Raw genomic sequence first — 55571 nt, forward strand, 5'->3', positions numbered from 1 at the left:
GAGCGGCTCCTGCGCGGCGCCGGCAAGGCCCGCGTCTCCGCCGCCCCCGAGGCCGTGTGGGCGATGCTGCTGGACCCGGACACGCTCGCCGCCATCATCCCCGGCGCCCACGACGTGCGCAAAGTCTCCGATACGAAATTCACCGCCGACGTGACGCTGGGCATCGGCCCGGTGAAGGGCCGCTACAAGGCGCAGGTTGCCCTCTCGGACCTCGACCCGCCCAGGGCCGTAACCCTCTCCGGCAAAGTGGCCGGAAACCTCGGCTTCGGCGGCGGCTCCGGCCGCATAACCCTCACGCCGGACCGCACGGGCGGGACGGAGCTGTCCTACACCTACGAGGCCTTTGTCGGCGGCAAGGTGGCGAGCGTCGGCGGGCGGCTGCTGGACGGCGCGGCCAAGGTCATCATCGGCCAGTTCTTCGCGGCCCTCGCCCGCAAAGCGGGCGGCGGCGCCGGGACGGACGGCGGGCTCGTCTCCCGGCTCCTCGCCCGGCTCTCCACGCTGCTGGGGAGGGACGCGCCATGAAGCCCGCGGCCTTCGATTACGTCCGCGCCGAGAGCGTGGACGAGGCCCTCGCCGTGCTGCGCGAGGAGGGCTCGGACGCCCGCATCCTCGCCGGCGGCATGTCCTTCATGGCCATGCTCAACATGCGCCTCGCCCGGCCCAAGGTGCTGGTGGACATCATGCGCGTCGCCCCCCTCGCGCGGATGGAGGAGGAGACCGGCGCGCTGAAGATCGGCGCCGGCGTGCGGCAGGCGCGGCTGCTCGCCGCCGACGGGCTGGCGCAGGCCGCTCCGCTCATCGCCAAGGCACTGCCCTTCACCGGCCATGCCCAGACCCGCAGCCGGGGCACGGTGTGCGGCTCCATCGCCCATGCGGACCCGAGTGCGGAGCTGCCGCTCTGTCTCGTGACGCTGAAGGGCCATGTGCACCTCAGAAGCGCCAAGACGGCGCGCAAGGTAGCGGCGGACGACTTCTTCACCGGCATGATGGCGACGGCCAAGGCCGATGACGAGATGATCGAGGCCGTCTCCTTTCCCACGCCGCGCGGAGAAGGCACCGCCTTCCGCGAGATCGCCCGCCGCCATGGGGATTTCGCCATCGTCGCCTGCGCGGCGCTGGTCTCCGACACAGGCATCCGCCTCGGCGTGGGCGGCGTCGCCGACATGCCGGTGGCCCGCGATTTCCCGCTGCTCGACGGCACGGCGCTGGACGACGCGCTGAACGCGCTGGCTTGGGAACTGGATGCCCGCGACGACGTGCATGCCACCGCCCGCTATCGCCGCGAGCTGGTGCGCCGCATCGGCCGCGCCACCATCGAGGAGGCCAAAAGATGCCGCGCCTGAGCGCCGCCGCGCGCCACACCGTGCGCTTCACCCTCAACGGCCGCGCGGTGGCGGGGCAGGCCGCCCCGCGCACCCTGCTCTCCGATTTCCTGCGCCACGAGATCGGCGCCACCGGCACCCATGTGGGCTGCGAGCACGGCGTGTGCGGCGCCTGCACCGTGGATGTGGACGGGATGCTGACCCGCGCCTGCATGACGCTCGCCGTGCAGGTGGAGGGCTGCGCCATCCGCACCGTGGAGGGCCTCGCCCCGGCACCGGATCGCCTGTCCGTTCTGCAGGCTGCCTTCCGCCGCCACCACGCGCTGCAATGCGGCTTCTGCACCGCCGGCATCCTCATTTCGCTCGACGTGTTCCTGAAGGCGGAGCCGGACCCGAGCGAGGAGGCGGTGCGCGATCTCCTCTCCGGCCATCTGTGCCGCTGCACCGGCTACACGCCCATCGTCCGCGCCGCGCTGGAAGCGGCGGCGGAGCTTCGCGACGTCCAAGGGAAAACCACCCATGCTTGACCTCGGCACCAGCTTCCTCGCCAGCGTGGCGCGCGATCCCGGAGCCATCGCCATCGTGGACGGCGACCTGCGCCTCACCTACCGCGACTGGCTCGGCAGGATCGGCGCCGTGGTCGCCGCCTTCGACCGGCTGGGGCTGAAGCCCGGCGACCATCTGGTGAGCGTGCTGCAGAACCGGTTCGAGGCGGCGACCCTGCACTGGGCCTGCCAGTTCGCCGGCCTCGTCATCACCCCCATCAACTGGCGCAGCAAGGCGGACGAGATCGATTTCGCGCTGGAGAATGCCGAGGCGAAGGCCCTGGTGTTCGAGGAGGTTTCCGCCGAGGCCGTGCGGGGCGCGACGCAAGCCGCCGGGCTGCTGACCATTGCTGTGGGCATCGAGGCGGAAGGCGCCGTGCCCTTCGCCGAGCTTCTGGCTGAGGCGGCACCCGCCCCGCTGCCGCGGGCGGGGGCGGATGCCTGGTCCATCATGCTCTACACCTCCGGCACCACCTCCCGCCCCAAGGGCGTGCCGCGCCGCCACCGGGCGGAGCGGGCGGCGGGCATCGCCCATGTGGCGCAGAACCTGTACCGGCGGGGCGAGGTGACGCTGGGCGTCATGCCGCTTTACCACACCATGGGGGTGCGCTCGCTCATCGCCATGTCGGTCATCGGCGGCACCTTCGTGTGCCTGCCGCGCTACGACACGAAAAGCGCGCTGGCGCTGATCGAGCGCGAGCGCGTCACCAACCTCTATCTGGTGCCGACGCTCTACCACGACCTCGTGCACGATCCCGCCTTCGCCACCACCGACGTGTCGAGCGTGCGCAAGCTGGGCTTCGCCGGCGCCTCCATGACCGACGGGCTCCTGAAGAAGCTCGACGCGGAATTCTCGCCCGAGCTGTTCGTGAACCATTACGGCTCCTCGGAAATCTACACCTTCACCATCGACCAGAAGGCCATCCTCAAGCCGGGCTCCGCCGGCCGCGCGGGCATCAACCAGATGGTGCGCGTGGTGCGCCTCGGCGCGACCTCCGCCGACGAGATCGCGGCGGAGGGGGAGGAAGGCGAGATCATCGCCCTGCTGGCCGGGGACGAATCCTTCGAGGGCTACTGGCGCCGCCCCGAGGCCGACGCGAAGTCCCTGCGCGACGGCTGGTACTTCACCGGCGACACCGGCTTCGTGGACACCGACGGCGACCTCTTCGTCACCGGCCGGGTGGACGACATGATCATCACCGGCGGCGAGAACGTCTCGCCGGTGGAAATCGAAAGCTGCCTGTCCCTTCACCCCGCCGTGTCCGAGGTGGCGGTGGTGGGCCTGCCCGACGAGAAGTGGGGCAAGATCGTCGTCGCCTTCGTCAAGCGCGCCGCGCCGGTGGAAACAAGCGAGCTGGATGCCTGGTGCCGCACCTCGGGCCTCGCCAATTTCAAGCGCCCGCGCCGCTTCGTGTTCGTCGCCGACATCCCGAAATCCCCGGTGGGCAAGCTTCTGCGCCGCCAGCTCGTCGCCGGTGAATACGTGGCCGAGGCGGACACAGCCCACTCCGCCGCCTGACCTCTTCTTGCCAATTCACGTTCATCCAGAAGGAAACCCAAGATGGCCGTAGCCTACACCTTCGCCGATCCCCGCCTCGCCAAGCTGGACGGGTTCGGCGTCGAGATCGACGAAGCCAAACAGCGCGCCGACATCGTCCTGAACCGCCCGCCCTTCAACATCGTCTCCATGCCCCAGCGCGACCAGCTCCGCCTCGTGTTCGAGACGCTGGACGAGGACGAGCGCGTGCGCGTCATCGTGGTGCGCGCGGTGGGTGAGCACTTCTCCTCCGGCGGCAACATCAAGGGCTTCATGGAGGCCTCACCGGAGACCGTCTCCAAGCTCGCCTGGAACATCGCCGCGCCCTTCCGCGCCTCGAAGCCGGTCATCGCCGCAAACCGGGGCTTCTGCTTCGGCGTGGGCTTCGAACTGTCGCTCGCCTGCGATTTCCGCATCGTGACCGACACCACCCAATATGCCCTGCCCGAGCAGAAGCTCGGCCAGATCCCCGGCTCCGGCGGCTCGGCGCGCCTGCAGATGATGGTGGGCATCACCCGCACCAAGGACATCGTGATGCGCTCCAAGCGCATCAGCGCGCAGCAGGCTCTCGACTGGGGCATCGCCACCGAGAAGGTGGCCGACGCGGACCTGGAAAAGGCCACAGACGCCCTCGTGGACGAGCTGCGCGCCTTCTCGCCCATGGCCCAGCGCACGGCGAAGAAGCTGCTCAACGACACCGAGGACTCCCCGCTCTCCATCGCCATCGAGCTGGAAGGCCATTGCTACAGCCGCCTCAGGCAATCCCACGACTTCAAGGAGGGCGTCGAGGCCTTCCACGAGAAGCGCAAGCCGGCGTTCAAGGGCTGCTGAACACACAAAACATGCCCCTCAGGGGCCGGGAGGAAACAACAATGTCCGCTCAAGATATACCCGTCGCCCCTGCCGCCATGGCGGTGGGGAGCCGCCAGCGCAACAGCGCGATCATCGCATCCGTGCTCGGCTGGTCGCTCGATTTGTTCGACCTGTTCATCCTGCTCTATGTGGCGCCGGTGGTGGGGCAGTTGTTCTTCCCCTCCACCCATCCCACGTGGTCGCTGGCGGCGGTCTATGCCTCGTTCGCGGTGACGCTGCTGATGCGGCCCATCGGCTCGGCCCTGTTCGGCCATTATGCCGACGTGCACGGCCGCAAGGGCGCCATGCTGGTGGCCATCACCGGCGTCGGCCTCTCCACCGCCGCCTTCGGCCTGCTGCCCACCATCCATCAGGTGGGTGCCATCGCTCCCGTCATCTTCCTGCTGCTGCGCCTCGTGCAGGGCGTGTTCGTGGGCGGCGTGGTGGCCTCCACCCACACCATCGGCACGGAATCGGTGCCGCCCAACTGGCGCGGCCTCATGTCCGGCCTCGTGGGCGGCGGCGGCGCGGGCATCGGTGCGCTGCTCGCCTCCATCGTCTTCCTCATCACCTCCACTTTGTTCCCGGGCGATGCCTTCGCCGAGACCGGCTGGCGGGTGATGTTCTTCTCCGGCCTCCTCTCCTCCTTCCTCGGCTGGTTCATCTTCCGGAACCTTGAGGAATCTCCCTACTGGAAGGAAATGCAGAAGCAGAAGGCGGCGAAGAAGGCCGCGGGCGCCGCGAGCCAGACGCCGCTCAAGGCCCTGTTCGCGAGCGGCTACCGCAACGTGCTGCTGGTGAACCTGCTCATCACCATCGGCGGCGGCGCGGGCTACTACCTCACCTCCGGCTACATGCCGACCTTCCTGAAGCTCATCAACAAGCTGCCGAACCAGACCTCGTCCTACATCCTGATGGCCTGCTCGGTCTCCGCCCTCATCTCGGCGGTGCTGGTGGGCGCGCTCAGCGACGTGATCGGCCGCAAGAAGACCTTCCTGCTGGTGGGCATCGCCGCCATCATCCTCCTGCCGACCTTCTACCTCGGCATGGCGAAGGCGACGGACATGTCCACCATCGTGCTCTATGCGCTGGGCATCGCCTTCATGGGCAATGCGGGCTACGCGCCGGTGCTGATCTTCCTCAACGAGCGCTTCCCCACCGCCATGCGCGCCTCGGGAACGGGCCTGTCGTGGAACATCGGCTTCGCCATCGGCGGCATGATGCCCACCTTCGTCTCGCTGGCGAGCCCCACGCCCGCGGACCTGCCCCTGTCGCTCTCCTTGTTCGCCGGCGGCGTGTTCGTGCTCTACCTCATCGGCACGCTCATCATCCCGGAAACGAAGGGCAATTTCCGGTAGGCTGGACGCCCCACGAACCGGAGAGTCGCGCCGCAAGGCGTGGCTCTCGCGCCCCGGCAGGACCGGGCAAGACCACACACGGGCAGAACCATGGCGAATACGAAGACCTTGCGCTCCGGCGGCCAAATCCTGGTGGAGGCGCTGAAGATCCACGGCGTCGAACGCGTCTTCTGCGTGCCCGGCGAGAGCTTCCTCGCCGCCATCGACGCCCTCGCTGGAGCGGACCGGGCCATCGAGACCATCGTCACCCGCCACGAGGCCGGCGCCGCCAACATGGCAGAGGCCTATGGCAAGCTCACCGCGAAGCCCGGCATCTGCTTCGTCACCCGCGGCCCCGGCGCGAGCCATGCGGCCATCGGCATCCATACCGCCGCGCAGGATTCCACGCCGATGATCCTGTTCATCGGCCAGGTGGGCTCGCACATGCGCCAGCGCGAGGCATGGCAGGAGGTGGACTACCCCGCCATGTTCGGCGGCATGGCCAAATGGGTGGTCGAGATCGACCGCCCCGAGCGCATCCCCGAACTCGTCTCCCGCGCCTTCCACGTCGCGACCTCCGGCCGCCCCGGCCCGGTGGTGGTGGCCCTGCCAGAGGACGTGCTTTCCGATGAATGCGAGACGGGGGATGCGCAGGCCTATCGCCGCGTCGCCGCCCATCCGGGGGCGCAGGACATGGCGCGGCTCGCCGCCATGATCGGCGAGAGCGCGCGTCCCCTCGTGCTGGTGGGGGGCGGCGGCTGGACCAAGGCGGCCTGCCGCAATTTCGCGCACTTCGTCGAGGCGTTCGATTTGCCGGTGGCGGCGGGCTTCCGCCGGCAGGATATCCTCGACAACAACCACCCCAACTATATCGGCCACGCCGGCCTTGGCCCGAGCCCGAAGCTCGTGGCCCGCATCCGCAACGCGGACCTCATCATTGCGGTCGGCGGCCGCCTCGGCGAGACGACCACCAACGGCTACACCCTGTTCGACGTGCCGCGCCCGGCGCAGCGCTTCGTGCATGTCCATGCGGACCCGAACGAGCTGGGCCGGGTCTATCAGGCGGACCTGCCCATCAATGCCGGAATGCCGGAGTTCGCCGCCGCCGCTGCGGCGCTGAAGCCCAAGGGCCCCACCGGCTGGCGCACCCGCACGCCGTGGAGCGACGAGGTGAAGGCCGCCCGCTCCGCCTATGAGGCCGACCAGGTCCCCGGCCCCATGCCCGGCCGGCTCGATCTCGGCGCGGTGATGATGCATCTGCGCGAGGTGCTGCCGAAGGACGCCATCCTCGCCAACGGCGCCGGCAACTATGCCATCTGGGTGCACAAATTCCACCGCTACGGCGGCTTCCGCACCCAGCTCGCTCCCACCTCCGGCGCCATGGGCTACGGCCTGCCGGCGGCCATCTCGGCCAAGCTCCACCACCCCGACCGCGAGGTGATCTGCTTCGCCGGCGACGGCTGCTTCCTCATGAGCGGGCAGGAGCTCGCAACCGCCTGCCAGTACAAGGCCGGGGTGGTGGTGCTGGTGGTCAACAACAACATGTACGGCTCCATCCGCGCCCATCAGGAGCGCGAATATCCCGGCCGTGTTTACGCCACGACGCTGGAGAACCCGGACTTCCCGGCGCTGGCCCGCGCCTATGGCGCGTTTGGCGAGAAGGTGGAGGAGACGGCGGCTTTCGCCGACGCCTTCGCCCGCGCCCGCGCCTTCACCGCCGAGCACGGGAAGCCGGCCCTGCTCGAACTCGTCATCGACCCCGAGGCCATCACCCCCTCGACCACGCTGACCGCCCTGCGCGCGGCGGCGCTGAAAGCGGGACACGGCTGACGTGAAAGGGCCGTCGCGGACGGCCGGGAGGACACATGAACGCCATCGCCCCGCTCGCGGCGCAGAACCTCATCGACGGCATCTGGCAAGGCGCGCTCTCCGGAGAGACCGCGCCGAGCCTCGATCCCGCCACCGGCGCCGTGCTCGGCCATTTCCCGGCGAGCGGGGCGGCGGACGCCGAGGCGGCCATAGCCGCCGCAAGGCACGCCTTCGAGCGGCCGGAATGGGCTCAGGCCCCGCGCCTGCGGCAGATGGTGATGCTGCGCTGGGCCAATGCGATGGAAAAGAAGGCGGACGCCCTCGCCCGCCTGCTCACCGCCGAGAACGGCAAGCCGCTCGCCCAGTCGCGTGGCGAGATCGCCGGCTCCATCTCGGAGATCCGCTATTATGCGGGCATCACGCGCTACATCCCCGGCCATGTGTTCGAGGTGGAGCCGGGCGCCTTCTCCACCCTGCTGAAGGAACCGGCGGGCGTCGCCGGCCTCATCATTCCGTGGAACGCGCCGGTGGTGCTGCTCATCCGCGCGCTGACGCCTGCGCTCGCCGCCGGCTGTACGGCGGTGGTGAAGCCTGCCGCCCAAACCGCCCTCGTCACCGCCGAGATCCTGCGCACGCTGGCGCAGGTGGAGGGCCTGCCGCGCGGCGTCGTCAACCTCGTCACCGAGACGGGGCACGACGTGGCGCGCACGCTGGTGGCCTCGCCGGAGGTGGATGTCATCTCCTTCACCGGCTCCAACGCCACCGGCGCGCGCATCATGGCCGATGCGGCGCCCACCATGAAGAAGCTGTCGCTGGAGCTGGGCGGCAAGTCCTGCTGCCTCGTGTTCGAGGATGCGGACGTGGAGGCCGTGGCGCCGAAGCTCGCGGCGGCGGCCACCATCATCGCAGGCCAGCAATGCACGGCGGCCCGGCGCATTCTCGTCCACGAGAGCCGCTATGAGGCCATGAAGGCGGCGCTGAAGGGCGCCCTCGCCAGCCTGAAGATCGCCCCCGGCGCGGCCGAGGGCAGCCAGATGGGCCCGCTCATCGATGAATCCTCCCGCGCGCAGGTGGAGCGCAAGACCGAGGAGGCCATGGCGCTGGCCGACGAGGTGGTGCTCGCCGGCAGCCGGCCCGGCGGCGCGCTGGAGAAAGGCGCCTTCCTTTCCCCCACACTGCTGGCCCATGCCGACACCGGCGCCTTCTTCGTGCAGGAGGAGATCTTCGGCCCCCTCGTGGTGATCGAGCGCTTCTCCGACGAAAGGGACGCCGTGAGGCGCGCCAACCACACGGACTACGGCCTCTCCGCCAGCGTCTGGACCCGTGACGGCGCACGGGCGATGCGGGTGGCGCGGGCGCTGCGCAACGGCACGGTGTGGATCAACGACCACAACAAGCTGTTCGCGGAAGCCGAGACCGGCGGCTATCGCCGGAGCGGCCTCGGCCGGCTGCATGGCTATGATGCGCTGATCGACTTCATGGAGATCAAGCACATCTATCAGGAGGCCGGTGTGGTCTGATGCCCGCCCGCGCTCCCATTCCCGACATGCCTTTCTTCGACACGGTGATCGTGGGCGGCGGCTCCGCCGGCTGCGTCATGGCGAACCGGCTCTCGGCGGATCCCGCCCACAGCGTCCTGCTGATCGAGGCGGGGGAGGATACGCCCCCCGGCGCCGTGCCCGAACCGATTGCCGACAGCTATCCCATGGGCCTGTTCCACGGCGACCGCTTCGTCTGGCCCGGCCTCTCCGCCTTCACCGCCCACCGACCGGATGGCACGCGCGGGTCGCGCGCCTATGAGCAGGGCCGCATCATGGGCGGCGGCTCCAGCATCAACGTGCAGTCCGCCAATCGCGGCCTGCCGCGCGACTATGACGAATGGGCCGCCCTCGGCGCCGCCGGCTGGGGCTGGGACGACGTGCTGCCCTTCTTCATCAAGCTGGAGCGCGATCTCGATTGCGGCGGACCGCTGCACGGCAGGGATGGCCCCATCCCCATCCGCCGCATCCTGCCGCCCGGCTGGCCGCCCTTTGCCGAGGCCGCGACCGCGGCGTTCGCGGCGAGCGGCCTGCCGCGCCGGCTGGACCAGAACGGCGAGTTCGAGGACGGGGTGTTTCCGCCCGCCTTCAACAACGAGCACGACCGCCGCGTCTCGGCCGCCATCGGCTATCTCGACGCCGCCACACGCGCCCGGCCGAACCTTGCGATCTGGCCGCGCACGCAGGTGCTGCGCCTCAGGATGGACGGCGCCCGTGCCGCGGGCGTTGAGGTGGAGCGGGACGGCGCGGTGATGGAAGTCGCCGCGGGCCGCGTGGTGGTGACGGCGGGGGCGTTGCAGACGCCGGCCATCCTCATGCGCGCCGGCATCGGCGACGGGGTGGCGCTGGCGGCGCTGGGGCTTCCGGTCGTCATCCACCGGCCCGCTGTGGGGCGGAACCTGCGCGACCATCCCACCCTCACCTTCTGCCAGTATCTGCCGGAGCGGCTGCGCCTGCCCATGACCTGTCGCCGGGCCAGCTTCGCCGCCCTGCGGTTCTCCTCCGGCGTGGACAGAGGCGAAGCCTCGGACCTCTACGCCACCGCCTCGGCGCGGGCCGGCTGGCACGGGCTCGGCCGGCGGCTGGGGCTCTATTTCCTGTGGTGCAACCGGCCGAAGTCCAGCGGCTCAGTGCGCCTCGTCTCGGGCGATCCGCGCGCCTATCCGCAGGCCGACCTCAACCTGCTCGACGACCCTTCCGACCTCGCGCGGATGAAGGCGGGCGCGCGCACCCTCTTCTCCCTCCTCGTCTGCGAGGCGCTCAACCCGGATGCGGGGGATGTCTTCCCCGCCGCCTTCTCGCCCTTCGTGAAACGCCTCAGCCGCATGTCCCGCACCAACGCGCTTCTCGCCGAGGCGCTGGGCGCGCTCCTCGACGTGCCGGCGGCGCTGCGCCAGATGGCGCTGAAGCGCTTCATGTCCGGTGGCGTCTCGCTGGCGGAGATCGTCGCGGACGAGGCGCGGCTGGAGGCCTTCGTGCGATCGAGCACCTTCGGCGTCTGGCACGCCAGCGGCACCTGCCGCCTCGGCGCGCCAGACGACCCGCAGGCGGTGCTCGATTCCTCCGGCCGGGTCATCGGCAGCGAGAATCTCTATGTGGCGGACGCCTCCGCCATGCCGCGCCTGCCCACCGCCAACACCAACATCCCGGTGCTGATGATCGCCGAGAAGATCGCCGCCGGCCTCGCCCGCGCCTGATGCGGCGCGGGCGGCGGCACCTCAGCCCTTGGACTTGAGGTAGGCGACCATGCCGATCACGTCCTCAGCCACCAGCCGGCCGATGGGCCCGCTGGAATAGACGGCGTTCACCACTTTGCCCTCCGGGTCGAGCAGGAAGCCGGTGGTCTGCAGATAATGGGGCTCCGCATTGGTGTAGGCCCCGAGCTTTTCGGCGACCGCATCCGCATCGGCGCTGTGGCCGACGGGGAAGGACAGCTTGTGCCGGGCGATAGTGCCGGCGCTGGTCGGCTCGTCGTCCACCGAGAAGGCCACCACCTTGATCCCCGTCGCGGCGAGCTTTTCGGCGGCGCGCTGGAAGCCGGCGAGCTGGGCCTGGCAATAGGGGCACCAGGCCCCGCGATAGACCAGCACCACGCCATAGGAGCCGGCGAGGGCTCCCGGCAGCGCCATGGTGCCGCCACCGACGGCGGGGACGGTGAGGGCGGGAAACGTCTCGCCATTCTGCAAACGCGACATGGACAGCTCCTTGAACTGGACTTGTCGGTCCAAGGCGCCAGAGCGAAATTGGACTGTCAAGTCCAGTTCTGTTAGGCTTGGTCCATGTCGAAGACGCCGACGCCCCCACGCCCGACACCCCCACATGCCCTCACCCGCCGTGGTGCCGCCACCCGCGCCCGCATCATCGCGACGGCGGCGGACCTCATCCACGCCCACGGCGCCGAGCGCACCAGCCTCGACGACGTGATGGAGGCGGGCGGGTTCAGCAAGTCGCAGCTCTACCACTACTTCTCCGACAAGAATGCGCTGGTGCTGGAGGTGATCCGCTTCCAGACGGAGCGGGTGCTTGCCGCCCAGGATCCGCACCTCGGCACGCTCGATTCCCTCTACGCTCTGAAGCGCTGGCGCGACGCGCTGCTGGCGATCAATGCGGCGGGCGGCACTGCCGGCTGTCCGCTGGGATCTCTGGCGAGCGAGGTGTCCAACGATTTCGAGACCGCCCGGCTCGATTGCGCCGCCGGCTTCGCGAAATGGAGCGGCCTTCTGGAGCTGGGCTTCGCCCGGATGCAGGCGCGCGGAGAGATTGGCCCGTCCGCCGATCCCCACACCCTCGGCATCGCCGTGCTGAGCGCCGTGCAGGGCGGGCTGCTGCTCGCCAAGACCGCGCGCTCGGCCGAGCCGCTGCGCGTCGCCTTGGACATGGCCATCGCCGAGGTCGCCCGGCACACCACGACGGGCGCGGCCTAGGCTGCGGACGGCGCCGCGCCGGCGACTTCGGCGATGAGGGCGCGCAGCCAGCGCTGGCCGGCATGGCCGTGGGTGCGTTCGTGCCAGATGAGGCTCACGTCGAACCCCTCGGCAAGCCACGGCACATCGATCATCAGCAGCCGCGCGGGCGGATCGCGCAGCAGGCGGCGGGGCACCAGCGCCACGAGATCGCTCGCGGCGACGATCTCGGGAATGAACAGGAACGAGGCGGCCGACATCACGACCTTGCGCCGGTGGCCCAAAGCGGCGAGGCCCTCGTCCACCGGAGTGCGGAAATGGCCGCCGCTGGGCGACACGATCACGTGCTCCAGCTCGGCATAGGCTTCGATGGACAGTCCAGGCCGCAGGCGCGGATGGCCGCGCCGGCCGATCAGCACATAGGTCTCGGCGAACAGGTGCTGCGCGCGCAGATGCGCCTGGGCCGGCTGGGGCGTGGTGAGCACGAGGTCGGTCTCGCCGGAGGCGAGCTGCTGCTCGATCAGATCGGGCATCAGATGACGCACCGCCACCCGCACGCCCGGCGCCCGCGCCCGCAGCGCCACCACCAGCGGCATGACGACCGCGGCCTGAATATAGTCCGAGCAGGCGATGGTGACGGTCAGATCCGCCGTCACCGGATCGAAGTCGCGGGCCTCCAGCGTGGCTCGCAACTGGTCCAGCGCAGCACGCAGCGGGCCGGCGAGTTCCACCGCCTTGGCGGTGGGCGTCATGCCGCGCCGGGCCGGCACCAGCAGCGGATCGTCGAACAGGTCGCGCAGGCGGGCGAGCTGCGCGCTCACCGCCGGCTGGCTGAGATGGAGCCGCGCCGCCGCCCGCGTCACGTTCCGCTCGGCGAGCAGCGCTTCCAGCGTGACCAGAAGATTGAGGTCGAGGCGGCTGGTATCCATCTTGATTATATCAACTCAGAAGAGATGCGATTTCATAGATAGCATGACGCAGCCTAGCTTCGAAGCGTCGCCGCCCGCGCGGAACCGGCCCACTCCGGCCGCAGCGGGCGCCAGGGAGCTTTGGTCATGTCCAAGACAGTTCTCGTGGTCTTCGCCCACCCCGAGCCCGCCTCCGTCACCCGCCAGCTGGTGGACGTGACGGTGGAGACGCTCGCCGCCGAAGGCCACCGCATTCTCACGTCCGATCTCTACGGCATGCGCTGGAAGGCGGTGTTCGACGCGGACGACTTCCCGAGCCGCGCCAACCCGGAACGGCTCTCCTTCGTCACCGAATCGGGCCACGCCTATGCCACCGGCCGGCAGACGCCCGATGTGGTGGCGGAGCAGGAAAAGCTCCTCGCCGCCGATGCCGTGATCCTGCAGTTTCCGCTCTGGTGGTATGGCGTCCCCGCCATCCTCAAGGGCTGGATCGAGCGGGTCTATGCCTTCGGCTTCGCCTATGGCTACAGCAACGGCACTAACGAGCACCGCTACGGCGAGGGCATCCTGAAGGACAAAAGGGCGCTGGTGAACGTGCTGACGGGCGGCCCCGCCGCCGATTACGGGCCGCGCGGCATCAACGGACCCATCGACCAGCTGCTGTTTCCCCTCACCCACGGCGCCCTGTTCTATCCGGGCATGGAGGTGCTGCCCGTCCACGCCGTCTACGGCGCGGGGCGCTTCACCAGCGCCGAGCAGGTGGAGGCGGCGAAGGCCGCCTGGCGGCAGCGGCTCGGCGGGCTGTTCACGGACACGCCCATCCCCTTCCGCGCCCAGAACGGCGGCGATTTCCCGGACCGGCACACCATGGCCGACCATGTGGCGCCGGGCCGGACGGGGATCGTCGCCCATGTGGCGGAGACAGACGCCGGCTGACGCGGAACGGGGCCGGCTTTTTCCCGCCCAGCCAGTCGTTCACGCGCGCAGACGGCGCAGAAGAATCGAACGGGACAAGCGTTGTCGGCCCGGCCTATAGTCGTTGAAGATGGGACGAACGGGCCGGGCCGGCCTGCATTGCCAAATGTTCCCGGTTTTTCTTTGCCGAATCTTCCCGTTTTCCCTGGCAGCGTTCCCTAGAAGACACACCTTGAAATCCTAAGAGGATTCTCAGCCGCGCGGCCGATTGACGGCACTTCGGGCGCGCTTATGGTTTCATCGTGGAAGAATTCTGGTGTGACGACCCACACGGTTCCCGGCGCCCGGCGCGGGTCATCGCGGCGACGTCACACCGCCAAAAAAACGGCCCCGGTCGGACGAGGGCTGAAAGGGGCGGGCGATGCACGGGGAGCGCGAGAGCGGGGCCTCACGGAGCGCACATTCGCAGCGGGTGCCTTCCCGCCGCGTTGCGCCCGGACACTCGACAGCCGGCAGGACGGCCTCGGCAGGCGCCTCGCGGCGCGCCATGGCCATCGCGCTCGGTCTTTCCGCCGCAGCCGTGCCGGTTGCGCTGCTGGCAGCCTTCCCGGCGCTCGCGCAGGAGCAGAGCGATTCGTCCGGCACCCTCCAGCTCGGCACGGTGGAGGTGGTCGCCACCACCCCGCTCTCCGGCACCGGCATCGATGCCGACAAGGTGCCCGGCGCCGTCACCATCATCGGCGCCGACCAGTTCGACCGGCTGAACTCCTTCGCCGTCACCGACGGCCTGTTCCAGTACACGCCCAGCGCCAACACGTCCGACGTGCAGGGCAACGCCTTCTTCCAGGATTTCCGCTACCGCGGCTTCGCCGCCTCCCCGCTCCAGGGCACGCCGCAGGGCATCGCCGTCTACCAGAACGGCATCCGCCTCAACGAGGCGTTCGGCGACACGGTGAACTGGGACCTCATCCCTGAGGTCGCCATCAGCCGCGCCGAGGTGTTCTCCAACAATCCCGCCTTCGGCCTCAACGCGCTGGGCGGCGCCGTCTCCATCCAGATGAAGAACGGCTTCAATTATCACGGCTTCGAAGGCAGCATTCAGGGCGGGTCCTACGGCCAGATCGGCGGCAACATCCAGTACGGCGGCGAGAAGGACGGCTTCGGCGTCTACGTCGCGGCGGATGCCGTGCATTCCGATGGCTGGCGCCTGCAATCGCCGTCCGACCTCGCCCGCTTCTACGGCGACCTCGGATGGAAGAACGACAAGACCGAAGTCCACCTCGTCGCCAGCGCCGCCACCACCAATCTGGGCGTGGTCGGCCCGACCCCGGTGGAGATGCTGAACCAGAACTGGAACTCCATCTACACCTGGCCGCAGACCACCGAGAACAACGTCGGCATGCTGGCCCTGAATGGCAAGTATGACCTCACCGATACCTGGCAATTGCAAGGCAACCTCTATGCACGCAAGTTCAGCCAGGCGCACGTGGACGGCAACGACGCCGATCTGGAGGCCTGCTCCAACAAGTGGAATCCGGGTGTCGGCAACACCAAGATGTGCCTGGAGGAGGACCAGTTCACCGGTCCGCCCGGCGGCGGCAACCCGGCCACCAACCCGGCCTATGCCGCCTTCCGCAGCCAGATGGTCCTCTATGACCAGAACGGCAACACCATCCCGTTCACCACGCTCGGACCCAACCAGCTCTACGGCGTCATCAACCGCACCTGGACCGACACCACCACCTATGGCGGCTCGGTGCAGGCGACCAGCACCGACAAGCTGCTGGGCCACGACAATTACTTCGTGGTCGGCGGCAGCATCGATTCCAGCGACATCAACTTCCGCTCCAATACGGAGCTGGGCATCACCAACACCAACACCCTGCAGGTGGTGGGCACCGGCACCTACCTGAAGAACATCCCCAATTATTCGCTGCCGGACCAGTATCAGGTCTTCTACCTGCCGGTGGACCTCAACGCGAGCACCCGTTACTACGGCCTCTACGCCACCAATGCCTTCGACATGACCGACCGGGCCACCCTGACCATGGGCGCGCGCCTCAATATCGCGCAGATCTCCATGCAGGACGGCACCGGAACGAGCCCGCAGCTCAACGGCGACTACACCTTCGCCCGCATCAACCCGCTCATCGGCCTCACCTACAAGCTCACGCCGGAGGCCACCCTCTACGGCGGCTATTCGGAATCCAACCGCGCGCCCACCCCGCTGGAGCTGAACTGCGCCGATCCCAACCGGCCGTGCCTCTTGGAAAACTCGCTGGTGGCGGACCCGCCGCTCAACCAGGTGGTCTCCCACACCTACGAGGTGGGCCTGCGCGGCAACGGCATGCTGTTCGGCGGCAAGGTGAACTGGAAGCTCGGCGTCTATCGCGTGGACAGCGACGACGACATCGTGTCCCTCGCCAGCCAGCAGACCGGCTACGGCTATTACACCAACGTGCCCGCCACCCGCCGCGAGGGCTTCGAGGCGGAGATGCAGTATGTGAACGGGCCGTGGAAGTTCTACGCCAACTACGCCTATCTCAACGCCACCTACCAGTTCACCGGCTATCTCGCCTCCCCCAACAATCCCTATGCCAATGACGGGCAGGTTCTGGTGACGCCGGGCGACACCATCCCCGGCATCCCCACCCAGACCCTCAAGCTCGGCGTCGACTACATGGTGACGCCGAAGTGGAAGCTGGGCGGCGACGTGATTGCCGTCTCCAGCCAGTATTATGTGGGTGACGATGCCAATCAGGCGCCCATGCTGCCGGGATACTGGGTCGCCAACATCCACACCTCCTATCAGGTGACGGACAACATCCAGGTGTTCGGCTACATCAACAACCTGTTCAATGCCCGTTACGCCACCTACGGCACCTTCTTCGACACGGAATATCTCGGCCTCAACAATCCGCAGATGCAGTCGCCGGGCCAGCCCTTCTCCGCTTATGCGGGCCTGAAGGCGACCTTCTAACCGGCGGCGCGCCTGCTGGCGGCGGGCGTGCGCTTCATCTGCGCGATCGGGCGATCGGACGGGCGCAGGGGCTCTTCGATCGCCGCTCTCAGGGCGGACCCGGGGCGCATACCGGGTCCGCCCCTCCAACACAAATGTGGCATCTGGAAAGTCGGTCCGCCGAAGGGCCGCCGGCCACTTCAAGGGCCGCCTGAAGGTGGCTATCGTTCGGCGCGACCTTCGTGGATACGCGCCCCTCGTGGATACCTGCCGTCCGATGACCCATTCCCCTGCCGCGCCCGACCTCTCCGCCGAGGAGGCGATCCTCTCCCGCCGCGCCATGCGCGCCTTCCTTCCAACGCCAGTGCCGGACGAGACCATCGGGCGCATTCTGGAAATCGCGGCCCGCGCGCCCTCCGGCACCAATGTCCAGCCCTGGCGCGTTCTGGTGCTCCGGGGGACGCCGCTCACCGCGCTGACGCAGGAGCTGCATGCCCTGTCGATGGCCGGCGACCACGGGACCGAGGAATTCCCCGTCTATCCCCGCAAGTGGCGTGAGCCCTATCTCTCCCGGCGCCGCAAGGTTGGCTGGGACCTGTATGGTTCTTTGGGCATCGCCAAGGGCGACAGTGAACGCATGCGGGCGCAGCACGCGCGCAACTTCCTGTTCTTCGATGCGCCGGTGGGCCTCATCTTCACCATGGACCGGGAGCTGGAGCGCGGCTCCTGGCTGGACTACGGCATGTTCCTCCAGAACATCATGATTGCCGCGCGTGGCGTCGGCCTCCACACCTGCCCGCAGGTCGCCTTCATGATGTATGGCGCCGTGATCGCCAGGCGCCTCGCAATTCCCGACAGCGAGATGGTCCTGTGCGGCATGGCGCTCGGCTATGCCGACCCCGCGGCGCCGGAAAACAATTTCGAGACGGTGCGCGAGCCGCTGGAGAATTTCGCGCACTTTGTCGACACCCTCGCCTGAAGGGGCCGCGCCGGCCGCACCCGGCTGGCGGCTCAGGCCAGCCCCGCCTCGGCCGCCGTGACGAGCGTCGTCTTCGAGCCGATGGCATTGAGCGCGATGCGGTGCACCACCTCGATGGGGGCGGTGCACAGGTCGCCGATCACCTTCACCGAAAAGCCGTCCGCATCCCGCGACAGCGCGGTGAAGACCACGCAGTTCTGCGTCATCATTCCGCACACGAGAAGCTCGTCCGCGCCGGCGAGCTGCGCGGCAAGGTCCGTCTCCTGGAAGGCATCGGCAAAGCGCTTGGTGACGACGGGCGCATCGCCCGCCGCGGCAAGGATCGCCGGACGGATGGCGATGCCCGGCCCGTCTGCCGCGAACAGGCCCTTCGGCGCGGTGGAGACATGGCGCACCAGCACGATGCGGTCGCCCGCCGCCCGCGCCTTGCCGATGGCGGCGACGATGCGCGCCTCGGTCTCCTCCGCCTGCCAGAGCGGCAGCACGCCGCCGGGGAAATAATCCTGCTGGATGTCGATGACGAGAAGGGTGCGGCTCATGGCAGGCTCCTGTGAATGCCCCCCTTCTAGAACCGCGCGGTGCGGGCGATCAGTGGCCTGATGGACAAGAATAATGTAAATCGGGCCAATGCGCCTCGCCATCCTCGCCTATGACGGCATCAGCCCCTTCATGCTGTCGACACCGCTCGCGGTGTTCGGCGAGCCCTTCCTCGCCGGTGGCCACAGCGTCGATGTCTGCGCCGAAGCGCCCCGCCTCTCGGCGACCGGAGGTCTCGTGATCGAGGCGCCGCATCCCCTGTCAGCCGCCCGCGCGGCGGATGTCGTCATCCTCCCCGGGTGGCGGGATGCGGACGAGCCGGTGCCCGACACGCTAGTGGCGGAGCTCAAGGCGGCGGAAGCGCGCGGTGCGCTGGTGGTGGGCCTGTGCCTCGGCGCCTTCGGGCTGGCGCAGGCCGGCCTGCTCGATGGCCGGCGCGCCACCACGCACTGGGCGCGGGCGCAGGCCTTCGCGAAACGCTATCCCGAGGTTCGGGTGGATGCCGGGGCGCTGTTCGTGGACGAAGGCCAGATCCTGACCTCGGCCGGCATCGCGGCGGGTCTCGATTGCTGCCTGCACCTCATGGCGCGGCTCTCCGGCGTGGGCGAGGCGAACCGGGTGGCGCGCCATCTCGTGGTCGCGCCGCAGCGGGCCGGCGCGCAGCCGCAGATCATCGCGCGGCCAACCATCGCCACACCCGCCGACAAGAAGGTGACCGATCTGCTGGAAAGCCTGCGGGCCGATCCCGCGCAGACGCCCGCACTGGACGATCTCGCCGTCCGCATGGGCATGAGCCGGCGCAGCCTCACCCGCCACATCCGCGCGCGCACCGGCGGCAGCCTCGGCGACTGGCTGAAGCGGGCGCGGCTGGCGCAGGCGCAGGATCTTCTGGCCTCGGGCGTCCGCGGCCTCGACGCCATCGCCCAACGCTGCGGATTTGCGGACGCGCAGGCCCTCCGGAACGCCTTCCGCGCGGAACTCGGCACCACCCCGCGCCAGTGGCTGGCGCGGCAGCGGCTGGATTGAGCGGCGCCGCCCGTTCGGACGGCGCCCCTTTCCGTAGCCTCAGGCGCCCTTGAGCGCCGCCTGGAGCTTTTCTTCCTGCTCCTTGGAGAGGCTGGTCTGCAGCACGGTACCGCCGAACTGCGCCATGTCGGCCACCACCTTGTCGGCGGTCACCTTGCCCACCAGCACGCACAGCGCCGCCTGGTTCGGGCCGAGGGCGGAGCTCGCCTGCTTGATGAAGTCGTCATTGATGCCGACATCGGTGAACTTGCCGGCGAGCGCGCCCGCACCGGCGCCGATGGCCATGCCGAGCAGCGGGTTGAGGAACAGCAGGCCGACGAGCCCGCCCCACAGGCCGCCCGAAGCGGCGCCGGCGACGGTGGTGTTGATCATCTGGTGCAGCTTGATCGAACCGTCTTCCTGACGTACCGCCACCACCGCGTCGCCGAGCTCGATCAGATATTCCTTCTGGAGCTTGAGCAGCTCCTGCCGCGCGGCCTCCGCCTTGGCCTCGGAATCATAGGCAATGATGATGAGGTCGGCCATCTTGGTCTCCAGCTCCCGTCGACAGGCATCGCTTCGCGCCCGCCGCCCTCTCTACAGGCCAAGTCGCGCCGATGCGCAACCCCCTTGGACAGCCAAACCCGCCACGAAAACCGGCCCGCCCGTCGCAAGGGCGTCACAGACCGGAGCGGTGGGGGGCAGCCTCGATGCGGCGACAGGGCACTGCTGTGGACGTTTTGTCCAATGGCTGCCGCACCGCAACACGGCGACAAGGTCCGGGTGCGAATGGACGCCGAGGCCATGTCAGGAAGATCGAGGCAGCACCGCGCGGGACGGCTCGTCGTCACCGCAGCCGCAGGGCTCCTGATCGCGCTCGCTTCGCCCCGTCCCGGCGTGGCCGCGTCCGACGCCGAACGCAGCGCGCTGGGCGCGATGCTGTTCTCCGATCCCGACCTTTCCGCAGGACGCAACCAGTCCTGCGCCACCTGCCATGATCCGGCGCACGGCTTCGCCGACCCGCGGAAAGACGCTGCCAGCGGCGCCGTCTCCGTCGGCTCGGACGGACACGCGCACGGCGTGCGCAATGCGCCCACGGCGAGCTATGCGGCATTCGCGCCGCGCTTCCACAGGGACGAGCAGGGCCGCTATGTCGGCGGCCAGTTTCTGGATGGCCGCGCCGATACGCTGGAGACGCAGGCCGGGGGACCGCTGCTCAACCCGGTCGAGATGGCGATGCCGAGCAAGGCGAGCGTGGTGGCGCGGCTGAAGGAGAAGCCGGCCTATGTGGAGGCCTTCGGCCGGCTGTTCGGGCCCGACGTCCTCGCCAGCGACACCCGCGCCTTCGCCGCGCTGACCGAGGCGCTGGCCGCCTATGAGCGCAGCGCGGAGGTTTCGCCCTTCGATTCCAGATATGACCGCTCCCTGCGCGGCGAATACAAGATGACGGATCAGGAAGAACTGGGACGTGTCCTGTTCTTCTCCACCCAGTTCACCAATTGCCACCTCTGCCACCAGATCGCGCCGCAGGGCGGCAGCCGCGAAACCTTCTCCAACTATCAGTTCCACAATATCGGCGTGCCGGCGAACCCGGATCTGCGCGCGCCCACCGATCACGGCCTGCGTGCAGGCCGGCACCTGAAGGACCGCCGGCAGGATGGCCGGTTCAAGGTGCCGACCCTGCGCAATGTCGCCGTCACCGGCCCCTACATGCACAACGGCGTGTTCAAGGACCTGCGCACCGTCATCCTCTTCTACAACAGCTATGTCACCAAATCGGACGCGCGCCGCATCGACCCCGAGACCGGCCGCCCCTTCGCGCCCCCGGAGGTCGGCAGCACGATCTCCCGCAAGGAGCTTCTGGACGCGCCCGCCCTCGACGACAAGCGCATCGACGCGCTCGTCGCCTTCCTGAAGACGCTCACGGACGCGCGCTACGAGCCGCTGCTCACGCCATGAGCGCAACCGAGATCTGCCCCATGTCGACCCATCCGAAATCAATCCGGTCGCGCCGCAGGGCGCAGCCAGAGACAAGGAGACCGGACCGTCCCGGCAGATCCCATGATCCTCGATACCGTCGACCTCTCGCGGTTGCAGTTCGCTGTGACCGCGCTCTACCATTTTCTCTTCGTGCCGCTGACGCTCGGCCTCTCGGTCCTGCTCGCCATCATGGAGACGGTCTATGTGATGACCGGCCGGCCCATCTGGCGCCAGATGACCAAGTTCTGGGGCACGCTGTTCAGCATCAATTTCGTGCTGGGGGTGGCCACCGGCATCGTCATGGAATTCCAGTTCGGCATGAACTGGAGCTATTACAGCCACTATGTGGGCGACATCTTCGGCGCACCGCTCGCCATTGAAGGCCTGATGGCCTTCTTCCTGGAGGCGACCTTCGTCGGCCTGTTCTTCTTCGGCTGGGACAGGCTATCGAAGGTGGGGCACCTCGTCACCACCTATGCCGTTGCGCTGGGCTCGAACCTCTCCGCGCTGTGGATCCTCATCGCCAACGGCTGGATGCAGAACCCCACCGGGTCGGCCTTCAACCCGCAGACCATGCGCATGGAAGTCACCGACTTCTACGCCGTGCTGTTCAATCCGGTGGCGCAGGCGAAGTTCGTGCACACCGTCTCGGCGGGCTATGTCACGGCCTCCTTCTTCGTGCTCGGCGTCTCCGCCTGGTACCTGCTGAAGGGGCGCCACACCGACCTTGCGAAACGGTCCATGACGGTGGCGGCCTCCTTCGGCCTCGCCGCGTCCCTGTCCGTGGTCGTGCTGGGCGACGAGAGCGGCTATCTCGACGGCGAGCACCAGAAGATGAAGCTCGCCGCCATCGAGGCCATGTGGGAGACCGAGCCTGCGCCGGCCGGCTTCACCATCGTCGGCCTGCCGGACCAGCAGGCGCGCGAGACGCGCTTTGCGGTGCGCGTCCCGTGGGTGCTGGGCCTCATCGCCACACGTACGCTGACGACGCAGATTCCCGGCATCGAGGAACTGGTCGGCCACGCCGAGACCCGGATCAAAAGCGGCATCCTCGCCTTCGACGCCCTGCAGCAGATCCGCGCCGCCGGCAGCAGCACGGCCATCGCGCCCGCGGTGAAGCAGGCCTTCGAGGACAATGGCGGCAACCTCGGCTACGCCCTCCTGCTGAAGCGCTATGTGGACGACCCGCGCAAGGCGACCGCCGCCCAGCTGAACCAGGCCGCCTGGGACACGGTGCCGAACGTACCGACCCTGTTCTGGTCGTTCCGGGTGATGGTGGGGCTCGGCTTCTTCTTCATCGCCTTCACCGCGCTCCTCTTCTACCTGTCGGCGCGGCGCCGTCTGGACCGCAGCCGGCCGCTGCTCTGGATCGCGGTCCTCGCCATCCCGCTGCCGTGGATCGCGGCGGAACTGGGATGGGTGGTGGCCGAGCTGGGCCGCCAGCCCTGGATCATCGAGGGCGTGCTGCCCACCGCCGCCGCGGTCTCCAGCCTCGGCGCCGGGACGGTGCTGGCGACGCTCGCCGGATTTGCCGCCATCTACACGGTGCTGATCATCATCGAGATGACGCTGATGCTCCGCGCCATCCGCAAGGGACCGGAGCCGGACGACGCCCCCGAGGCCCGGCTCATTCCCCCCGCATTCGCTGCCGCGGAGTGACTGCCATGATCCTTCACACCCTCATCGACTACGACGCGCTGCGCGTCATCTGGTGGCTGCTGCTCGGCGTGCTGCTCATCGGCTTCGCCATCATGGACGGGTTCGATCTCGGCACCGGCATGCTGCTGCCCTTCGTCGCCCGTACCGATCTGGAACGGCGTGTCGTCATCAACACGGTCGGTCCCGTCTGGGAGGGCAACCAGGTGTGGCTCATCCTCGGCGGCGGAGCCATCTTCGCCGCCTGGCCGCCGCTCTATGCGGTGTCCTTCTCTGGCTTCTACCTCGCCATGTTCGCCATCCTCTTCGCGCTGATCCTGCGGCCGGTGGGCTTCAAGTATCGCTCGAAGCGCGAGGGCACGGCCTGGCGCTCGGCGTGGGACTGGGCGCTGTTCGTGGGCGGGCTGGTGCCGGCGCTGGTCATGGGCGTCGCCGTGGGCAACGTGCTGCAGGGCGTGCCCTTCCACCTCAACGACGAGCTGCGCATCTTCTACGACGGCACCACCCTCATCGAACTGCTGAATCCCTACGGCCTGCTGTGCGGGCTGCTGAGCGTCGCCATGCTGGTGATGCACGGGGCCAACTGGCTGGTGCTGAAGACGGAGGGCGAGGTGGAGGCACGGGCCCGCGCCATCGGCAGCGGGGCGGCGCTCGCAACCGTCCTGCTCTTCGTTCTCGGCGGGGTCTGGCTCTATTTCGGCGTCAGCGGCTACCGGATCGTCGGCGAGATCGCCAAGGACGGCCCGTCCAATCCGCTGGCCAAGGCGGCGGAGCTTTCGCCCCACGCCTGGTTCGCCAATTATGCAACGCGGCCATGGATCATCGCCGGACCGCTCCTCGGCATCGTCGGCGCGCTGGCGTCGTTCGCGGCGCTGCGCGCGCGGCGGGAGATCGGCACCATCCTGGCGAGTTCCCTCGCCATCTTCGGCATCATCTCGACGGTGGGGCTCTCCATGTTCCCCTTCATCCTGCCGTCCTCCATCGACCCGCGGTCGAGCCTCACCGTGTGGGATGCCTCTTCCAGCCATCTCACCTTGTTCATCATGCTGGTCTGCGCCGTGATCTTCGTGCCCGTCATCATCGCCTACACCACGTGGGTCTACCGCGTGCTGTGGGGCAAGGTGGACGCGAAGGCCATCGCCGATGGCTCCGGCCACGCCTACTGAGGGAGCTCAAAGATGTGGTACTTCGCCTGGCTCCTCGGCCTGCCCCTGGCCGCCGCCTTCGCCGTGCTCAACGCCATGTGGTTTGAGCTGATGGACGACCGCGCCCGCACGCTCGCGAGCAAATCCAGCCAGAAATAGACCTCGACCAAGGCCGGTGCCGCACGCAAGTTCGGCACCGGCCGCGGCTTTTTCTGCCGTTCCACTTGCCCGGAGCCCATCGAAGCTTCGTCGGCTTGGACCGTTTGTCCAATCGTGCCTTGCCGCGGCCTCACCATAGTGGGGCCATCCGCGAACACAGCACGACGGACCCATGATGATCGCCCATGCTCTTTCCAGGCTGGGGGCCTGGCTTGCCGCCCGGCCCGACCGGCTCACGGTGGTGAATGCCCTGCTGCTCACCGCCATCCTGATCCTGCTCGGCTCTGCCGACCTGTTCCGCTTCGTCGGCGGCGCCGCCGTTCTCCTGTGCGCGACCGCGATCCTGGTCCGGTCCCTGCGGCGCATGGACGGCAACCCGCTGACCCTGCACCCCTACGATCTCGCCGTGATGCTCGCGCCGCCGGCCATCGCCGCCGCGCTCGCCGCGCTCGCCATCATCCTCGTGGTCGGCCATGCCCCCGGCAGCTTCGCCCACACGATGGGCCTCGTGCTGTTCACCATCGAATTCGCGCTGCTGGCACTGGGCGCGAGCGATGGCGCGCCCGAAGCTGCGAGGGCGTGATGGATTTTCCGGTCTTCCACCTCGACATCCTCGGCAATCGCGGCCTCATCGCCACCATCGCCATCCTGCACGTCCTCATCAACCACGGCCTCGCGGTGGGCCTCATGCCGCTTGTCGCGGCCATGGAATGGTATGGGCACAAGTGCGGCGACGCGCGCTGGGACAAGCTCGCCTACCGCATCCTGTTCTTCGCCTTCCTCATCACCACCACGGTCGGCGCGCTGACCGGCGTCGGCATCTGGCTGTCGGTGTCGCTGGTGAACCCCTATTCCATCGCCAGCCTCATCCGCGTCTTCTTCTGGGCGTGGTTCGTGGAATGGCTGGTGTTCATCACCGAGGTCTGCCTGATCCTCGCCTATACGCTCACCTGGAAGAAATGGACGACGGGTGCCGCCAAGGTGCGCCACATCCGCCTCGGCTTCGCGCTGGCCTTCTTCTCGTGGGTGACGATGGCCATCATCGTCTCCATCCTCGGCTTCATGATGGACCCGGGGAACTGGCTCTCCCAGCACACCTTGTGGAGCGGGTTCACCAATCCCGTCTATTTGCCGCAGCTCGCCTTCCGCACGCCGCTCGCGGCCGCCATGGCGGGGGTCATCGCCATGTTCCTCGTGCCCTTCTTCGTGAAGCGCGACGATCCCTTCCGGGCGACGGCGCTCCGGGCCATCGCGGTCTGGACGCTGGTGGCGGCGCCGCTCGTTCTGGCCGGCGGGCTCTGGTACTACGCGGTCGTGCCAGAGGCCATGCGCGAGAATTTCGGCGTGGCGCTGGCCAGCCTGCAATTCGCCGAGTGGCAGCAGAAGTTTCTGGAGATCGCGGTGGTCACCGTGGTCGCCATCCTCGCGGTGGTGCAATGGGCGATCACCAGGCCGCAGCTCCTGCCGCGTGTTGTCCTGATCGTGCCGTTCGTCGCCATCCTGTGGATGACCGGACACTTCGAGCGGGTACGCGAATTCGTCCGCAAGCCCTATGTCATCGGCAGCTACATGTATGCCAACGGCTTCAGGGTGGACGACTACGCCCTGCTCCAGCGCGACGGCGTGCTCGCCTATGCCACCTATTCCAACCCGCTGACGGACGCCGAGAAAGCCGGCCTGCCCGAGGGGCTGGCCACGCCTGAACGCGCGGCACTGCTGACGCGCATCCAGGCGGGCAAGGACGTGTTCATGAACACCTGCTCGCGCTGCCACACCGGGCACGGCGTGAATTCCGTCACCGGCCATCTCCAGCGCATGTTCGGCGACCAGCCGTGGAAGAGCGAACTCACCGCCGGCTACATCGAGAACATGCACGAGGCCCAGCCCTTCATGCCGCCCTTCCCCGGCAATGCGCGGGAGCTGGAGCTGATGGGCGCCTATCTCGAGCACCTCCAGCACAACAGCGCGCCCATCCCCGGCGCGCAGCAGGCGGGCGTCGTCGTCATCACGCCGACGCTGCGCGCCGCCCTCACCGGCGCCCCACCCCTCACCCAGGCCTCCGCAACGCCCCTCACGCGGGAGACCAGCACGCGATGAATCCCAATATTCCTGTTCCCCACGACATCCCGGTCCCCCACGACATTCCCTTGCCCATGCCGGCGCCGGAGCCGGTGCTGGTGGCGGTGCTGATCGTCTTCTTCCTCATGCACATCGCCTTCGTGAACTTCATGGTGGGCGGGGCATTGCTGTCCTTCATCTATGAAGCGCGCGGGCTGAAGCAGAAGCGCTACGACCGCCTCGCCTATGAGATCGCCTCCACCATCACGGCCAACAAGAGCATCGCGGTCGTGCTGGGGGTGGGGCCGCTGCTGGCGATCAACACCCTCTATACGGTCTATTTCTACACCGCGAATGCGCTCACCGGCGCGCTGTGGGTGTCCATCATCCCGCTGGTGGTGATCGCCTTCGTGCTCACCTACATCCACAAATATCTCTGGCACCGCACGGAGCGGATGAAGGCCCTGCACCTCGCCATTTCCGGTGTGGCGTGCCTGCTCTTCCTGTTCATCCCGCTGATCTTCCTCACCAACATCAACCTGATGCTGTTTCCCGAGAAATGGGGAACGGTGCACGGCTTCCTCTCCGCCCTCGCCTTGCCCAACGTGCTGCCGCGCTACGCCCATTTCGTGCTCGCCTGCCCGGCCATGGTGGGGCTTTTCCTCGTGTGGCTGTTCCGCCGGCGGAGCGACGCGGAGATCGCCGACACCGGCTTCAGCCGGGCCGAGCTGATCCGCCTCGGCTATCGCTGGGCGTTCTGGCCGACCATGGCGCAGTTCCTCGTCGGCCCCGTGGCCCTCTTCACCCTGCCGCACACCAGCGGCTCGCAGGCCGGCGCCTTCGGCCTGTTCGGCCTCTCCATCCTCGTGTCGCTGGCGCTGTGCGTGGTGATGATCCGCGAGATCCGCGGGCCGGACGGCGCCATCGGCCGCATGTTCGGCCTCGCCGCCTCGCTGATGCTGGTGGTGGTGGTGCTGATGGGCGCCGGGCGGCACCTCTATCGCGAGGCGGCGGTGAGCGAGCATCGCGAGATGGTCCGCGCCAAGACGCTGGACTATGCGCGCAAGGCCGAGGAGGCGCGCCGGCAGGCCGCGTCCGCCACGGCGGCGGCGGTGAAATGATCCCGGCGCGCGGGGTACGGACTTCCCAGGAGGCGGAAAGGTCGCGTTGCCTCGCGTGCCGACGGGGCGATAGTGGTCGCGGTCCAGCTGCCGCAACCGGGGAGTGACGTCGGCATGAGCGTGACTGCCATCGAGAGCGACGCCACGCGCGACAATCTGCGACTGCTCATATCGCTGCGCTGGCTGGCGGTGGCGGGGCAGATCGCGGCCATCGCCTTCGTGCATCTGTGGCTGGGCATCTCCCTGCCGCTGGCCGAGATGGGACTGGTGGTCCTCTTCCTCGTCGGCCTCAATCTCGTCAGCCTTCACCGGGCGCTCAGCGCGGTGGAGGTGACGCAGACGGAACTCTGCATCGAGCTGCTGCTCGACGTGGCGGCGCTGACCCTCCAGCTCTATCTGAGCGGCGGCGCCACCAATCCCTTCATCTCGCTGTTCCTGCTGCAGGTGATCCTCGGCGCGGTGCTGCTCGCGCCGGCCATGGCCTGGGTCATCGTGCTCGTCACCAGCCTGTCCTTCATCTGGCTCACCCACTTCTATCGGCCCATCGACTTCGGCAACCATGTGGGCGGGCACCATCACGCCGAGCGCACCTTCTTCGACCTCCATGTGCAGGGCATGTTCCTGTGCTTCATCCTCGCCTCGGTGCTCGCGGTGGTGTTCGTGACCCGCATCACCTCCAATCTGCGCCGGCGAGACGCTCACCTCGCCGAAGCCCGGCGGCGCGCGGCGGAGGAGGAGCACATCGTGCGCATCGGCCTCCTTGCCTCGGGCGCCGCCCATGAGCTTGGCACGCCGCTGGCGACGCTCTCGGTCATCCTGAACGACTGGCAGCACATGCCGCGCTTTCGCGACGATCCGGCCTTCGCCGAGGAACTGGCGGAGATGCAGACGGAGATCGGCCGCTGCAAGTCCATCGTCTCGCACATCCTCATGGTCGCGGGCGAAGCGCGGGCCGAGGAGGCCCAGCGCAGCCCGCTGTCGGACTTCCTGGACGAGATGGTGGAAAGCTGGGTGCAGAGCCGCCGCCCCAGCGCCCTCGACTACGCCAATGCGACCTCGAAGGGGGCCGCGATCACCGGGGACGGCGTGATCCAGCAGGCCCTGTTCAACGTGCTCGACAATGCGCTGGAAGCTTCGCCCGGCGGCATCAGCGTCCGGGCCGCGGAAGAGGGGGAAGACCTTGTGATCCGCGTCACCGACCAGGGTCCGGGCTTTGCTCCCGATGCGCTCACGCAGCTCGGCCGGCCGTTCCAGTCCAGCAAGGGCGAGGCGGGGCGCGGGCTGGGCCTGTTCCTCACCATCAATGTGCTGCGCAAGCTGGGCGGGGATATCGAGGCCGGCAACCTTGCGGGCGGCGGCGCCTTCGTCGAGCTCCGCCTGCCGCTGGAGGCGCTCGCCGTGGACTATGCCGATGTCGCGTGAACGGGACCTCCTTCTGGTCGAGGACGACGCCACCTTCGCCCGGGCCCTCCAGCGTTCGTTCGAGCGCCGGGGCTACAGCGTGCGGCAGTGCGGGCGCATCGGCGACCTTCCCGAGGTGCTCGCCAGCTTCCACCCCGGCCGCGCCGTGGTGGACTTGAAGCTGTTCGACGCCTCCGGCCTCGAATGCATCCAGCAGCTGCGCACCTTCGATCCCGACATGAAGATCGTGGTGCTGACGGGCTTCGCCAGCATCGCGACCGCGGTCGAGGCGATCAAGCTCGGCGCCTGCCACTACCTCGCGAAACCGTCCAACGCCGACGACATCGAGGCCGCGTTCGCGCGGCAGGACGGCAATCCGGACGTGCCCCTCGGCGTGCGGCCAAGCTCCATCAAGACGCTGGAATGGGAGCGCATCCACGAGACCCTGGCGGAAACCGACTTCAACGTCTCCGAAACCGCCCGCCGCCTCGGCATGCACCGCCGCACGCTGGCCCGCAAACTCGCCAAGCGCCGGGTGACTTAGACCGCACGCGCCATCATCGCGTGGCCGGAGGCCGAATTCCGGCGCCTCATGGCCAAGACCAAGTTGCCTCGTCCGGGAGCCGCGCCTAGCGTGCGCGTCGAACCGGCGGTTGGGGGCCGGGAAGCCGGCTTGCACCGTCGGCTTTCCCTGTCCGCGTCTGCCGGCGGAGAGGGAGCATGGCCCGTTGTGACCCGGCCGGCTCCCGCGCGTCATCCGCCTTGCAGATGCCCACCTCGCGGAGCGCGGCCGACACAAAAGACCTGATGCGGCAAGGAGGGATGAAATGCGTAAGACGACATTGGCGATCGCAATGGCTATGGCATTGACCCCCTGCATTGCGGCCCGCGCTGCCGAGCCGGATGACAGCGAGGTCATGACGGTCGTGAATCAATATCTCGCCGACATGAACCAGGGCGCGGCGGAGAAGTTCGTCAAGCTGTGCGCGCCGCAGACCATCATCATCGATGATTTCCCGCCCCATGTGTGGCAAGGCCCCACGGCGTGCATGGACTGGCTGACCGCCTTTGCGGCATTCGATGCGAAGGCGGGCATCACCCCGCGTGCGGTGACCGTCGACAAGCCATGGCGCGTCAGCGTCACCGGCGACGTCGCCTATGTCGTGATGCCGGCAACGTACAAGTATACGGAAGGCAAGGAGAAGGTCACCGAGGCCAATTCCGTGTGGACCCTGGCACTCCGGAAAGGTGCGGATGGCTGGCGCATCTCGGGATGGGCCTGGGGACAGCGATAGCCATCGCGCCCCTCCTTTCAGCTCGGCCGCGCCCTCCCGCTCAGCCGGCGCGCCCTGCCCGGCTATCGGAGGGCGGGCGAGACCGGGTTCAGAGACAGCGAAGGAGCGACAGCGCGAGGATGTCGCCCCTGTGGGCGCCCGGCTAGGCGAGTGCGGCCCGGACTTCGGCTTCGTCCAGCACGTCGTCCAGGGTTCGCCTGAGGCGCGACAGAAGCAGGTCCATTTCCTCGGCGGTGCAGGTCAGCGCGGGCGCGAGGCCGATGGTGCCATCGGCGAAGGCACGGAAGATGAGGCCGTTGCGGTAGCCGGCCTCGAACAGGCGGCGCGGCAGCTCCGTGGCGGGATCGAAGCGCGTCTTCGCCGCCTTGTCGCGCACGAGTTCCAGCGCGCCGAGCAGCCCGCGTGCGCGCGCGTCTCCCACCAGCGGATGGTCGCGCAGGCCGTCGAGCCCCGCCGTTAAGGCCGGCCCGCGCGCCTCTCCATTGGCGAGGATTCCCCCCTCCGTATAGAGGCGCAGCACCTCCAGCCCCACCGCCGCGCTAACCGGGTGGCCGGAATAGGTGAAGCCATGCCCGATGGGCGCCTCGGGGGACAGGCCGTCGGCGATGGCCTGATAGATCCGGTCCGACATAAGAACCGCGCCCATGGGCACGTAGCCGGCCGTCAGGCCCTTGGCGACGGTCATCAGGTCCGGCGACACCGCCTCCGCGTGGCAGGCGAAGAACGGCCCCGTGCGGCCGAAGCCGGTGATGACCTCGTCGGCCACGAACAGGATGTCGAGGCGCGTGCAGGCCTCCCGCATGGCCTTCAGCCAGCCGGGCGGCGGCACGATCACGCCGCCCGAGCCCTGCACGGGCTCGCAGAAGAAGGCGGCCACGTTGTCGGCCCCGAGTTCGGCGACCTTCGCCTCCAATGCGGCGACGGAAGCGGCGATCACCGCTGCGGGGTCGCCACCCACCGGGTTGCGGTAGGGATAGGGCGAGGCGATCGTGTGCTGGCGCGGCGTCGGCACATCGAAATGGGCGTGGAATGCCGGCAGCGCGGTGAGGCCCGCCCCGGTGGAAGACGAGCCGTGATAGCCCCGCTCCAGCGAGATGAAGTGCTTTTTCGCCGGCCGTCCGGTGGAGTTGAAGTAATGCGTGATGTAGCGGACCGCGCTGTCCACCGCGTCCGATCCGCCGAGGGTGAAATAGACGTGGTCCAGCCCCTCCGGCGCCAGCTCCGCGAGGCGCGCCGCAAGACGGATGGAAGGTTCCGAGCCGAAGCCGAAATAGCCGGTGGCATAGGGCAGGCGGCGCATCTGCTCCGCCGCGACCTCCACGATGCTCTCCTGCCCGTAGCCGACATTCACGCACCACAGGCCGGCGAAGGCATCCAGCAGATCATGCCCCGAGGCATCCCGCAGGAACATGCCGGAGGCGGACTGCAGCACGGTGACACCGTGCTTCTCATGGCCGCGGAACGACATGACCGGATGAATGAGGTGATCGCGGTCGAGGACCTGAAGGGAGTTCGCGGGCATCGCGGGGCGCAGCCGGGCGTCAGGCGAGGGCATCGGCGATCGCCTTTCCGCAGCTCAGCGTGTTGGCGGTGCCGCCGATGTCGGCGGTGCGGCCCGCAGGTTCGGCCAGCACCCGCTCGATGGCGCGTTCGATGGCAGCGGCGGCGTCCATTTCCCCGAGATGCTCGAGCATCATGGCCGCGGACCAGATCTGGCCCACCGGATTGGCGATGCCCTTGCCGGCGATGTCCGGCGCGGACCCATGCACCGGCTCGAACAATGAGGGGAAGGTGCGGTCGGGGTTGATGTTGCCGGACGGCGCGATGCCGATGGTGCCGGTGCAGGCGGGGCCGAGATCGGAGAGGATGTCGCCGAACAGGTTGGAGGCGACCACCACGTCGAACCGGTCCGGATGCAGCACGAACTGCGCGGTGAGGATGTCGATATGGTACTTGTCCGTGCGCACGTCGGGGTAGGTCGCCGCCATCGCCTCCACCCGCTCGTCCCAATAGGGCATGGTGATCGCGATGCCGTTGGACTTGGTGGCCGAGGTCAGGTGCCGGTTCGGCCGCCGCATGGCCAGCTCGAACGCGAATTTCAGCACCCGGTCCACGCCGTGGCGTGACATGACGGTTTCCTGAATCACCAGCTCGCGGGGCGTGCCCGGATACATGCGCCCGCCGATTGAGGTGTATTCGCCCTCCGTGTTCTCGCGCACCACCCAGAAGTCGATATCGCCCGGCTTGCGGCCCACGAGGGGGCAAGGAACGCCCGGCATCAGCCGCACGGGCCGCAGGTTCACATACTGGTCGAACTCCCGCCGGAACTGGAGCAGCGAGCCCCAGAGCGAGACGTGGTCCGGCACCGTATCGGGCCAGCCCACCGCGCCGAACAGGATGGCGTCCGAGGTGCCGACCCGCACCTTCCAGTCCGCCGGCATCATCTCGCCATGGCGGGCGTAGTAGTCGCAGCAGGCGAAATCGTGCCAGGCGAGATCGAGGCTGAAGCCATAGAGCGCCGCCGCCTTCTCCAGCACGCGCACGCCCTCGGGCATCACTTCCTTGCCGATGCCGTCTCCGGGGATGACGGCGATGCGATAGTGTCTTGCGGCCATGGTCACGTTTCCTGCGATATGTGTGAGATTGGGGTCAGACCGGCGCCGTGAGGCGCAGCCCACCCATGTGAAAGGCCTTGGGCTCCAGATATTCGGCGATGCCGAGATAGCCGCCCTCGCGGCCGAGCCCGGATTGCTTCACGCCGCCGAAGGGCGCCACCTCCATGGAGATGGCACCGGTGTTCAGCCCCACCATGCCGAACTCCAGCGCCTCTCCGACCCGCCAGGCGCGGTGCATGTCCTCGGTGAAGAAGTAGGCGGCAAGGCCATAGGGGGTCCCGTTGGCGATGGCGATCGCCTCCGCCTCGGTCTCGAAGCGGAACACCGGGGCGACGGGGCCGAAGGTCTCCTCATTGGCCAGCCGCATGTCGGTGGTGGCGCCGGTGAGGAGGAGCGGGGCGACGAAGTTTCCCTCCGCGCAGGACGTGTCGGCCTGCTGAGCCACGCGCGCGCCCTTGGCCAGCGCATCGGCCACGTGCGCGTGCACCTTTTCGGCAGCGGCCCGATTGATGAGCGGGCCGATGCCAATACCCGGCTCCGTGCCCGGCCCGACCTTCTGCGCGGCGATCCGCGCGCCGAGGCGGGCGACGAAGGCGTCGTGGATTCCGGCCTGCACCAGGATGCGGTTGGCGCACACGCAGGTCTGTCCGGCATTGCGGAATTTGGAGGCCATGGCCCCCTCCACCGCAAGGTCGAGATCGGCATCGTCGAAGACGATGAAGGGCGCGTTGCCGCCCAGTTCCAGGCTCAGCTTCTTCAGCGTCCCCGCCGACGCGCGCATGAGATGGGCGCCGACCCTGGTCGAACCGGTGAACGAGATCTTGCGGACCGTAGGGTTCGAGGTGAGTTCATCGCCGATGGCGGCCGGCAGGCCCGTCACCACGGAGATAACGCCGGCGGGAATGCCGGCCCGCTCCGCGAGCTTCACCACCGCCAGAGCGGAAAACGGCGTCAGTTCCGAAGGCTTGATGACCATGGTGCAGCCGGCGGCGAGGGCCGGCGCGCATTTACGCGTGATCATCGCGATGGGAAAATTCCAGGGCGTGATGGCGGCGGTGACGCCGATGGGCTGCTCCAGCATCAGGATGCGCCGGTCGGCGCCGGGCGCCGGGATGGTGCGGCCGTAGATGCGTCGCGCCTCCTCCGCGAACCACTTCACGAAGGAGGCGCCGTAGCGCACTTCCCCCTCCGCCTCGGCGAGCGGCTTGCCCTGCTCCGCCGTCATGATCCGCGCGAGGTCGGCAGCGTTCGCGAGGATGAGGTCGTTCCACCGCTCCAGCAGGCGCGCGCGCTCCGCCGCCGGCACTGAACGCCACGAGCGGAACGCCGTCTCCGCCGCCTCGATGGCGCGCCGCGTCTCGGCCGCGCCGCACGCCGGAACTGTGCCCACGGCCTTGCCGGTTGCGGGATCCTCCACGGCGAGCGTCGCGCCGTCGTCGGCAGCGCACCACTGCCCGCCGATGAAGGCCGCCTGGACGAGGAGGCTCGGGTCGGAGAGGGCGAGCAAGTTTTCAGCGGCGAGGGACATGGGCGACGTCTTTCAATAGCCGCGGCTGCGTTCGACGAGGCCGATCATCGGCTCGCCCGCGGCGTGGCGGCGGAGGTTTTCGAGCAGGCTGACCACGGCAGTCTCCGGCCGGGTGAGACTTGCGACGTGCGGGGTCAGCAGGATGCGCGGATGGCTCCAGAACGGATGCTCCGGCGGCAGGGGCTCCGGCTCCGTGACATCGAGCACGGCGCCCGAGAGGGTGCCGGCATCGAGGGCTGCAATCAGGTCCTCAGCCACCAGATGGCCGCCGCGGCCCGCATTGACGATCCGGGCGCCCTTCGGCAGCCGCGCGAACAGGCTTGCACCGAGGATGCCCCGCGTCTCGGCGGTGAGCGGCAGCAGGCAGACGAGGATGTCGGTGCGGGCCAGGAACGAGGCGAGCCCGGCCTCGCCGGCGAAGGTCTCCACGTTCGGGATATCCCGCGGCGAGCGGCTCCAGCCGGCGAGGGGGAAGCCGAACGGCGCGAGGCCCGTGAGCGCCGCCTGTCCCAGCGAGCCGAGCCCCATGATGCCGACGCGCCGTTGCGCTGCCGGTGTTTCATAATGCTGCGCCCAGAGGTGCCGCTTCTGCTGGTCGATATAGGTCGGCAGGTCGCGGTGGAGCGCGAGCACGGCCATGGTCACATACTCGACCATGCCCTCGACGATGCCGGGCTCCACCATGCGCACCACGGGAATGCCCGGCGGGATGCGGGTGAGGTCGAGGTGATCCACGCCGGCCCCGGTGGAGAAGACCACTTCGAGGTTCGGAAACGTCGCCGCCAGATCCACCCGCACGTCCCAGACGGCAACCCAGCGGATATCGGCCGGGTCTCCCATGTCGGGCCAGATGCGCACGTCGATTTCAGGCGCCATTTCGCCGATCAGCCGGCGCCAGACTTCGCCGCGGGCGGGATCGGCCATGTAGAGGAGTGCCATGGGCAGGACCTGACAGAATGAGGGGGCGGGATCAGGAAACGGCAACCCACAGCTTGCGCACGGTCTCCAGCGTTTCCCAGGTTCCCACGAAGCCCGGCCGCAACACGAAGGTGTCGCCGGCGCAGAAGCGGCGCGGGGCGCCGCCATCCTCCGTCAACACGACCACGCCGGAGAGGATCGTGCAATATTCCCACGTCTCGCCCTTGATGGAGCGCGTGACGCCGGGCGTCGCTTCCCAGATGCCGGTGCGGATGTCCTTGTGGCCGGCGGCCGCGATTTCCCAGGTCTTGTAGCTCGGATCACCGGCGATCCGCCGGTCGGGCACGGGCTTGCTCTCGCGCGCGGGTCCGGGGGCGGCAAGGTCGAAGGCGATGAGGTTGCTCATGGGCGCGGTTCCAGACGGCAAAGGGAGGCGGGCGCGGCCGGGATCGGCCGCAACCGCGCGGTGCGAGGCGTGCGAGATTTCAGGCGTCGGCGTTCTTCCGCGGCGCGGTGCGTGCGCTGAGGGAGACGAGGATCACCATCAGGAAGGAGATCGCGGTCAAAAGGGTGCTGATGGCGGCGATGGTCGGATCGATCTCGTCGCGCAGCGCCGTGAACATGCGCTTGGTGAGCGTCTGGTACTCGCCGCCCGAGATGAAGATGGCGACCACCGTCTCGTCCAGCGCCGAGATGAAGGCGAACAGCAGGCCCGAGATGACGCTGGGGCGGATCTGCGGCAACGTCACGATGAAGAAGGTGCGCAGCCGGTTCATGCCGAGACTGCGCGAGACCATCTCCTGCGCCGGATCGAACTTCCTGAGGCCCGTCAGCACCGAGATGATGACGAACGGCAGGCCGAGCATGACGTTGGCGAGGATGAGGCCGCTCATGGTCGCGAGCAGGCCCACATTGGCATAGACGAGAAACACGCCGACGGCCGTGATCACGATCGGCACCACGAGGGGCAGGAGCAGCACCACCTGCAGGCTGCGCACCAGGCGCGACGTGCTGAGATTCAAAGCGTAGGCCGCCGCCGTTCCAAGCACGGTCGCGATGATCGCGCTCGACACGGCGAGGATCAGGCTGACCCGCGTCGCCTGCATCCAGGCGGCGCTTTCGAGATAGGCCTCGTACCAGCGCAGCGACCAGGAGGGCGGCGGGAAGGCAAGGAAGCGGGCGCCCGAGAAGGACATGGGCACGATGATGAGGACGGGGACCATCAGCCAGACCAGGATGAGGCCCACCGCCACGTAAAGGATGATGCGGGAGAGGGACATGATCAGCGCGCCCCCATGATGCGTTCGAACGGGATGATGAGGCTCGCCAGCCGGAAGACGAGGAACACGCAGGCGAGCAGCACGATGCTGATGGAAGAGGCGGCGCCCCACTCGTTGTAAACCTCGATGTTCCGCGAGACGAGCATGGAGACCATGTAGGTCCGCCCGCCGCCGAGCAGTTCCGGGGTGATGTAGAAGCCGAGCGTCAGCACGAAGACGAGGACCATGCCAGCCACGACGCCGGGCAGCGACAAAGGCAGGAACACCCGCGTGAAGACGTAGAAGGGCGTGCCGCCGAGGCTCGCGCCGGCCATGGTGAGTTCGGCCGGAATCTTCTGCATGGTGGCGTAGAGCGGCAGCACCATGAAGGGCAGGAGGATGTGCACCGTCGCGATCACGGTACCCAGCTCGTTGTTGACGAGCGCGAGAGGGTTCTGGATCAGCCCGAAGTCGGTCAGCACCGAGTTCACGAGGCCGCGCCGTTGCAGCAGGATCAGCCAGGCGTAGGCCCGCACCAGCACGCTGGTCCAGAACGGCAGGATGACCATCGCGAGGATGAAGATGCTCCATCGCCGCGATGCGCCGGCCGCCACATAGGCGATGGGATAGCCGAGCAGCACGGTCGCCGCGGTGACGATGAAGGCGATGCGGAAGGTCTGCAGGAAGGTCGTCCAGTAGACGGCATCACTGAAGAACCGCGCATAGTGCGCCAGCGTGAAGGCGCCATCCTGCCGCACCGACTGCCAGACCAGCCAGCACAGCGGCACGATCAGCAGGCATCCCACCACGGCAAGCGAGGGTGCGAGCAGCAGCAGGACGAGGCGCTGTTCCCCCCTCTTGTGGGCAAGCGACGGATCGGTTGACGAGGCCGACATGGCGGGCTCCTGGAGCAGGCTTGCGGGTCGGGCCGGCCCGCAACACGGCGGACTCGGCAGCGCGGGAGGGATCGCTTCACCCCACCTCGGGCAGGGGAAGCCATCCGGCGGCCCGCGGGCTTATTTCTGGACGAAGCCCGCCCAGCGCTTGATGGCGTCTTCGCCGGCGGGCGAGGCCCACCAGGCCTGCGACACCAGCACCTGCTTGGCCGCATTCTCCGGCGCGCTCGGCATCTGGGCCGTGCGCTCGGGCGAGATCTTGCCGGTGGCATAGGCGGCCGGGTTGCCCGGGCCGTAGTCGATGTAGGCGGGGAAGTTCGCCTGGATATCAGGCGTCATGGCGGCGTTCACGAACTTGTAGGCGGTCTCGAGGTTGGGCGCGCCCTTCACGATGCACAAAGAGGTTTCCTGAAGCAGGCCCTGGTTGAAGGTGAAGCTCACCGGAGCGCCTTCCTTCATCACCGCGGCGACGCGGCCGTTCCAGGCCATCTCCATGTCGATCTCGCCATCCGCCAGAAGCTGCGCCGACTGGGCACCGGAGGTCCACCACACCGTGATGTTCGGCTTGATCTGCTCCAGCTTCTTGAAGGCCCGGTCCACATCGAGCGGATAGAGCTTGTCGGCCGGTACACCGTCCGCGAGCAAGGCGGCTTCCATGGTCGCCTGCGGATGGTTGCGCAAGGCACGGGTGCCGGGGAAGGCCTTCACGTCCCAGAAGTCGGCCCAGGTCTGCGGCGCCTTGCTGGCGAACTTCTTCTTGTTGTAGGCGAGGACCGAAGAATAAAACTCGTAGGCCACCGAATAGGGCGTCTTGTACTGCGCCGGCATGGACGCCGCGTTGGGAAGCTTGGAGAAGTCGAGCTTCTCCACCATGCCCTGGTCGCCGCCGCGGACGCAGATGGTGGTCGGCGCGTCGATGACGTCCCAGATGGGCTTGCCGGTGGCGGCCTGCGTCTTCAGGACCGGCCATGCATCCGGGGCGCTGTCCTGGTTGATGGTGATGCCGAGCAGCTTGGCGGCGGGGTTGAGGATGGCCTTGGTCTGGGCCTCCTGATACGCGCCGCCCTGCGAGACGAAAGTGATCTGCTCTGCGGAGGCCGTCGCCACCGACAGGGCCAGCGCCGCGGTCATCACCGGGATCGAGACTGAAAAGCGCATGCCTTTTCTCCTCTTGGCCGCTTCGGGCCCTTGCCTTCTGGAAGCTGTCTGCTCGTCCGCCGTCATCTCCCGATGGCGTCGAGGAATTGATAGGCCCCTGCAACCAGCCGCACCGCCGGCTCGCGCAGGGCATAGAATGGAATGGGGTGGAGCGGCTGCCGGGTGATGAGGCCGAGATCCGGCTGGCGCCCCGTCACCAGGTCCGCCACATGCCGTCCGATGCCGGAGGCCAGCGCGACGCCGGTGCCGTTGTAGCCCACGCTATAGACCACCCGGTCGTCGAGGCGTCCGAGATGGGGGAGGCTGTCCAGCGTCATGGCGACGAGGCCGGACCAGCGGTGCGTCACCTTGACCTGAGCAAGCTCGGGGAACTGCCGCACCATCGCCTGTTCCAGCGCGGTGAACGCGCTCTCCCGGTCGGTCTTGCCGAAGGCGCCGCGACCGCCGTAGAGCAGGCGATCGCCCGCCTTGCGAAACCAGCGCATCATGCGCCGCGTCTCGGTATAGCTCCGCCCGGTGCGCAGCAGATGGGCGCCGGGCGTGCCGGTGAGCGGCTCGGTGGCGATCATGGCGGAACGGAACGGGATGATGGAGGTGCGCACACGCGCCGTGGCGGGCGTCAGGTCCGAATAGGAATTGGTGGCGATCACCACCTGCCGCGCGGTGATGCGCGCCGCCGGCGTCTCGATCACCACGCCCGCCCCCTCGCGGCGCAGGCTCATGACCGGCGAGCGCTCATAGACGCAAATCCCCGCCGCCTTGAGACCGGCGGCGAGGCCCAGCACGTAGTTGAGCGGGTGGATGATCCCGCCATGGGTGTTCAGCATGCCGCCGGTGAAGCCATGCGAGCCCGTCTCCGCCGCGACCTCTTCTGCGCTCAGGATGGAGATCGCCGTGTCGCCGAGCGCGCTGCGCAGCCACTCCGCTTCGGTCCTGAGCTGTTCGAGCGTATGCGCATTGTGGGCGCAGCGCAGCGAGCCGGTGGGCTGGTAGTCCGCCCCCGCGATGCCAAGCTCCGCGATGATCTCGCCCACATGCGCGATGGCCTCAAGCCCGAGATCGTGCATCCGGCGGGCCGTGTCGATGCCATGCCGGCTGGCGATGTCGCGGAAGCCGAGCCGGAACTTGCCGGAGACCACGCCGCCGTTGCGCCCGCTCGCGCCCCAGCCGATGCCGTTGGCCTCCAGCACCACCGGCGACAGGCCGGCCTTGGCCAGATAGTGAGCGGTGGTGAGGCCGGTATAGCCGCCACCGATCACAGCCACGTCGAAGCTCTGGTCCCCGCCCGCGCTCGCAAATGTGGGACGCGCGACCGAAGTCGCCTGCCACAGCGAGGGGATGTCGGTCGGGAGCGCGGGGGTGACCATGAGGTTCTGCCTTCTCGCTCAGGCGGCCACGCGGGACGTGTCGAGCTCCGCATCCACGGCATCGGCGAGCTGCTTCAGCGTGGAGAAATGGAAGTCGGGCTTGGTCAGCGCCTTCGGGTCGGGCGTGCCGCCGAAGCCCTTCAGGCCCTGGCGCCGCTCGATCCAGCAGGTGGTGTAGCCCTCGGCCTTGGCGACGCCGATGTCGTGATACTGGCTCTGCGCCACGTGCAGGATTTCCGACTGACGGAAGCCGTGTGCGGACTGGCGCCCCTTGTTGAAGGCGAAGAAGCGCGGATCCGGCTTGGCGCAGCCCGTCTCGTCGCAGGTCACGCTGTCGTGGAAGGGGTTCTCAAGGGTCGCCGAATAGGCCGAGAAGGCGGTCCGGTCGGCATTGGTCATGGCGACCAGGCGGAAGTTCTTGCGCAGGCGGCGCAGCGCCTCCACCGAATCCGCAAAGGCCGGCCAGCGCAGCACGGCGAGCTGAAAGGCCTCGGCGGTGGCTTCGTCGTTCTGGAAGCCCCGTTCGGCGGCGAGGGACAGATAGACGTCCTTCATGGCGAAGGAGGAGCGGCCATAGAACTTGTCGCGACCGCGCTTGTAGGGCTCGAAGATGTCGTCGTCGCTGGCGGCCGCGGCCTTCGGGCCGCCCAGCGCGCGCACGGCGTTCAGGACACCCGTCTCGAAGTCGATGAGCGTGCCGACCACGTCGAACGTCAGGACCTTGAACTGAGAGAGCTGCATTTTACGCTTTCCTTGTGGATGTCGAATTCGGGAGCGGGGAGTCAGGGCGCCTGAGGCACCACGATGGTGTCGTCGGGATGCAGCCGGACGGCGATGCGTTCGCCCGGCGCCTTCATGCGGGAGCGGTTTTCGTGATTGCTCGGCACCCGCAGGCTCAGGCGGGCGCCGTGGTCCAGATCCACGAAGATGCGCACGCTCTCGCCCTGGTAGAGCGTTTCCGATACCGTGCCGGAGAGGATGTTCGCGGTGGTGTCTCCGCCGTCCTGCACCACCGTGAGCTTCTCGGAGTGCACGGCCAGGAACAGCTTCAAATTGTGCGGGATCGGCCGCGCCGAGACGATGCGGGTGCCGCCGAGGTCCACCGAATTGTCATCGATGCGCGACACCGGCAAAAGCGTCGCCTCGCCGATGAAGCCGGCCACAAAGGAATCCACCGGATGGTCGTGCAGCCGCTCCGGCGCATCCACCTGGACCACACGCCCCTTGTTCATGATGGCGATGCGGTCGCTCATGGTGAGCGCCTCGCGCTGGTCGTGCGTCACGTAGATGATGGTGGCGGCAAGCTTGCGGTGCAGATGCTTGAGCTCGATCTGCATGGTCTCGCGCAACTGCTTGTCGAGGGCCGAAAGCGGCTCGTCCATCAGGATGAGCCGCGGCTCGAAGATCATCGCCCGGGCGAGCGCGACGCGCTGGCGCTGGCCACCGGACAGTTCGTGGATCTTGCGGTCGCCGAACCCGCCCAGCTCCGTCATTTCCAGCGCCGCCTTCAGCTTCGCCGGCCATTCGGACTTCGGCATGCGGCGGGCGCGGAGCGGAAAGGTCACGTTCTCGGCGACGGTCATGTGCGGGAAGAGCGCGTAATTCTGGAACACGATGCCGATGTCGCGCTTGTGCGGCGGGGCGAACGTGATGTCCCGCTCACCCAGGAAGACCGACCCGGAGGACGGCTGGACGAAGCCGCCGAGAATGCCCAGCAACGTCGTCTTGCCAGACCCTGAGGGGCCAAGCACGGAGACGAACTCGCCGGGCGCCACCTCAAGACTCACGTCGTTGAGGGCGCAGAACCCGGCGTAGTGTTTGGTGGCGTTCCGGATGGATACGCCAACGGTTCCGGAAGATGCAGGCCTGTTCATCTCGCCCCGCTCTGGAAAGCAACGCGGCAACGTTACATCGCATGTGCCACTGGACGAAAAAGCCCGTGCGCTGGCGCGGGCCGATCCGCGATCGCGATGCCGTTCCCCTGTGTCTCTGGCTTTTATCGGCCCTTGTTGGGCCTTCGTTGCGGCTAAGAAGACCAATCTTGCGCACCGGGTTCAATTGAAAAAAAATCCCGGCTAAGTTACATTATGTAAATGCGCAAAATCCGCCTCGCCCTGCCGTCCATGAATGGCTTCTTCACCTTCGAGGCGGCGGCCCGCTGCGGCAGCTTCGCCCGCGCCGCCGGGGAGCTGAACGTCACGCCGGCCGCCGTCAGCCGCATGATCGGCCGGCTTGAGGACCACATCGGAACCACGCTGTTCAACCGCCTGCCCGGCGGCGTGACGCTCACCGAGCCTGGGCTCATTCTCTACGAAGCCATCTCGCGGGGATTTTCCGGCATCGAGCACGCGCTGCGCGAAATCGAGGACCGCAATGCCGGCGTGGATACCGTGACGCTCTCGGTCTCGACCGGGTTCACCACCCACTGGATCATGCCGCGGATGGCGGAACTGAAGCGGACCTTCCCGACGGTGGAGCTTCGGTTCGAACTCATCATGTCCGCCTTGACCGGGCCGGTCACCGACGTCGACCTCGGCATGCGCTTCGTGAACGGACCGGACGAGCGGCACGAGGCGGCCTACATCATGCCCGAGATTCTCCTGCCCATCTGCAGTCCCGGCTACAGCGACGCGCACCGGGGCCCGACGAAGTCCACGGAGGAAACCCTCATCTTCCTGAGCGAGGCGCAGCCGAACTGGTCGCACCTCTTCTTTCCGGAGGACCCGAGCTCGCCCGTCAATTCAATGATCTTCTCGGACTACGCCATCGTCGTGCAGGCTGCCCTGCTGGGTCAGGGCGTGGCGCTGGGCTGGCTGAACGTGATCTGCCACTGGCTGCGCAACAAGATGCTCATCCCCGCGAGCCCGCGCCTCATGACCACCGGGCGGCACTGCCAGTTCGTGCGGTCGCGCGACAAGGCCACGCGCGCGATCGTCACCGAGGTGCGGGACTGGATCATCGCGCGCATCCAGGAAGACATCGCCGTGGTCACGGAACTCCATCCGGAACTCGGCCTCGACGCGGTGCTGGATCAAGGCGCGCGTCAGGGCGCGTCCAGGAGCTGATGCGATCTGGGCAGCCCCGGATTTTTAGGTGGGGGGCTCATAAGGCCGAACCCCAGATACGCGCTGCGGCGAGCTTGAGAGTGGCAAGGACGGCGCCGCCATCGCATCCTCCCATGACGGCCTCTCGCGGGCGGAGGGGTCGGCGCCGTCTATGATCGCCTTCTTGGCGAAGTCGCGCCGCTCCCGCGCCTTGGCAAGCGTCACATCGGGATAGGGGCCTATGGCGAGGAGCTTCTCCTTGCCCTCGATGCGGTACTTCAACCGCCAGAGGCGGGAGCCCGTTGGGTTCACCAGGAGATAGAGACCACCACCGTCCGCCAGCTTATAGGGCTTGTCGCCGGCCTTGGCCGCGCGGATGGCGGTGTCGGTCAGGGGCATAGAGGGCGCCCTCAATGGGGGGACGTTTCCGATACCCCCAAATCCCCCCAAATTTGCCGGCTGCCAACGGATACCTCCAGACACCCCCGGAACCTGCTGGACCGGAGAATTGAGTGTTTGTAAGGGTTTTCTGAGCTTTTGGGACTTACCCGGAAGGGTAAATGGTGCCCAGGAGAGGACTCGAACCTCCACGGCTTTCACCACTGGTACCTGAAACCAGCGCGTCTACCAATTCCGCCACCTGGGCCCCGTCCGGTTGGGGCCGGATCGGAGCGCGACACATAGAGGGGGTGCGGCTTGCTTGTCAACACGCTCCTTGCGCTCTGTCGCGGAAAGATGGGGAAGGCGGGTGCGGCCGGTGGGGCGGCACCCGCGTCTGCGTCAGCCCTTGAAGTTGGGCGGGCGCTTTTCGATGAAGGCGCTCATGCCTTCCTGCTGGTGGGCGAGGCCGAACTGGGACTGGAACACCCGGCGCTCGAAGCGGATGCCCTCGGCGAGGGAGGTCTCGTAGGAGCGGTTCACCGCCTCCTTGGTCTGCATGGCGATCGGCAGCGACATGCCGGCGATGACCTTGGCCACCTTCAGCGCCTCGGTCATCAGCTCGGCGGCGGGAATGATGCGCGAGACGAGGCCGGAGCGCTCGGCTTCCACGGCATCCATCAGCCGGCCGGTGAGGCACATTTCCATGGCCTTCGACTTGCCGACGAAGCGCGTGAGGCGCTGGGTGCCGCCCGAGCCGGGCATGACGCCGAGCTTGATCTCCGGCTGGCCGAATTTCGCCGTGTCGGCGGCGAGGATGAAGTCGCACATCATGGCCAGCTCGCAGCCGCCGCCCAGGGCGAAGCCGGCTACCGCCGCGATCACCGGCTTGCGGGTGCGCGAGAGGCGCTCCCAGGAGGTGATGTAGTCGTCGAGATACGTGTCCGGATAGGTGAAGCTCTGCATCGCCTTGATGTCGGCGCCGGCGGCGAAGGCCTTCTCCGAGCCGGTGAGGATGATGCAGCCGATGGCGCGGTCGTGCTCCAGAACGTCGAGGGCGGCGTTCAACTCGTTGATGAGCTGGGCGTTGAGCGCGTTGAGCGCCTGCGGGCGGTTCAGCCGGATGATGCCGACCCGCTCGTCCACCTCCAACAGGATCGTCTCGTAAGCCATCCTCGTCTCCTCCTGAGCCGGCGTGACGCCGGTCGATATCCTGCGCCGCGCGCGCGGAACCGTGCTCTAGCGCTTCCGCGCCGGCATGCGAAGTGGCAGCCTCGCACAGCGGCCGTGCGGGGCTGCGCTATCTCTGGCAGACCGGGCAGTAGAAGGTGGAGCGCCCGCCTTGCACGATGCGCTGGACGATGCCCTTGCAGTGCCGGGTGCGGCAGGGTTCGCCCTCGCGGTCGTAGACGCGGAAGGTGTGCTGGAAATAGCCGAGCTCGCCGCTCACCTGCTTGTGGTCGCGCAGTGAGGAGCCGCCGGCCTGGATGGCCTCGCGCAGCACGTCGCGAATGGCGGTGACGAGACGCTCGACCCGCGGCGTCGGCTTGCCGTCCTTCGTGACGATGGTGTGGGCGAGGCGGCGCGGCGAGAGGCCGGCGCGGAACAGGGCCTCGCAGACATAGATGTTGCCGAGGCCCGCCACCAGCTTCTGGTCCAGCAGCGCGGCCTTCAGCGACGTCTTGCGGCGCGCGAACGCGCCCGCGAGATAGTCGGCATGGAAGGCGTTGCCCAGCGGCTCCGGGCCGAGGCCCGCCAGAAGCGGATGGCTCTCCAGCCGGTCGTAGGGGACGATCAGGATGGCGCCGAAGCGGCGCGGATCGTTGAAGGTCACGGTGGTGCCGCCGGCGAGGTGCAGCACCACATGGTCGTGCGGCCCGGCGGCGGCGCGGGGATAATGGAACGCCCCCGGGCGGAGCGCCTTTTCGCCCTCCACCCGGATGGAGCCGGACATGCCGAGGTGCAGGATCATCACCTCGCCGCCGTCGAGGTCGGCGAGCAGGTATTTGGCGCGGCGGCCGATGGCCTCCACGCGGCGGCCGGCCAGGCGTTCGGCGAAGTTCTCCGGCAGCGGCCAGCGCAGGTCCGGGCGGCGCGCCTCGGCGCTTTCGATCACGGCGCCCTGTAAGACGGGCATCAGGCCGCGGCGGACGGTTTCCACCTCGGGCAGTTCGGGCATTTCGTCCTTAAAGGTCACGGGCGCGCCCCAACCGGCGCGCGATTCATCTCAGGCGTCAGCATCCCGCCTCGCAGGCCGCCGCGCAAGATGCCGCAGCCCCCGACCGGGGCCGCATCAACAGGCCTCAGCCCTCGCGCAGGATCTTCTCCAGCGGCCGCCCGCGCGCCAGTTCGTCGATCAACTTATCGAGATACCTTATCTCCCGCATGGTCGGCTCGGCGACCTCCTCCACCCGCACGCCGCAGACCACGCCCGTGATGAGCGCGCGGGCGGGATTCGGCGCGGGCGCCCCGGCGAAGAAGGTCTCGAAATCGGTCTTTCCGGCCAGAACGGCGCGCAGCTCGGCGTCGGAATAGCCGGTCAGCCAGCGGATCACCGCGTCCACCTCCGCCGGCGTGCGCCCCTTGCGCTCGGCCTTGGCGACATAGAGCGGATAGACGCTGGCGAAGCTGGTGGTGGTGATGCGGTGCTTCGGCATGGCGCCGGCCCTCACTTGGGCGGCGGGGAGGGCGGCGGGGAGGACGCCGGACCGGGGGTGTCGAAGTCGAGCTGCTCCAGCCTCAGCCCGCGCCGGGCGATTTTGTCGGCGGAGATGATGACGCGCTGAACGTCGTCACCCACCTGCGCGAAATGCTTCGCGAGGTCTCCCACGCGCTCGCGCAGGCGGCTCACGTCCTCCACCAGGGCACCGACCTCGGCGCGCACGCGGTCCGCCTCCTCGCGCATGCGGGCGTCCTTGGCGATGGCCTGCACCACCTGCACGGCCAGCATCAGGAGCGATGGCGACACCAGCACCACGCGCTGGCGATAGGCCTCCTGCACCACGCCGTCGAAATGCTCGCTGATCTCGGCATAGACGGATTCGGACGGCACGAAGATGAGCGCTACGTCCTGCGTCTCGCCGGGGATGAAGTAGCGCTCGGCCACGTCATAGACGTGCTTCAAGAGATCGTTGCGCAGGCGCTGGCCTGCGGCCTTGCGATGCTCGGCGGATGGCGCCTCGCGGAAGGCGGTGACGGCCTCCAGCGGGAATTTGGAGTCGATGAGCAGCGGGCGCGCATCCCCCGGCAGGAAGATGGCGCAGTCCGGCCGCTTGCCGTTGGAGAGGGTGTACTGGAAGGCGAAGCTGCCGCGCGGCAAACCATCGGAGACGATGGCCTCCATCCGCGCCTGCCCGAAGGCGCCGCGCGCCTGCTTGTTGGCCAGCGTCTCGCGCAGGGAGACCACCTGCGCGGACAGATCGCCGAGCGTGCGCTCGGCCGTCTCCACCATCACGAGACGCTCGGCGATGCGCGTCAGGCTCTCATGGGTGGCGCGGGCGGCAGTGGAGAGCGTCTCCCCCAGCCGGTGGGAGGTCTGGTCGAGCCGGTCGGAGACGGCGCGGGCCAGCTCGCTCTGCCTCTGGGCGAGGATCTCCGTCATGCTCTGCACGCGGCCGGCGGTCTCGGACTGGACGCGGACCAGCTCGCGCAGGCGGCGGTCCATCTCGTCCCGCCGGAGTGCTTCCTCAGCGACCGCGGCGGCGCGCGCCCGCGACTGGCGCACGAGGCTCACCAGCACCAGAAACAGCAGCAGCGCCAGCACCGCCGCGGCGACCGCAGCCGCCTCGGCCACGGTGAAGGGCCGCCCGCCGAAGGTGAACAGCACAACCGGCATGCCTTGCTCTTGCGTGAACCTTCTCTTCTTACGTGATTCTCTCATCTGAACAAACGGCGAACATGTTGACCTATGCGGCAGCTTCGCTTATCTCGCTCGAATGACGATCCGGCCCATCCTCATCATCCCCGAGCCCAAGCTGCGCACGCTTTCCACCCCGGTCGAGAAGATCGACAACGAGGTGCGCAAGCTGGTGGAGGACATGTTCGAGACCATGTACGACGCCCCCGGCATCGGGCTGGCGGCCATACAGGTGGGCGTGCAGCGCCGCGTCATCACCATCGATGTCGCGCGCGACGGCGAGAACAAGAAGCCCATCGCCCTCATCAATCCGGAAATCATCGCCGCCTCGGAAGAGACCTCCGTCTACAGCGAGGGCTGCCTCTCCATCCCCGAATATTACGAGGAGGTGGAGCGCCCGGCGAAGGTGGCGGTGCGCTTTATGGACGTGGAGGGCAAGACGCGGGAGGTGGAGGCCGAGGGCCTGTTCGCCACCTGCGTGCAGCACGAGATCGACCATCTCAACGGCGTGCTCTTCATCGATCACATCTCCAAGCTGAAGCGCGACCGCGTCATCAAGAAATTCACCAAGCAGGCGAAGCACAAGGCCGAGGCCTGATCCCGCCGCGGCGGGAGATCACGGGACACGAGGGTCCATGCGCATCGTCTTCATGGGTACGCCGGATTTCGCCGTGCCCACCCTCTCGGAGATCGTCGGGCGCGGCCACGAGGTGGTGGCGGTCTATACCCGCGCCCCGGCCCCGGCCGGTCGCCGCGGGCTCGACCTCACCCCCTCCCCCGTCCATGCGGTGGCCGAGCGCTTCGGCCTGCCGGTGTTCACGCCCAGGAGCCTGAAGGGCGAAGAAGCAGCGGACGCCTTCCGCGCCCATGAGGCGGACGTGGCGGTGGTGGTGGCCTATGGCCTCATCCTGCCGCAGGCCATCCTCGACGCGCCGCGCCTCGGCTGCCTGAACCTGCACGGCTCCCTGCTGCCGCGCTGGCGCGGCGCCGCGCCGATCCAGCGGGCCATCATGGCCGGCGACACGGAGACCGGCGTCGCGGTGATGCAGATGGAAGCGGGGCTGGACACCGGCCCCGTGGGCCTCGTGGAGCGCATCCCCATCGGCCCGGACATGACCGCCGGCGAATTGCACGATCGGATGATGGTGATCGGCGCCGACCTCATGGGCCGGGCGCTGGCGGCGCTGGAGCGCGGCGGCCTCGGCTTCACGCCCCAGCCGGCAACCGGCGTGGAATATGCCGCCAAGATCGAGAAGGCGGAGACCCGGATCGACTGGTCAAAGCCCGCCCAGGAGGTGCACGACCGCATCCGCGGCCTCTCCCCCTTCCCCGGCGCGTGGTTTCCCTTCGGACCGGAGGAGGCGCGGGTGAAGGTGCTGCGCTCGACTCTGGCGGAGGGCTCCGCAGCACCCGGCACGGTACTTGACGACCACCTCACCATCGCCTGCGGTGCGGGCGCGGTGCGGCTCGTCGAACTGCAGAAGGCCGGCAAGCAGCCCATGGGGGCGGAGACGTTCCTGAGGGGCAATGCCGTCCCGCCCGGAAGCCGGCTCGCCTGAGGGCGGCCAGACCCGCCATGCCCCGCTACAAGCTCACCATCGAATATGACGGCACCCCCTTCGCCGGCTGGCAGATGCAGGCGGAGCTGCCCACCGTGCAGGGTGTGCTGGCCGAAGCCTTTCAGCGTTTCTGCGGGGAAAAGGTGACGGTAGCGGGCGCCGGGCGCACCGATGCCGGCGTCCATGCCACCGGGCAGGTGGCCCATGTGGATCTGTCGAAGGACTGGCGCACGGATACGGTGCGCGACGCCATGACAGCCCAGCTTCGGCCCCATCCGGTGGCGGTGCTCTCCGCCGAGCTTGTCCCGGACAGCTTCGACGCCCGCTTCTCCGCCACCAAGCGGCACTACCTCTACCGCATCGTCAATCGGCGACCCGACCTCGCGCTGGACCGCGACCGGGCGTGGCGCATCCCGCAGAAGCTGGACGCGGAGGCCATGCACGCCGCCGCCCAGCGCCTGCTGGGAAAGCACGATTTCTCCACCTTCCGCGCCGCCGAGTGCCAGGCCGCCTCGCCCGTGAAGACGCTGGACCAGCTGGACGTGTCCCGCCACGGCGACGAAATCCGCGTCGTCACCTCGGCCCGGTCCTTCCTGCACCATCAGGTGCGCTCAATGGTGGGCTCGCTGATGCGGGTGGGGGAAGGCCGCTGGAGCGCGGACGATCTCGCCGCAGCCCTCGCCGCCGCCGATCGCACCCGCTGCGGCCCCATGGCCCCGGCGGCGGGGCTCTATCTCGCCGCCGTCAGCTATTGAGGCGCTCGGTTCCGCCAGCTTGAGCCTTGCTGTGGGTAACATCCTGGTGACGTTCACGACGTCGCAGGTTGGAACGGTCGGGCACCCCTGAGCATTTCCACTGGGAAGACACCTCAGGGGCGATAGAGGACAACGGGTCCGATGTTCAGTTTCCGTATGCCGCGCTGGCAGCCCGCGCGCCGCCGCGTCCCCCTCTCCCTCGCCCATCTGGTCGCCCGCGCCGTGCCGGGTGCGCCGTGCGGCTGGGTCTTTTTCGACGGCAGTGAAACCCGGATCGATACGCAGGAGGGTGAGGCGGTCATCGTCCCCGGCGGCGCTTTCTTCCCCCGCGAGGCGCATCGCTTCGCCAACGAGGGCGAGGCGCAGGCCGAGGCGGCCCGGCTCAACGATGCCAGCCTCTGCCTTGACCGCCCATGGCGGGTACGCCCTGCCTCCGCGTTCACGGTGGAGCGCGTCTCCTCCTCAGGGAAAATGCTCGCACGCCACGGCTGAGGCCTGTTCACCCCCACACAAAAACAAAAAAGCCCCCGAATCGGGGGCTTTTTCATATTCGGCGGAGTCGAAGATCAGATCGAGCCGTTGATCCACTGCACCAGCTTGGCCTTGGGGGCGGCGCCCACCTGGCGGGAGGCGATCTTGCCATCCTTGAACAGGAGCAGGGTCGGGATGGACATGATGCCGTACTTAGATGCCGTCTGCGGATTCTCGTCCACGTTCAGCTTCACGATGCGGACCTTCTCGCCCAGCTCGCCGGAGACTTCCTCCAGAATGGGGGCAACCATGCGGCAGGGGCCGCACCACTCCGCCCAGAAGTCGACGATGACCGGCGCGCTGGACTTCAGCACGTCCTGATCGAAATTCTGATCGGAAACCTTCTCGACGGCCATGACATACCTCGTAGGGCAGAACGGGGAGAACCACTGGATGTTGGGGGAGAACGTAGGTAGCCCCTCCCCTCCCCGTCAAGGCGGCTTCACGCGCCCTTGACGCCAAGGGAGGCGAAAGGCGGGGACGGAACACCAAGCTTCGTCAGCGCCGCGGCGAGCCGGGCGGGAATGAGCGGCACCACAAGCGGCCCGGCCGTATAGATCAGGCGCGCTTCCACCGGCCGCCCGCCGAACGCCTGCGACAGAATGGCGCCATAGACCGCCAGCTGGGAAACATAGCTTTCGCCGGCCTCCGCGGGGTCCGAAGGCGGTACCCGGTCCGTCTTGAAGTCGGCCACGAGGATGCGGTCGGGCAACACCACCAGCCGGTCGATGCGGCCGTTGACGGCGAACACCTCCCCGCCTCCGCCCGTGATGCGCCCGATCACCGGCACCTCGGCCCGGCTTCCGGCGCCGAACAGCTCCGCGAGGGGCGCATGGCCGAGCACGCCGAGCGCCTCGGCGAGAATCGCCCGGTGCGCCTCTTCGTCCACCCCGTCCGCCGCGTGGCGCAGCAGGCGAAGGCCCGCCGCCTCCCGCTCGGCCGCCGCCACCTCCGGCAGGCCGGCCAGCAGCCGATGGACGAGATCGCCGCGCAGGAGGGGAGACAGCGCACTCTCGGGCAGCGGCGCGGGCAAGGCCGGCCGCTCGGGCCGGGGGTCCGTTCCGTCGAGGCCGGAGGGACGCAGACGGCGCAAGGCGGGCTCGGGCGGCGGGGGATTCGGAAACGAGAGCGCCTCCCCCTCCCCGACTATTGCCGCCACCGCAGCACCACCGCCCGCCACCTTCAACCCCGGCCCCCTGCGCCAGCGCAGCACCTCACCCTCGAAGCCCAGCGCCGGGCCCGCGTCGGCGTCCGGCTCCAGCGCCGCGCGGGCGAGGTCGTACCAGCAGCCCTCGGGCCGGGCGTGGGGCTTGTCCTTGGCCGGCGCACGGGTCTCGGCGCCGCAGATGACCAGGGCATCCTCGGCGCGGGTCAGGGCGACGTAGAACAGACGGCGATATTCCTCCAGCTCGCGGGCGGCGGCGGCGGCGCGGGCGGTGGCGAGCACCTCCGGGTCTTCCGCCTTGCGCGGCGCCAGCACCGGTACCCCCGCACCTGGCAAGGTGAGCAGGCCACCAGCGATGCGCGGGCGCGGCATGTCCACCGTGTCGGCGAGGATGACGAGGGGCGCCTCCAGCCCTTTCGCGCCATGGGCGGTCATCACCCGCACCTCGTCGCGCCCGCTCTCCATGTCGCGCTTGGTCTCGGCCCCGCCGCGCCGCAGGAACGCAAGGAAGCCGGCGAGGCTCGCGGGTTCCGCGCCCTCATAGGTGCGGGCCAGCGCCATGAACTCGTCCAGCACGTCCGCCGCCTCGGGGCCGAGGCGCGCCAGCATGGCCCGCCGTCCGCCGTCGCGGCCGAGCAAGCGGCCGTAGAAATCGAACGGCCGCAGCCCCTCCGCCTCGCCCTTCCAGCCGGCGAGCCGCGCGGCGGCGGCGCGGTGGCGCGGATCGTCGGAGGCAGAGAGGACGGAGGCGAGCGTTCCCTTGCGCTGGGGGCACAGGGCCATGAGATCGTCGTCGGTGAAGCCGAACAGAGGGCTTTTCAGCACGGCCGCGAGCGAGAGATCGTCGTGCGGCGAGAGCAACGCGTCGCCCAGTGCCATCAGATCGAGGGCGGCGATGTGCTCCGGCACCACCAACCGGTCGGCGCCGGCCACCTGCACGCGCGGGTCTTTCAATTCCTTCAGCGCACGGATGACCGCCTCGAACACCCGCCCCCGCCGGCGCACCAGCACCAGCACGTCGCCGGCCCGCATGGGCCGCCCGTCGCGGGAGGGGATGGCAAGGCCGTTGGCGATGCCCGCCTGGATGAAGCTCGCGATGCGCGCGGCGAGCCGGCTGACGGGATCGTCGGTGGGCACTTCGTCCAGCGGCCGGCGCCAGTTGTCCGGCTCGGGATGGGGTTCGGGCACGGTGGTGGGCCAGATCTCCACCAGTGCCGGCGCGTCGGCGCGGATGGCGGCATGGACCGGGGCGACGGCATCGAGGGTCAGCCCCGCATGGGCGACCTCGCTCTTGAAGATGGCATCCACCGCCTCCAGCACGCCCGGCGCGGAGCGGAAGGAGTGGGGCAGTTCCACCCGGCGGAAGCCCTTTGCCCCCACCTTGCGCTCGAAGGTGGAGCGCATGGCGCCGAAGGCGCGCGGATCGGCGCCCTGGAAGGAGAAGATGGACTGCTTCTCGTCGCCCACCACGAAGATGGTGCGGGTCACGCCCGCCCGCGCGCCCTCACCGGAGAAGAAGTCGGAGGCGAGGCCCTCCACCACCTTCCACTGCTCGGGGCTCGTATCCTGCGCCTCGTCCACAAGGATGTGGTCGATGCCCTGATCGAGCTTGAACTGCACGAAGGTCGGCTGCTCGGCGAGCAGGGCCGCGGCCTTGGTGATGAGGTCGTCGAAGTCGAGCAGGCCCCGCGCCGCCTTCGCCGTTTCGTAAGCCTGGCAGGCCGCCGCGCCAAGGGTAAGGGCCGCGCCGGTGCGCTCCAGCGTCCAGGCCGCCTTGAGGCGATCGTCGAGGCCGGCGAGGCGGTCGCGCTCGGCGGTGAAGCGGGCGAGCAGGTCCGGCTCGCGCGTGCCCATGCCCTTGGTGAGCAGGTTCTTGTCCGAGCGCGGGCCATCCGAGCCGAAGAACACGCCGCGATAGGCCACAAGCGCGGAGGCGTCGTCTTCTGCCGCAGCGGCGGCCGCGAGGTCGTCGGCGCGCTTGCGGTCGGTGGCCTTGTCGGAGGTGGCAAGCGTCGCCGCGACGCTCGCCCATTCCGAGCGGGGAAGATGCGGGCTCGCCAGCATCTCGGCTTCCACATCCGCGACCGTGAGCCCCGCCGGCAGCCCCAGCGCCCGCGCCACCGCCGCCCGGCGGGCGGCGGGCGTGTCGCCCAGGGGCAGGATGCGGGCGCGCAGGGCCACCGCCGCCTCGATGAGGCCGGTGAGGCCGCTATCGGACATCTCCTCCGTGAGCCGCGCCAGCGCCTCGCCGGCCGGGGATGCGGGGGCAAGGCTCGCCGCCACCACCAGGTCGGCGCGGATGCGGGCCATCAATTCGCGCCGGGCGACCTCGTCCAGCTCGCGGAAGCCGGCCGCCACGTCCGCCTCGAACGGGAAGCGGTGCAAGAGGCCGCCGCAGAAGGCGTGGATGGTCTGGATCTTCAGCCCGCCCGGCGTCTCCAGCGCCGCGGCGAACAGCCGGCGCGCGCGGGCGCGCAGAGCTTCATCCGGCGCCTCGCCCACCGTCTCCGCGATGGCGGCATCGAGCGCGGCATCGTCCATCCGTGCCCAGCGGCCGAGAATGGCGAGCACGCGGTTGGCCATGTTGGCCGCCGCCGCCTTGGTATAGGTGAGGCACAGGATGCGCCCCGGCGGCGTGCCGGCGAGCAGCAGGCGGATGACGCGGCGGGCGAGCACATGGGTCTTGCCCGAGCCGGCATTGGCCGAGACCCAGGCGGAAACGGCGGGGTGGGAGGCCTCCGACTGGCGGCGGGTGGCCTCGGACTTGGCGCTGCTCTCGAGGCTCGCGCTCATTCGCTTTCCTCCCCGGCCAGCGCCCATTCGCGCACGCGGGCGAGGTGGTCATAATCGCCATAGCGGCCGGACCATTGCGGCGCGGCGAGCGAGCGATAGCCCTGCGCCACATTCTCGAACGCCTTCAGCAGGCTTTCGAGGCCGGCGAGGGCATCCTCGGCGAGGTCGTGGGTGGAGCGGTCCTTCACCTTCACCGGCTTCTCCGCGCCGCCGTCGGCCCCGCCCTTCAGCTCCACATAGGTGAGTTCCTCCACCGGCGCCCCGGGCACCCCCTCGAAGCCGCCCCGCCGGGCCATGGCCGCTTCCAGCGGCAATTGCGGGGAGAGGGAGGCGGCCTGCTTGGCGCTCGGCGCGGTGCCGGTCTTGTAGTCGATGATGGCGAGCGTCCCGTCGCGCTTGATCTCGATGCGGTCGGCGCGGCCGGTGAGGCGGAAGGTGGAGGCGGCGAGCGGGATTTCGAGGCTGCCCTTCGTCTCGGCGACGATGCGATCCAGATGCGCCCGCCGTTCGCGCTCGAAGGCGACGAGGAAGGCCGCCGCCCGCTCGAACCGCGCCCACCACAGGGCATGTTCCGCCGGGAACGCCTTCAGCGGCGCGAAGGCGCGGGCGCCCTCCTCGATCAGCCGCGCCAGCGCGTCGGGCGGCAGGTCGTCGGGGAAGGCGGTGGTGAAGCGGCCCACGGCTTCGTGCAGCGCCATCCCCCGCTCGGCGCCGCCCGGCGGCGCGTCGAGGTCATCCAGCGGGGACAGGCCGAGGACGTGGCGGGCATAGATGGAATAGGGATCGCGCAGGAAAGTCTCGATCTCCGTCACCGAAAGCCGGCGCGGGCGCAGCTCCAGCGCCGGCGCGGGCGCGGGGCGGGTCGCACGGGGCACGGCGGGCGCCTCGTCCAGCCTTCTGGCGGCGCGGACGAAGCGGGCGCCGCGCGCGCGGGCGGCATCCCACTCGGCCTCCCCGGCCACCGTCTTCAGCCGCTGCACGAAGCGCGAGGGCACGCTCTGGGTGCCGCCCACCTTGGCGGCGAAGCTCAGCACCAGCTCGCGCGCGCCGAAGCCTTGCGCGAAATCATGGGCGGACAGGCCGATGCGCCGCTCCGGCAGGTCCAGCCCCAGCTGCGCCCGCATGGGGCGGCTCAGCCACGGGTCGGTCTCGGGAATGGTCGGCCAGGAGCCCTCCACCAGACCGCCCAGCACCATGCGGTCCACATGGACGAGGCGCGCCTCCAACGGGCCGAGGATGCGGATGCGCGCATGGGGCTCGGCGCGGGGGCGGACCATGGTGTCGGAGAAGAGCGCGCCCGCGGCGTCGGCATAAGAGGAAAGGTCGAGGGCCGGGCCGTCGCCGGCCGCGCTCTTCAGCGTGTCGAAGGTGCGGGCGAGGGCTGCCTCCGCCGCATCCTCGGCCTCGGGATCGAGCCGGCCGGCGGCGGCCTCCACCGCAGCGCGATGGGCGGCGACGAGTTCATCGAGGGGAACGGCGCCGTGACGGTCGCCCAGCGCCAGCAGCGGGCCGAGCGCGCCCTCCAGCCGCCGCACCAGATCACGCGCGGCGGCGATGGCCGCACCATCGATGCGGCTGCGGGGATCGGAGCGGCGATAGCCTTCGGGATCGTGGGCATCCAGCGCGGCGGAGAGGCCGGCAATGCCGGCGGCGGGGCGGGGACCGCGCAGGGCGGCCAGCTCCAAAGCCGCCACCGCATCGGCCTTCGCGTCCGCATCGAGGCCGAAGCGCGCCAGCGGGTGGGTGAGGAGCGCAAACAGCGGCACCGGCGCCAGCCCTTCCGCC

At 68.7% G+C, this 55571-nt stretch carries 52 protein-coding genes and 1 tRNA gene (1 of these 53 running past the window's edge); 29 read left to right on the forward strand and 24 right to left on the reverse strand.

Annotated elements, in window-relative coordinates:
* The 9 genes from ACE3QW_RS03420 to ACE3QW_RS03460 all read left to right on the forward strand — a co-directional run.
* Nucleotides 1-525 (forward strand): carbon monoxide dehydrogenase subunit G (locus ACE3QW_RS03420; RefSeq protein ID WP_374250438.1); only part of this gene is annotated, 525 nt, incomplete at its 5' end.
* Nucleotides 522-1346 (forward strand): xanthine dehydrogenase family protein subunit M, encoded by an 825-nt coding sequence (locus tag ACE3QW_RS03425; protein WP_374250439.1) that lies wholly within the window; start codon nucleotides 522-524, stop codon nucleotides 1344-1346. The genes ACE3QW_RS03420 and ACE3QW_RS03425, both read left to right, overlap by 4 nt.
* Nucleotides 1334-1852 (forward strand): (2Fe-2S)-binding protein, encoded by a 519-nt coding sequence (locus ACE3QW_RS03430; RefSeq protein WP_374250440.1) that lies wholly within the window; start codon nucleotides 1334-1336, stop codon nucleotides 1850-1852. The genes ACE3QW_RS03425 and ACE3QW_RS03430 overlap by 13 nt, the downstream gene beginning before the upstream one ends.
* Nucleotides 1845-3389: an AMP-binding protein gene (locus tag ACE3QW_RS03435; RefSeq protein ID WP_374250441.1), complete on the forward strand. Its 1545-nt coding sequence runs from the start codon at nucleotides 1845-1847 to the stop codon at nucleotides 3387-3389. Before ACE3QW_RS03430 ends, ACE3QW_RS03435 begins: the two co-directional genes overlap by 8 nt.
* Before the next feature lie 42 nt (nucleotides 3390-3431).
* Nucleotides 3432-4238 carry an enoyl-CoA hydratase/isomerase family protein gene (locus ACE3QW_RS03440; protein ID WP_374250442.1) on the forward strand — a complete coding sequence of 269 codons (807 nt, stop codon included), beginning with the start codon at nucleotides 3432-3434 and terminating at the stop codon, nucleotides 4236-4238.
* Nucleotides 4239-4279: 41 nt separating this feature from the next.
* Nucleotides 4280-5617: an MFS transporter gene (locus ACE3QW_RS03445; protein ID WP_029556652.1), complete on the forward strand. Its 1338-nt coding sequence runs from the start codon at nucleotides 4280-4282 to the stop codon at nucleotides 5615-5617.
* Between the two features lie 90 nt (nucleotides 5618-5707).
* On the forward strand, nucleotides 5708-7426 hold the full coding sequence (locus tag ACE3QW_RS03450; protein ID WP_374250443.1) for a thiamine pyrophosphate-binding protein: 1719 nt from the start codon (nucleotides 5708-5710) through the stop codon (nucleotides 7424-7426).
* 35 nt (nucleotides 7427-7461) lie between these two features.
* Entirely contained in the window at nucleotides 7462-8925 is a 1464-nt protein-coding gene (locus ACE3QW_RS03455) for an aldehyde dehydrogenase family protein (protein ID WP_374250444.1), read from the forward strand.
* Entirely contained in the window at nucleotides 8925-10640 is a 1716-nt protein-coding gene (locus ACE3QW_RS03460; RefSeq protein WP_374250445.1) for a GMC family oxidoreductase, read from the forward strand. The genes ACE3QW_RS03455 and ACE3QW_RS03460 overlap by 1 nt, the downstream gene beginning before the upstream one ends.
* A 21-nt stretch (nucleotides 10641-10661) precedes the next feature.
* Here ACE3QW_RS03460 and ACE3QW_RS03465 read toward each other — a convergent pair whose 3' ends face one another.
* Nucleotides 10662-11138 (reverse strand): peroxiredoxin family protein, encoded by a 477-nt coding sequence (locus tag ACE3QW_RS03465; RefSeq protein WP_374250446.1) that lies wholly within the window; start codon nucleotides 11136-11138, stop codon nucleotides 10662-10664.
* An 84-nt stretch (nucleotides 11139-11222) separates the two neighbouring features.
* On the opposite strand from ACE3QW_RS03465, the gene ACE3QW_RS03470 reads away from it, so the two are divergent.
* Nucleotides 11223-11867, forward strand: coding sequence for a TetR/AcrR family transcriptional regulator (locus ACE3QW_RS03470; RefSeq protein WP_374250447.1), 645 nt, complete (start codon nucleotides 11223-11225; stop codon nucleotides 11865-11867).
* On the opposite strand, the gene ACE3QW_RS03475 is transcribed toward ACE3QW_RS03470, so the two are convergent.
* Entirely contained in the window at nucleotides 11864-12775 is a 912-nt protein-coding gene (locus tag ACE3QW_RS03475) for a LysR family transcriptional regulator (protein WP_374250448.1), read from the reverse strand. The genes ACE3QW_RS03470 and ACE3QW_RS03475 overlap by 4 nt on opposite strands.
* 126 nt (nucleotides 12776-12901) lie before the next feature.
* On the opposite strand from ACE3QW_RS03475, the gene ACE3QW_RS03480 reads away from it, so the two are divergent.
* From ACE3QW_RS03480 to ACE3QW_RS03490, 3 genes are all read left to right on the forward strand, one after another.
* Entirely contained in the window at nucleotides 12902-13690 is a 789-nt protein-coding gene (locus ACE3QW_RS03480) for an NAD(P)H-dependent oxidoreductase (protein ID WP_374250449.1), read from the forward strand.
* A gap of 526 nt (nucleotides 13691-14216) precedes the next feature.
* Nucleotides 14217-16649 carry a TonB-dependent receptor gene (locus ACE3QW_RS03485; RefSeq protein ID WP_029556644.1) on the forward strand — a complete coding sequence of 811 codons (2433 nt, stop codon included), beginning with the start codon at nucleotides 14217-14219 and terminating at the stop codon, nucleotides 16647-16649.
* Between the two features lie 256 nt (nucleotides 16650-16905).
* Entirely contained in the window at nucleotides 16906-17607 is a 702-nt protein-coding gene (locus tag ACE3QW_RS03490) for a nitroreductase (protein ID WP_250164943.1), read from the forward strand.
* 32 nt (nucleotides 17608-17639) lie between these two features.
* On the opposite strand, the gene ACE3QW_RS03495 is transcribed toward ACE3QW_RS03490, so the two are convergent.
* Entirely contained in the window at nucleotides 17640-18146 is a 507-nt protein-coding gene (locus ACE3QW_RS03495) for an isochorismatase family protein (protein ID WP_374250450.1), read from the reverse strand.
* 88 nt (nucleotides 18147-18234) lie between these two features.
* Between ACE3QW_RS03495 and ACE3QW_RS03500 the strand changes: the two genes are divergently transcribed.
* Nucleotides 18235-19170, forward strand: a complete 936-nt coding sequence (locus ACE3QW_RS03500) for a GlxA family transcriptional regulator (protein WP_374250451.1) — start codon at nucleotides 18235-18237, stop codon at nucleotides 19168-19170.
* 39 nt (nucleotides 19171-19209) lie between these two features.
* Here the strand turns inward: ACE3QW_RS03500 and ACE3QW_RS03505 are convergent, their stop codons facing one another.
* Nucleotides 19210-19695, reverse strand: a complete 486-nt coding sequence (locus tag ACE3QW_RS03505; RefSeq protein WP_029556640.1) for a DUF1269 domain-containing protein — start codon at nucleotides 19693-19695, stop codon at nucleotides 19210-19212.
* 243 nt (nucleotides 19696-19938) lie between these two features.
* Here ACE3QW_RS03505 and ACE3QW_RS03510 point away from each other — a divergent pair, with 243 nt between their 5' ends.
* From ACE3QW_RS03510 to ACE3QW_RS03555, 10 genes are all read left to right on the forward strand, one after another.
* Nucleotides 19939-21108: a cytochrome-c peroxidase gene (locus tag ACE3QW_RS03510; RefSeq protein ID WP_374250452.1), complete on the forward strand. Its 1170-nt coding sequence runs from the start codon at nucleotides 19939-19941 to the stop codon at nucleotides 21106-21108.
* A 102-nt stretch (nucleotides 21109-21210) separates the two neighbouring features.
* Complete coding sequence (locus ACE3QW_RS03515) at nucleotides 21211-22788, forward strand: cytochrome ubiquinol oxidase subunit I (RefSeq protein ID WP_374250453.1); 1578 nt, start codon at nucleotides 21211-21213, stop codon at nucleotides 22786-22788.
* Between the two features lie 5 nt (nucleotides 22789-22793).
* Nucleotides 22794-23951, forward strand: a complete 1158-nt coding sequence (cydB, locus tag ACE3QW_RS03520; protein ID WP_374250454.1) for a cytochrome d ubiquinol oxidase subunit II — start codon at nucleotides 22794-22796, stop codon at nucleotides 23949-23951.
* A 12-nt stretch (nucleotides 23952-23963) separates the two neighbouring features.
* Complete coding sequence (gene cydX / locus ACE3QW_RS03525) at nucleotides 23964-24089, forward strand: cytochrome bd-I oxidase subunit CydX (RefSeq protein WP_374250455.1); 126 nt, start codon at nucleotides 23964-23966, stop codon at nucleotides 24087-24089.
* A 172-nt stretch (nucleotides 24090-24261) separates the two neighbouring features.
* Nucleotides 24262-24672: a hypothetical protein gene (locus ACE3QW_RS03530; RefSeq protein WP_374250456.1), complete on the forward strand. Its 411-nt coding sequence runs from the start codon at nucleotides 24262-24264 to the stop codon at nucleotides 24670-24672.
* Nucleotides 24672-26186: a cytochrome c gene (locus tag ACE3QW_RS03535; RefSeq protein WP_374250457.1), complete on the forward strand. Its 1515-nt coding sequence runs from the start codon at nucleotides 24672-24674 to the stop codon at nucleotides 26184-26186. Before ACE3QW_RS03530 ends, ACE3QW_RS03535 begins: the two co-directional genes overlap by 1 nt.
* Complete coding sequence (locus ACE3QW_RS03540; protein ID WP_374250458.1) at nucleotides 26183-27268, forward strand: hypothetical protein; 1086 nt, start codon at nucleotides 26183-26185, stop codon at nucleotides 27266-27268. Before ACE3QW_RS03535 ends, ACE3QW_RS03540 begins: the two co-directional genes overlap by 4 nt.
* Before the next feature lie 114 nt (nucleotides 27269-27382).
* Complete coding sequence (locus ACE3QW_RS03545; RefSeq protein ID WP_250164935.1) at nucleotides 27383-28690, forward strand: ATP-binding protein; 1308 nt, start codon at nucleotides 27383-27385, stop codon at nucleotides 28688-28690.
* A complete protein-coding gene (locus tag ACE3QW_RS03550) occupies nucleotides 28680-29213 on the forward strand; it encodes a response regulator transcription factor (protein WP_250164934.1) in 534 nt (177 codons plus the stop codon). Before ACE3QW_RS03545 ends, ACE3QW_RS03550 begins: the two co-directional genes overlap by 11 nt.
* Nucleotides 29214-29496: 283 nt before the next feature.
* On the forward strand, nucleotides 29497-29964 hold the full coding sequence (locus tag ACE3QW_RS03555) for a nuclear transport factor 2 family protein (protein ID WP_374250459.1): 468 nt from the start codon (nucleotides 29497-29499) through the stop codon (nucleotides 29962-29964).
* Between the two features lie 142 nt (nucleotides 29965-30106).
* Here ACE3QW_RS03555 and ACE3QW_RS03560 read toward each other — a convergent pair whose 3' ends face one another.
* From ACE3QW_RS03560 to ACE3QW_RS03610, 11 genes are all read right to left on the reverse strand, one after another.
* The gene (locus tag ACE3QW_RS03560) at nucleotides 30107-31486 is read right to left on the reverse strand and encodes an aminotransferase class III-fold pyridoxal phosphate-dependent enzyme (protein ID WP_374250484.1); all 1380 of its coding nucleotides are present in this window, start codon (nucleotides 31484-31486) and stop codon (nucleotides 30107-30109) included.
* Between the two features lie 19 nt (nucleotides 31487-31505).
* Entirely contained in the window at nucleotides 31506-32579 is a 1074-nt protein-coding gene (locus tag ACE3QW_RS03565) for a tartrate dehydrogenase (RefSeq protein WP_374250460.1), read from the reverse strand.
* A gap of 34 nt (nucleotides 32580-32613) precedes the next feature.
* Nucleotides 32614-34107 carry an NAD-dependent succinate-semialdehyde dehydrogenase gene (locus tag ACE3QW_RS03570; RefSeq protein WP_374250461.1) on the reverse strand — a complete coding sequence of 498 codons (1494 nt, stop codon included), beginning with the start codon at nucleotides 34105-34107 and terminating at the stop codon, nucleotides 32614-32616.
* Nucleotides 34108-34119: 12 nt separating this feature from the next.
* Nucleotides 34120-35046 (reverse strand): 2-hydroxyacid dehydrogenase, encoded by a 927-nt coding sequence (locus tag ACE3QW_RS03575; protein WP_374250462.1) that lies wholly within the window; start codon nucleotides 35044-35046, stop codon nucleotides 34120-34122.
* A 31-nt stretch (nucleotides 35047-35077) separates the two neighbouring features.
* The gene (locus ACE3QW_RS03580) at nucleotides 35078-35431 is read right to left on the reverse strand and encodes a cupin domain-containing protein (RefSeq protein WP_374250463.1); all 354 of its coding nucleotides are present in this window, start codon (nucleotides 35429-35431) and stop codon (nucleotides 35078-35080) included.
* A 79-nt stretch (nucleotides 35432-35510) separates the two neighbouring features.
* Nucleotides 35511-36305 (reverse strand): ABC transporter permease, encoded by a 795-nt coding sequence (locus tag ACE3QW_RS03585; RefSeq protein WP_024276995.1) that lies wholly within the window; start codon nucleotides 36303-36305, stop codon nucleotides 35511-35513.
* A 2-nt stretch (nucleotides 36306-36307) separates the two neighbouring features.
* Complete coding sequence (locus ACE3QW_RS03590; RefSeq protein WP_024276994.1) at nucleotides 36308-37180, reverse strand: ABC transporter permease; 873 nt, start codon at nucleotides 37178-37180, stop codon at nucleotides 36308-36310.
* A gap of 120 nt (nucleotides 37181-37300) precedes the next feature.
* Nucleotides 37301-38338, reverse strand: a complete 1038-nt coding sequence (locus ACE3QW_RS03595; RefSeq protein WP_250164928.1) for an ABC transporter substrate-binding protein — start codon at nucleotides 38336-38338, stop codon at nucleotides 37301-37303.
* A gap of 62 nt (nucleotides 38339-38400) precedes the next feature.
* Nucleotides 38401-39705, reverse strand: a complete 1305-nt coding sequence (locus ACE3QW_RS03600; RefSeq protein WP_374250465.1) for an NAD(P)/FAD-dependent oxidoreductase — start codon at nucleotides 39703-39705, stop codon at nucleotides 38401-38403.
* Nucleotides 39706-39723: 18 nt separating this feature from the next.
* Nucleotides 39724-40446 (reverse strand): HAD-IA family hydrolase, encoded by a 723-nt coding sequence (locus tag ACE3QW_RS03605; protein WP_374250466.1) that lies wholly within the window; start codon nucleotides 40444-40446, stop codon nucleotides 39724-39726.
* 41 nt (nucleotides 40447-40487) lie between these two features.
* A complete protein-coding gene (locus tag ACE3QW_RS03610; protein ID WP_374250467.1) occupies nucleotides 40488-41579 on the reverse strand; it encodes an ABC transporter ATP-binding protein in 1092 nt (363 codons plus the stop codon).
* A gap of 219 nt (nucleotides 41580-41798) precedes the next feature.
* On the opposite strand from ACE3QW_RS03610, the gene ACE3QW_RS03615 reads away from it, so the two are divergent.
* Entirely contained in the window at nucleotides 41799-42770 is a 972-nt protein-coding gene (locus tag ACE3QW_RS03615; protein ID WP_374250469.1) for a LysR family transcriptional regulator, read from the forward strand.
* Between the two features lie 24 nt (nucleotides 42771-42794).
* On the opposite strand, the gene ACE3QW_RS03620 is transcribed toward ACE3QW_RS03615, so the two are convergent.
* The 6 genes from ACE3QW_RS03620 to ACE3QW_RS03645 all read right to left on the reverse strand — a co-directional run bounded on the left by ACE3QW_RS03620 (nucleotide 42795) and on the right by ACE3QW_RS03645 (nucleotide 46962).
* Nucleotides 42795-43148, reverse strand: coding sequence for an Arm DNA-binding domain-containing protein (locus ACE3QW_RS03620; RefSeq protein WP_374250471.1), 354 nt, complete (start codon nucleotides 43146-43148; stop codon nucleotides 42795-42797).
* 162 nt (nucleotides 43149-43310) lie between these two features.
* Nucleotides 43311-43395 (reverse strand) — tRNA-Leu (locus tag ACE3QW_RS03625).
* Nucleotides 43396-43529: 134 nt separating this feature from the next.
* Nucleotides 43530-44300 carry an enoyl-CoA hydratase gene (locus ACE3QW_RS03630; protein WP_374250472.1) on the reverse strand — a complete coding sequence of 257 codons (771 nt, stop codon included), beginning with the start codon at nucleotides 44298-44300 and terminating at the stop codon, nucleotides 43530-43532.
* Nucleotides 44301-44427: 127 nt separating this feature from the next.
* Nucleotides 44428-45306, reverse strand: coding sequence for a bifunctional DNA-formamidopyrimidine glycosylase/DNA-(apurinic or apyrimidinic site) lyase (gene mutM, locus ACE3QW_RS03635; protein WP_029556620.1), 879 nt, complete (start codon nucleotides 45304-45306; stop codon nucleotides 44428-44430).
* 124 nt (nucleotides 45307-45430) lie between these two features.
* Nucleotides 45431-45784, reverse strand: coding sequence for a DUF2200 domain-containing protein (locus ACE3QW_RS03640; protein WP_374250473.1), 354 nt, complete (start codon nucleotides 45782-45784; stop codon nucleotides 45431-45433).
* A gap of 11 nt (nucleotides 45785-45795) precedes the next feature.
* Nucleotides 45796-46962: a DNA recombination protein RmuC gene (locus ACE3QW_RS03645; RefSeq protein WP_374250474.1), complete on the reverse strand. Its 1167-nt coding sequence runs from the start codon at nucleotides 46960-46962 to the stop codon at nucleotides 45796-45798.
* Between the two features lie 100 nt (nucleotides 46963-47062).
* Here ACE3QW_RS03645 and def point away from each other — a divergent pair, with 100 nt between their 5' ends.
* From def to ACE3QW_RS03665, 4 genes are all read left to right on the forward strand, one after another.
* The gene (def, locus tag ACE3QW_RS03650; protein WP_250164914.1) at nucleotides 47063-47581 is read left to right on the forward strand and encodes a peptide deformylase; all 519 of its coding nucleotides are present in this window, start codon (nucleotides 47063-47065) and stop codon (nucleotides 47579-47581) included.
* A 37-nt stretch (nucleotides 47582-47618) separates the two neighbouring features.
* Nucleotides 47619-48542, forward strand: coding sequence for a methionyl-tRNA formyltransferase (fmt, locus tag ACE3QW_RS03655; RefSeq protein WP_374250475.1), 924 nt, complete (start codon nucleotides 47619-47621; stop codon nucleotides 48540-48542).
* A 17-nt stretch (nucleotides 48543-48559) separates the two neighbouring features.
* On the forward strand, nucleotides 48560-49297 hold the full coding sequence (truA, locus tag ACE3QW_RS03660; protein WP_250164912.1) for a tRNA pseudouridine(38-40) synthase TruA: 738 nt from the start codon (nucleotides 48560-48562) through the stop codon (nucleotides 49295-49297).
* Between the two features lie 141 nt (nucleotides 49298-49438).
* On the forward strand, nucleotides 49439-49789 hold the full coding sequence (locus tag ACE3QW_RS03665) for a hypothetical protein (protein ID WP_374250476.1): 351 nt from the start codon (nucleotides 49439-49441) through the stop codon (nucleotides 49787-49789).
* Nucleotides 49790-49863: 74 nt separating this feature from the next.
* Here the strand turns inward: ACE3QW_RS03665 and trxA are convergent, their stop codons facing one another.
* From trxA to addB, 3 genes are all read right to left on the reverse strand, one after another.
* Nucleotides 49864-50184: a thioredoxin gene (gene trxA / locus ACE3QW_RS03670; protein WP_024276966.1), complete on the reverse strand. Its 321-nt coding sequence runs from the start codon at nucleotides 50182-50184 to the stop codon at nucleotides 49864-49866.
* Nucleotides 50185-50270: 86 nt separating this feature from the next.
* The gene (gene addA / locus ACE3QW_RS03675; protein WP_374250477.1) at nucleotides 50271-53786 is read right to left on the reverse strand and encodes a double-strand break repair helicase AddA; all 3516 of its coding nucleotides are present in this window, start codon (nucleotides 53784-53786) and stop codon (nucleotides 50271-50273) included.
* A protein-coding gene (gene addB / locus ACE3QW_RS03680) for a double-strand break repair protein AddB (RefSeq protein ID WP_374250478.1) crosses the window boundary here: on the reverse strand, nucleotides 53783-55571 show its 3' portion. The gene runs 1259 nt beyond the window's last position; 1789 of the gene's 3048 nt are visible here — the last part of the coding sequence; its start codon lies off the right edge, out of view; the stop codon is at nucleotides 53783-53785. Before addB ends, addA begins: the two co-directional genes overlap by 4 nt.

Origin of the sequence: Xanthobacter sp. (assembly GCF_041911315.1) — a bacterium.
In the GTDB taxonomy this organism is placed as follows: Bacteria; Pseudomonadota; Alphaproteobacteria; order Rhizobiales; family Xanthobacteraceae; genus Xanthobacter; species Xanthobacter aminoxidans.

What these genes read in the sequence shown, in the direction of transcription:
- ACE3QW_RS03425 (WP_374250439.1), top strand. Translation starts at nt 522, where the DNA reads ATGAAGCCCGCGGCCTTCGATTACGTCCGCGCCGAGAGCGTGGACGAG.
- ACE3QW_RS03430 (WP_374250440.1), top strand. Translation starts at nt 1,334, where the DNA reads ATGCCGCGCCTGAGCGCCGCCGCGCGCCACACCGTGCGCTTCACCCTC.
- ACE3QW_RS03435 (WP_374250441.1), top strand. Translation starts at nt 1,845, where the DNA reads ATGCTTGACCTCGGCACCAGCTTCCTCGCCAGCGTGGCGCGCGATCCC.
- ACE3QW_RS03440 (WP_374250442.1), top strand. Translation starts at nt 3,432, where the DNA reads ATGGCCGTAGCCTACACCTTCGCCGATCCCCGCCTCGCCAAGCTGGAC.
- ACE3QW_RS03445 (WP_029556652.1), top strand. Translation starts at nt 4,280, where the DNA reads ATGTCCGCTCAAGATATACCCGTCGCCCCTGCCGCCATGGCGGTGGGG.
- ACE3QW_RS03450 (WP_374250443.1), top strand. Translation starts at nt 5,708, where the DNA reads ATGGCGAATACGAAGACCTTGCGCTCCGGCGGCCAAATCCTGGTGGAG.
- ACE3QW_RS03455 (WP_374250444.1), top strand. Translation starts at nt 7,462, where the DNA reads ATGAACGCCATCGCCCCGCTCGCGGCGCAGAACCTCATCGACGGCATC.
- ACE3QW_RS03460 (WP_374250445.1), top strand. Translation starts at nt 8,925, where the DNA reads ATGCCCGCCCGCGCTCCCATTCCCGACATGCCTTTCTTCGACACGGTG.
- ACE3QW_RS03465 (WP_374250446.1), bottom strand. Translation starts at nt 11,138, where the DNA reads ATGTCGCGTTTGCAGAATGGCGAGACGTTTCCCGCCCTCACCGTCCCC.
- ACE3QW_RS03470 (WP_374250447.1), top strand. Translation starts at nt 11,223, where the DNA reads ATGTCGAAGACGCCGACGCCCCCACGCCCGACACCCCCACATGCCCTC.
- ACE3QW_RS03475 (WP_374250448.1), bottom strand. Translation starts at nt 12,775, where the DNA reads ATGGATACCAGCCGCCTCGACCTCAATCTTCTGGTCACGCTGGAAGCG.
- ACE3QW_RS03480 (WP_374250449.1), top strand. Translation starts at nt 12,902, where the DNA reads ATGTCCAAGACAGTTCTCGTGGTCTTCGCCCACCCCGAGCCCGCCTCC.
- ACE3QW_RS03485 (WP_029556644.1), top strand. Translation starts at nt 14,217, where the DNA reads ATGGCCATCGCGCTCGGTCTTTCCGCCGCAGCCGTGCCGGTTGCGCTG.
- ACE3QW_RS03490 (WP_250164943.1), top strand. Translation starts at nt 16,906, where the DNA reads ATGACCCATTCCCCTGCCGCGCCCGACCTCTCCGCCGAGGAGGCGATC.
- ACE3QW_RS03495 (WP_374250450.1), bottom strand. Translation starts at nt 18,146, where the DNA reads ATGAGCCGCACCCTTCTCGTCATCGACATCCAGCAGGATTATTTCCCC.
- ACE3QW_RS03500 (WP_374250451.1), top strand. Translation starts at nt 18,235, where the DNA reads ATGCGCCTCGCCATCCTCGCCTATGACGGCATCAGCCCCTTCATGCTG.
- ACE3QW_RS03505 (WP_029556640.1), bottom strand. Translation starts at nt 19,695, where the DNA reads ATGGCCGACCTCATCATCATTGCCTATGATTCCGAGGCCAAGGCGGAG.
- ACE3QW_RS03510 (WP_374250452.1), top strand. Translation starts at nt 19,939, where the DNA reads ATGGACGCCGAGGCCATGTCAGGAAGATCGAGGCAGCACCGCGCGGGA.
- ACE3QW_RS03515 (WP_374250453.1), top strand. Translation starts at nt 21,211, where the DNA reads ATGATCCTCGATACCGTCGACCTCTCGCGGTTGCAGTTCGCTGTGACC.
- cydB (WP_374250454.1), top strand. Translation starts at nt 22,794, where the DNA reads ATGATCCTTCACACCCTCATCGACTACGACGCGCTGCGCGTCATCTGG.
- cydX (WP_374250455.1), top strand. Translation starts at nt 23,964, where the DNA reads ATGTGGTACTTCGCCTGGCTCCTCGGCCTGCCCCTGGCCGCCGCCTTC.
- ACE3QW_RS03530 (WP_374250456.1), top strand. Translation starts at nt 24,262, where the DNA reads ATGATGATCGCCCATGCTCTTTCCAGGCTGGGGGCCTGGCTTGCCGCC.
- ACE3QW_RS03535 (WP_374250457.1), top strand. Translation starts at nt 24,672, where the DNA reads ATGGATTTTCCGGTCTTCCACCTCGACATCCTCGGCAATCGCGGCCTC.
- ACE3QW_RS03540 (WP_374250458.1), top strand. Translation starts at nt 26,183, where the DNA reads ATGAATCCCAATATTCCTGTTCCCCACGACATCCCGGTCCCCCACGAC.
- ACE3QW_RS03545 (WP_250164935.1), top strand. Translation starts at nt 27,383, where the DNA reads ATGAGCGTGACTGCCATCGAGAGCGACGCCACGCGCGACAATCTGCGA.
- ACE3QW_RS03550 (WP_250164934.1), top strand. Translation starts at nt 28,680, where the DNA reads ATGTCGCGTGAACGGGACCTCCTTCTGGTCGAGGACGACGCCACCTTC.
- ACE3QW_RS03555 (WP_374250459.1), top strand. Translation starts at nt 29,497, where the DNA reads ATGCGTAAGACGACATTGGCGATCGCAATGGCTATGGCATTGACCCCC.
- ACE3QW_RS03560 (WP_374250484.1), bottom strand. Translation starts at nt 31,486, where the DNA reads ATGCCCGCGAACTCCCTTCAGGTCCTCGACCGCGATCACCTCATTCAT.
- ACE3QW_RS03565 (WP_374250460.1), bottom strand. Translation starts at nt 32,579, where the DNA reads ATGGCCGCAAGACACTATCGCATCGCCGTCATCCCCGGAGACGGCATC.
- ACE3QW_RS03570 (WP_374250461.1), bottom strand. Translation starts at nt 34,107, where the DNA reads ATGTCCCTCGCCGCTGAAAACTTGCTCGCCCTCTCCGACCCGAGCCTC.
- ACE3QW_RS03575 (WP_374250462.1), bottom strand. Translation starts at nt 35,046, where the DNA reads ATGGCACTCCTCTACATGGCCGATCCCGCCCGCGGCGAAGTCTGGCGC.
- ACE3QW_RS03580 (WP_374250463.1), bottom strand. Translation starts at nt 35,431, where the DNA reads ATGAGCAACCTCATCGCCTTCGACCTTGCCGCCCCCGGACCCGCGCGC.
- ACE3QW_RS03585 (WP_024276995.1), bottom strand. Translation starts at nt 36,305, where the DNA reads ATGTCCCTCTCCCGCATCATCCTTTACGTGGCGGTGGGCCTCATCCTG.
- ACE3QW_RS03590 (WP_024276994.1), bottom strand. Translation starts at nt 37,180, where the DNA reads ATGTCGGCCTCGTCAACCGATCCGTCGCTTGCCCACAAGAGGGGGGAA.
- ACE3QW_RS03595 (WP_250164928.1), bottom strand. Translation starts at nt 38,338, where the DNA reads ATGCGCTTTTCAGTCTCGATCCCGGTGATGACCGCGGCGCTGGCCCTG.
- ACE3QW_RS03600 (WP_374250465.1), bottom strand. Translation starts at nt 39,705, where the DNA reads ATGGTCACCCCCGCGCTCCCGACCGACATCCCCTCGCTGTGGCAGGCG.
- ACE3QW_RS03605 (WP_374250466.1), bottom strand. Translation starts at nt 40,446, where the DNA reads ATGCAGCTCTCTCAGTTCAAGGTCCTGACGTTCGACGTGGTCGGCACG.
- ACE3QW_RS03610 (WP_374250467.1), bottom strand. Translation starts at nt 41,579, where the DNA reads ATGAACAGGCCTGCATCTTCCGGAACCGTTGGCGTATCCATCCGGAAC.
- ACE3QW_RS03615 (WP_374250469.1), top strand. Translation starts at nt 41,799, where the DNA reads ATGCGCAAAATCCGCCTCGCCCTGCCGTCCATGAATGGCTTCTTCACC.
- ACE3QW_RS03620 (WP_374250471.1), bottom strand. Translation starts at nt 43,148, where the DNA reads ATGCCCCTGACCGACACCGCCATCCGCGCGGCCAAGGCCGGCGACAAG.
- ACE3QW_RS03630 (WP_374250472.1), bottom strand. Translation starts at nt 44,300, where the DNA reads ATGGCTTACGAGACGATCCTGTTGGAGGTGGACGAGCGGGTCGGCATC.
- mutM (WP_029556620.1), bottom strand. Translation starts at nt 45,306, where the DNA reads ATGCCCGAACTGCCCGAGGTGGAAACCGTCCGCCGCGGCCTGATGCCC.
- ACE3QW_RS03640 (WP_374250473.1), bottom strand. Translation starts at nt 45,784, where the DNA reads ATGCCGAAGCACCGCATCACCACCACCAGCTTCGCCAGCGTCTATCCG.
- ACE3QW_RS03645 (WP_374250474.1), bottom strand. Translation starts at nt 46,962, where the DNA reads ATGCCGGTTGTGCTGTTCACCTTCGGCGGGCGGCCCTTCACCGTGGCC.
- def (WP_250164914.1), top strand. Translation starts at nt 47,063, where the DNA reads ATGACGATCCGGCCCATCCTCATCATCCCCGAGCCCAAGCTGCGCACG.
- fmt (WP_374250475.1), top strand. Translation starts at nt 47,619, where the DNA reads ATGCGCATCGTCTTCATGGGTACGCCGGATTTCGCCGTGCCCACCCTC.
- truA (WP_250164912.1), top strand. Translation starts at nt 48,560, where the DNA reads ATGCCCCGCTACAAGCTCACCATCGAATATGACGGCACCCCCTTCGCC.
- ACE3QW_RS03665 (WP_374250476.1), top strand. Translation starts at nt 49,439, where the DNA reads ATGTTCAGTTTCCGTATGCCGCGCTGGCAGCCCGCGCGCCGCCGCGTC.
- trxA (WP_024276966.1), bottom strand. Translation starts at nt 50,184, where the DNA reads ATGGCCGTCGAGAAGGTTTCCGATCAGAATTTCGATCAGGACGTGCTG.
- addA (WP_374250477.1), bottom strand. Translation starts at nt 53,786, where the DNA reads ATGAGCGCGAGCCTCGAGAGCAGCGCCAAGTCCGAGGCCACCCGCCGC.